The following is a 57,671-nucleotide window of genomic DNA, read 5'->3' on the forward strand; positions in this document are numbered from 1 at the left end:
CGCCCAGTGCCTGGTAGAGGTGGACGACGCCCTGGATTTCGTCGAAGCGGTCGGCCCTGCATTTTGGCAGAGCCGACCGCACTATATACGAACGAAAAATTATTTTTTCTCCGGCCTGGCGATACTCTCGCGCATCGTGGTATCAGCCATCATATTTTTCATCTTATAGTAGTCCATGATGCCCAAGTTTCCGCTGCGGAAAGCCTCGGCCATGGCCAGCGGCACTTCGGCTTCTGCCAGAATTACCTTGGCACGGGCATCTTGAGCCTTGGCCCGGTTTTCCTGCTCCAACGCCACGGCCATGGCACGCCGTTCTTCGGCCTTAGCCTGCGCAATGTTCTTGTCGGCTTCGGCCTGATCCATCTGGAGTTGGGCACCGATATTCTTGCCAACGTCGATATCGGCAATATCGATCGAAAGAATTTCGAACGCCGTACCTGCATCGAGTCCTTTTTCGAGCACAACACGCGAAATCGAATCGGGATTTTCCAATACGATCTTATGCGAAGCGGCCGAGCCGATCGACGAAACGATTCCTTCGCCGACGCGCGCCAGCACGGTTTCCTCGCCGGCACCGCCCACCAACTGCTTGATGTTGGCACGCACCGTAACACGGGCCTTGGCGATCAGCTGGATGCCATCCTTGGCTACGGCAGCTACGGCCGGAGTATTGATGACCTTGGGATTGACCGACATCTGCACGGCTTCGAAAACATCGCGGCCGGCCAGATCGATAGCCGTCGCCATCTTGAAATCGAGCAAAATATTGGCTTTCTGCGCCGACACGAGGGCGTGCACCACGTTGGTCACGTTGCCGCCAGCCAGATAATGCGCTTCCAACTCATTGGGATCGAGGCTCAGGCCCGCTTTGGTACTCTCGATCATCGACGAAACGATGGTCGAAGGCGGCACCTTGCGCCAACGCATCAGAATGAGTTGCAACAGACTGACCCGCACACCCGACACCAAGGCCGAGAACCAAAGGCCCACCGGAATGAAGTAGAAAATAAGCCAGATGGCAAAAATAGCCACAAAAACGATCAAGGCGATCAACCCAGCATGAATGTCCATACTTATAATATTTTAATCGATTGTTTTCACGATGACGCTGAAATTCTCGAATCCCACGACCTCGACCTTCCTGCGCGGATCGACATACGCATCCAGCGACTTGGCCTCGTAGACCCGGCCGCCGATTTCGACCTTGCCCATCGGCGAAAGGCGCGAGAGGGTAGTGCCCCGGGCACCCGTGCGCAACTCCTCTTCGGGCCGGGGCATGGAAGAAGATCGTATTTCCTGCTTGAGCGAAAACCGCTGCCAAGTCTTGGCCCTCAACGACACGATCGTAGCCACAAGCGAAAGTAAAACGATAATCAAAATAACGATGCACCCTGCGGTAACCCCGTAGTCGCAGAATGCCAGATAGATCGAACTGCCGTAGCACACCAATGCCAGCAAAGCTCCGAACGAAAGGCCGGACAGCAGCACCAGCTCGGCAATCAGAAACAACAAACCGAAAAGAATGAGAATCGCAATATAAAACATAGCCGCACGTTATTTGAAATTTCCATCGCTCTAAAGATACGAATAAGCCGAATACAAAACTAAACTTGTTTGGATTTTGTTAAGGCGGAAGTATCTAAAACGCAGTTAAAGATACGAAAATTTCCGGCTATTCGGTCGTTTCCGCAACTTTTATTTCCAATTCGGGCGCAGCCTGGCGTATGGCGCTCTCCACGCGTTCGGCCGCAGCCCGGTCGTCGAACATGCCTACGATGAATTTCTGCCCGGCACGCGAAAGCCCTGCATCGCGGGCCGTGCGGGCAATCGCCGCCTTTACCTCCTCGGAAAGCGGATCGGAGGTGCCGATCTCCACCCGGAAAAGACCGGGCGCCGCTTCGCCGTCGACCGAAACGTTCCGATAGACGCCATCGTTCCATACCACGATTTCGGGCCGCACGAAACCGCGTTTCTTCAGGCGCGCCTGGGCATCCTCGGCTTCCTGGCGAGTGGCGAAACCGCCAGCAAAATAGCGCCATTGGCCATGATCGTCAACCGTATAGAATAGCGGGAAAGCCCCTCGGAAAATCGTCGGCGGGCGTTGCGTGCGATAGGTTCCGAGCAAAATCCGATAGATCGTCCCCCGGGCATGGATCCGGCACTCCGGAATCGGATGCTTGGCCGTATATTTAGGAACGGAAGAAAACGCCACGCTGTCGAAAACCAAAAAACTGCGCTCCTCGACCGTCTGCCGGGGCAGCCGATAATCGACGGCGCACAACTCCACGGCAACGCTGCGCAACGAATCGCCCGACCTGGTCAACCCCAATGCTCCGGCCACGGCCGTTTCATAATCTACGATTACCTGCTTGCGCAACACGTAATCGACGATTTCGTCCGCGGCCGTCGCACCCTCCAGCTCGGCCATATTGCGAGCCGCTTCGGCCACGGCATCCTCTTGAGCGGCAAGCAGGTCTTCATGCCCCAGCTTGTCCAGCAGATAGTCGTATGCGTAGCTCTTATTATCGAAAATATAGTTCCACAAGCCGGACAACGAATCGGCCAACGCACGGTTTTCTGCTTCAAGCATCGTATAACGATCGTAGATCGCTATTGCGTCGTTCTCGGTAGAAGCAGCACGATAGGATTCGGCCAGCTGCCGCAGGGTGGTGTGGTTGGCAACGTAACGCTTCATGCACTCCGCCGCATCCGTCTCCAGACGCTGTGCCTGCAACAAAGCTGCATAGTCGGCCACAGGCAGGCCGGCGCGGAAACACGGATTGTAAACCAGATTGCGGGTCTGCTCCGCATCAGGTACTTCAGGCACAGCCCCGACGACCGGTTCCGGAGTCGCAGCCGCACCGTTGAGATTGGCCAGCACCCAGTCTTGTTCGATGGTGTTGATGCGGTCGATGAGCCGTCCCTTGGCCGTGCGGATTTCGAAAATCCGGTTTTCCAGCTCCAGAATCTCCTCTGCAAAACGGCGCCCGTCCTCCGGATTTTCGCGCAGGCGCTGCCGCATGCCCTCCACAGCACGGACTACGGAATCCTCGCGGATCTGCAATTCCGCATCCTCCACCAGCAGGGTCATGTATTCGACATTGTTCTCCAATCCGGCGATACGCGCCTCGACGGAGGGCTGACCGGCCTGCAACACCATCGTACCGAAGCATGCCGCCCCGGTAAGCACCCAAATTCTGCGAACTGCTTTGGTTATCTCCACCATTTCATGAAAAAGAGCTGAATCAATCCGAAAATCTCCAAACGGCCCAACAACATCAACAACGCATCGAAAACCTTGAGCGCCCCGGGAAGCGTCGCATAATTGTTCATCGACCCGACCGCTCCGAAGCCCGGCCCCACGTTGCCGATCATGGCGACGGCTCCCGAAAAGGCGGTCGTCAGATCGGCTCCGCAAACCGTAGCGAAGACCGTTCCCAGCAAGATCAGCACCAGATAAGCGACGATGAACGTCATTACTGCATGCAGCAATTCGGTCTCCTGCACCACGCCATCCATGCGGATGCGGATCACGGCATTAGGATGCTGCTGCTGTTTGAGCCGCACGCGCATCATCTTGCCGGCCAGCAGCAGCCGGTTGATCTTGATGCCGCCCGACGTCGACCCGGCCGACGCGCTGACGAGCGACCCGAAGATCAGCACGACTACGGCCAGCGGCGTCCACAGATTGGTGTCGGCCGTGGCGAATCCCGTGGTAGTCGTCAACGAGACGAACTGGAACAACCCGTAGCGGAACGCCGCGGAGAGGGTCGGATAGAGATCGGCAGCATAAAGGCTGACAGCGATCACAATGCCGCCGGCCAACAACATGCCGATATACCACCGCGTTACCTCCGAACGGAAGATGTTGTTGCGCTTGCCGGTAACCGTAGCGTATATCAGTCCGAAATGGATGCCCGCCGTAGCCATCACGAAGATAAGGATCGTATCGATGAGTGGACTATTATAATAGGCTACGCTGGCATTGCGCGTCGAGAACCCGCTCGTGGCGCTCGCCGACATGCCGTGGCACACAGCATCGAACCAGTCCATGCCGGCCAACTTGAGCGACAAAGTCGCCAGTACGGTCAAGCCGAGGTAAACCACCAGCAGAATCTGCACGATGATCTGGGTGCGATAACGATAATTGTCCTTGGCCAGCGTGGAGAGTTCTACGTTCGAGAGGGTCATCTTGCTGCGCCCCATCGAAGGCAGGATTACCAAGGCGAACATCACTACGCCCATGCCGCCGATCCAAGTCGAAGCGATGCGCCAGAACTGCATGCCCCGCGGCAGCGCCTCGACATCGGTCAAGACGGTGGCCCCGGTGGTCGTGAAGCCGGAAACGCTTTCGAACAGCGCGTTGACCAGCGTAAATTCGCCGCCCCAGATCAGATAGGGGAACATCCCGACGGCGCAGGCCACCAGCCAGGAGCCGACGACGATGCAGAAACCCTCTTTGTTGGAGAGCTGTTCCTTCTTCTCGACGAAGATCAACGGGAAAGCCCCCAGCAAGGCAGTCAGCAGCGCAGCAAGCAGCAGCGGATAGAACGACGAATCCATGCCGCCCAGCCAGGAAATGCCGGCCGAAAGCAACATGAACCCGGCGATGAACAGCATTACCATGCCGATATACCTCAACACCACGTCGACCCGCATCGCAGACTACGCTTTATTTTGTTTGGAAAGAGAGATCAAGGCGTCGATCTTCTCCTTCAGTTCCAACATTTCGTCTTTCAGATCGCCCTTGACCGCAAACGGCATGCGGAACGCCAGCCAGTCGCCCAGGCTCTTGTTCATCCGCAGGATCGGATCGACACAATAGATCGACATGAAGTAATAGAGCATCAACACGATGGCAATCATCACGGCGAGCGAAATCAGCACAGGCGTCACGGCCCGATAGGCGTTTTTTTTCATCTGCTCGGCCCGCGGCGCCAAAGAACTCTGCGTCGAAGTCATGTAACTCTTGACGGCGGCGGTCAGGTAGCCGTACAACGACTCGTACTCCTCGTTGTACCAGCGCACGCCCACCGGATCGGCCGCTCCTCGGGCACCTCTTTCGTCGCGCCCGGCAATGCCGAAAGCCAGATAGTTGTCGGTCAATACGCGCAATTCCGTGGTGGCGAAAGCCAACGAATCGAGAAACGATTTCTCCAGCGCCTCGTGCTGTGCCACGACCAAAGCCGTTTCCAAGCGCTCCATGCTCGCCCGGCAAAGGCTGTCATAGCTACGATCGCCGAAAACCGCCAGTCGAATCAACGCCACGTTGTGTCCGTGGGCAGCATCGAGCATCTCCCGGGCCAGTTCGATGCTGCGTTTGTTGGCCCGCAAGATGTCGTCCGTATCATGGCTCAACCGGCTCAACTCCACCAGCGACACCATCCCTGAAAAGAACAGCAAACAAACGATGCTCAAAAAACCGATCGTCACTCTTTTGCGTAAACCCGTCATAAATTCACTTTATTCTTGAATCGTGCAAATATAGCGATATTCCCTTATTATTCCCGGATTTCACCCCACAAATCGTGCGATTCATCCATCGCCCCGAGCACCACGCGGCACACGGTGTTGATCCGCTGCCGGTCATAGGGCGCCCTGACCCGGCGATACTCGCCCGTATAGCCGAACATCATCCCGCCGCGCATCGTGCTTTCGAAAAGCACGTCGGCCTCCGTGCCGCATCCTTGCGCACAGAAATCGCCGTGCAGCCGGGCGCACAACTCCTCCAACTCGGCCACCCGGCGGGTAGCCACCGAAGCCTGCACCTTATCGGGCAGCTCCACCGCAGGTGTCCCGGGCCGCTCGGAAAACGGGAAGATATGCAGAAACGCAGGCCGCAGCCGCTCCAGAAACTCGTAGGTCGTGCGGAAATCGGTCTCCGTCTCGCCGGGAAAACCCACGATCACGTCGATGCCGATGAAAGCTCCGGGCATCGCACGCCGCACGGCCTCGACGCGCTCGGCGAAACGGGCCGTGGTATAACGCCGGCGCATCAGCCCCAGAATCCGATCCGACCCGCTCTGGAGCGGAATATGGAAATGATGCTGGAACTTGGGCGAGGCGGCGCAGAAAGCGATGATCCCGTCGGTCAGCAGATTCGGCTCGATGGATGAAATGCGGTAGCGTTCGATTCCCTCGACCTCGTTCAAGGCCCGAAGCAGGTCGATGAACTTCTCGCCCGTCGTGCGGCCGAAATCGCCCGTGTTGACTCCCGTGATGACGATTTCGCGCTGCCCGGCCTGCGCGATCCGCCAGGCCTCCTCCACCAATTCGGCGACAGGCATGTTGCGGCTCGCGCCGCGGGCATAGTGGATCGTGCAATAGGAGCAGCAATAATCACACCCGTCCTGTACCTTGAGGAAAGCGCGCGTACGATCGCCGCTCGAAAAAGCAGCGAAGAACGACGTGAGCGAATCGGTGTCGCAACTATAAACCTGCGCACGCCCCTTGCCCGAAAGGGCGGTCACGCGCTTGTACAACTCGCCCTTGTCGTTATTGCTCAACACCAGATCCACACCCTCGATGGCCGCGATCTCCTGCGGTTTAAGCTGGGCGTAGCACCCCGTCACGGCGATGATCGCCTGCGGATTGCGCCGATGGAGCTTGCGAATCAGATTGCGGCACTTCTTATCGGCATGCTCGGTAACCGAGCAGCTGTTTATTACGCAAATATCGGCTTCGGCTTCGGGCGCGACACGCTCGAAACCGCCGCTCTCGAATTCCCGGGCCAGAGTAGAGGTCTCCGAAAAGTTGAGCTTGCAGCCGAGGGTATGAAAATTGACTCTGCGAGGTTGCATAACAAGGGTAGGGTTTTCCACCGCGAAATTACGAAAACCGCCCGAAAAAGAAGGGTTTTTCCCGGAAAAAAGCGTAAATTTGCACACTTTCGAGCAACAGAACATGGGATTCTTCAACGACCTGCTTCAATACGGTTATCTGTCCAACGCCTTGGCGGCGTGCATCCTGTCGGGCATAACATGCGGACTGGCAGGCACCTACGTGGTGTGCCGGCGGATGGTGTTTCTGGCCGGCGGCATTACCCATGCTTCGTTCGGCGGGCTGGGCATCGCCTTTTATTTAGGTGCCGACCCGATTGCAGGGGCGATGCTTTTCGCAGTCTTTTCGGCTCTGGGCATCGAGTGGGCCGGAAGCCGAGGCCGCATCCGCGAAGATTCGGCCGTAGGGATCATCTGGTCGGTAGGCATGGCCGTCGGCGCGCTTTTCATGAGCCTGCGCCCGGGCTACACATCGGGCGACCTGTCGGCCTATCTTTTCGGCAGCATCATCACCGTGACGCGCAGCGACGTGGTCGGGTTGGCCGTTCTTACGCTGTTGCTCCTCGTCGGCGCAGCCCTATGGCTGCGGCCCGTCATGTACGTGGCGTTCGACAAAGAATTCGCACGCAGCCGCGGCATCCGCACGCAAGCGATCGCCTATTGCATGGCGGCCGTGGTCGCCGTGACGATCGTCTTGGCGATCCGCGTCATGGGCATCGTCCTGCTCATCTCGCTGCTCACGCTGCCCGTGGCAATCGTCAACACGCTTTCGCGCTCCTACCGCACGCTCGCCCTCGCGGCACCCATGACGGCGGTCGCCGGAAACGTAACGGGGCTGGTCGCAAGCTATCATCTTGAAGTTCCGCCCGGCGCAGCCATAATATTTACGCTCACTTTTGCGCTTGTTATTGTAAAACTCTTAACTTTGCGTCGCAGAAAAACGGTTCCCGCCGCATGAAAACCATCCACAAACTCGTTCTGAAAGCCTACCTCGGCCCGATGATCCTCACGTTCTTCATCGTGATGTTCGTGCTGATGATGAACTTCGTGTGGCGCTACATCGACGAGTTGGTGGGCAAGGGGCTGAGCGCCGGAATCATCATCGAACTGATGACCTATGCGATGGCCAACATGCTGCCGCTGGGGCTGCCGCTGGCGGTGCTGCTGGCCGCCATCATGACGATGGGCAACCTGGGCGAGAACTATGAACTGCTGGCCATGAAGTCGGCGGGTCTCTCGCTGGTGCGGATTACCCAGCCGCTGCTGATCCTGGTAAGTTTCATCGCAGTGGGAAGTTTCTTCATCGGCAACAATTTGGTGCCCTATGCCAATAAGAAGATGTACAGCATCATCTACGACATCCGCCAGCAGCGTCAGACGCTCGAATTCCAGGACGGTCTCTTCTTCAACGGCATCGAGAACATGTCGATCCGCGTCGGGCGCCAAGACCCCGACACGCACCTGCTGCGCGACGTACTGATCTACGACAACCGCCCGGCCAACGGCAACATGAACACCATCGTAGCCGATTCGGGCTACATCCGACTCTCGGACGACAAGAAATATCTTCTGGTAACGCTCTACAATGGGGAGACCTACGAGCAGACCCGCAACAACCAATGGTACACCAAGAGCGCCCTGCGCCACCACACGTTCGACCTCCAGAAGCAGGCCATCGCCATGGACGGCTTCGCCATGGAGCGCAGCGACGGCAGCCAGGTGTCGAACAGCCAGACCAAAAACATCAACGAGCTGCAAAAAGACATCGACTCGCTGGAGCTGAAAGTCAACACGGCGACGACCAGTTCCTACGAACCGCTGCTCAAAGAACAGATTTTCGCCCGCGACAACAGTGTGCTGCCCCTGCCCGACAGCCTGCGCATAGACAAGCGCCGCTTCCGCACGATGCAGTCGGCCGACTCGATCGCGCAGCTGCCCCTGCGCGAAAAGGAGCGCATCTGGAACCAGGCCCGCACGCTGGCCAAGACCTCGCGCAACATGTTCTCGTTCGATGAGTCGATGGCCAAGGATGCACTCAACAGACTCTACCGTTCGAAAGTCGAATGGCACAAGAAGGTGTCGCTGCCGGTCTCGATCATCATCTTCTTCTTGATCGGCGCACCGCTCGGCGCCATCATCCGCAAGGGCGGTCTGGGGCTGCCGGTGGTAGTGTCGGTAATCTTCTTCGTGATCTACTACATCATCAGCCTTTCGGGAGAAAAGCAGGTCAAGGAGGGCAACTGGGAAGCCGTATGGGGCATGTGGATTTCATCGTTCATACTGACTCCCATAGCCGTATACCTTACCTACAAGGCTACCAACGACTCGGCCCTGCTGGACACCGACTGGTATGCCGGCAAGTTCAAGGCCCTGCGCGAACGCCTCGAGCCGCGGGTGCGCAAACTCGGAAATTCGATAAAATTCAAACGACATGGCAAAAGAAACGACGCTCAATAGTGTAGAGGAAGTCATCGAAGATTTCCGCGCCGGCAAGGTGGTAATCGTGGTCGACGACGAAGACCGCGAAAACGAGGGCGACTTCATCGTCGCGGCCGAAAAGATCACGCCCGAGATCGTGAACTTCATGCTCAAGGAGGGCCGCGGCGTGCTGTGCGCCCCGTTGAGCGAAGAACGTTGCGAACAGCTGGGTCTCAACATGATGGAGGAAAACAACACCTCGCTGTTGGGCACCCCGTTTACCGTGACGGTCGACCTGCTGGGACGCGGCTGCACCACCGGCGTGTCGATCCACGACCGCGCGGCGACCATCCGCGCGCTGGCCGACCCCGCGACCCGGCCGGTCGACTTAGGACGCCCGGGCCATATCAACCCGCTGCGCGCCCGCGAAAAAGGGGTGCTGCGCCGTCCGGGCCATACCGAAGCGGCCGTCGACCTGGCGCGTCTGGCCGGTTTGCAGCCCGCCGGTGCGCTCATCGAGATCATGAACGAGGACGGCACCATGGCCCGCATGCCGCAGTTGCGCGAAATCGCCAAGAAATTCGACTTGAAAATCATATCCATCGCCTCGTTGATCGCCTACCGGCTGCGCGAAGAATCGTTGATCGAGAAAGGGGTTACCGTACCCCTGCCGACCGAATGGGGCGACTTCAAGATCACCCCGTTCCGCCAAAAATCCAACGGCGTGGAACATGTGGCGCTGACCAAAGGCGAATGGACGGAGGACGAACCGGTCTTGATCCGCGTGCACTCATCGTGCGCCACGGGCGACATTTTCGGATCGTATCGCTGCGACTGCGGCGATCAGCTCCACCGGGCCATGCAGATGATCGACAAGGAAGGCAAAGGCGCGATCGTCTACCTCAACCAGGAGGGTCGCGGCATCGGGTTGTGCAACAAGATCCACGCCTACAAGCTCCAGGACGAAGGGTTGGATACCGTCGACGCCAACCTGCGGCTGGGATTCAAGGCCGACGAACGCGACTACGGCGTGGGGGCGGGCATCATCCGCGAATTGGGCATCCGCCGCATGCGCCTGCTGACCAACAACCCGCTCAAGCGGGCCGGGCTGGAGGGCTACGGACTGAAGATCGACGAGATCGTTCCGATCGTCATCGCACCCAACAAATACAACGAACACTACCTGGAAACCAAGCAGGAGCGCATGCAGCATACGTTGGGACTCAAAAAGAAATAGCCGATGAACGCCAAGGATTTACGGATCGTATTCATGGGCACGCCCGAATTCGCCGTGCCGTCGCTCCGCGCACTGGTCGAGGGCGGATACAACGTTGTGGCGGTCGTCACGACACCCGACAAACCCGCCGGCCGCGGACAGAAGATGCACGAAAGCGACGTGAAGATCGCCGCCCGCAGCCTGGGGCTGCCGATCCTGCAACCCGAGAAATTGCGTGCCCCGGAGTTCGTCGAGGCGATGCAGGCGCTGCGGCCCGACTTGGGCATCGTCATCGCATTCCGCATGCTGCCCGAGACGATCTGGGCCATGCCGCGGCTGGGGACGTTCAACCTCCATGCCTCGCTGCTGCCCCAATACCGCGGTGCGGCGCCGATCAACCGCGCGATCATGAACGGCGAGACGGAAACGGGCGTGACGACATTCCTGCTCAACCACGAAATCGACAAGGGCGCCATCTTGGCGCAGGAGCGCATGCCGATTCTGCCGGACGACAACGTCGGCACGCTCTACGACAAACTGATGCACGCGGGGACAAAACTCGTGACCGATACCGTAGACCGAATCGCCTCGGGCGACATCGCGCCGATCGAGCAGCAGCACATCGACGAATCGATATTGCGTCCGGCACCGAAAATATTCAAGGAGGATTGCCGCATCGACTGGTGCCGCCCCGGAAAGCAGATCGTCGATCTCATTCGCGGGTTGTCGCCCTATCCTGCGGCTTGGAGCGAACTCCGCAAGGAAGACGGAACGGCACCCATCACGGCCAAAATATTCGAAGCCCGATTCGAACCCGCATCCATCGACCTGCTCCCTGGCTCGGTGGAAAGCGACTGCCGCACGTTCGTCCGCGTGGCATGTTCCGACGGCTGGATAGTCCTATCGGAACTCCAAATAGCCGGCAAGAAACGGCTACCCATCAAGGTGTTGCTGTTAGGCTGGCGCGACGTGCTGCAATACCGGTTCGGGAAATAGCCGGCACCCGCTCGGGGACGCTCAACCCTTGGACGTATAATCCCTCTCTCCGAAGATCGACGACCCGACACGCACCATGTTGGCCCCGCATTCGACGGCGATGGGGTAGTCGTGGGACATTCCCATCGAGAGGGTGTCGAACCGCCCGCCGAAGTAGGGCCGCAACAGTTCGAAACACCGTTTCAGCTCCCCGAAATCACGCCGGATGACCCTTTCGTCGTCGGTGTTGGTGGCGATACCCATCACGCCGCGCACACGAACGTTGGGCATCGACGAAAATGCCGCCGTTTCGACATAACGTTTCAGTTCGCCCACATTCCAGCCGCTCTTGGTCTCCTCCTGCGCCACATGTATCTCCAGCAGGATGTCGATCGTCCGGCCGCACTTGGCGGCTTCGCGTTGGATGGTCTCGGCCAGCCGTGCGCTATCGACCGACTGGATCATGCGCACGAACGGAGCTATGTACTTGACCTTGTTGGTCTGCAAGTGGCCGATCATGTGCCACTCGATCTCCTTGGGCAAAACCTCGTATTTGGCGCACAACTCCTGGGGACGGCTCTCGCCGAAAATGCGGTGTCCGGCGTCGAACGCCTCGCGGATAGCCTCCGCAGGGTGGGTTTTCGACACGGCGACCAGCGTCGCCCCCTCGGGCAGCGATGCCCTTATGCGCGAAAGATTGCAGGCAATTTCCAACATGACGATCTGAATTTATCCGTGTAAAAATAGACAAAAATCGGACAACACGATAAAAAATATGAAATTAAAATTAGGTTCTCCGACCGGCTAATTACATTCGATTCTTCGCCGCCGGCTCCGCATTCTTTTTACATTTAGTCTCCTGATGTTCGTTTTTCGCGATTTGTTTCCTATATTTGTAGGCGGCAGATCGTCTTCCCGTCGTTCGAACAGTTTTCGACTCCGCACACGGGGCACTCTGTCGCTGTTCAAATTTCTCGAACCATGAAAAAACTCTTCGTTCTGTTGGCTGCCGCCGTCGCACCGTTCGGTGCGGCCTTGGCCTGCACCAACTTCATCATTACCAAGGGAGCCTCGGCCGACGGTTCCGTGATGGTTTCCTATGCCGCCGACTCGCACGGTCTCTACGGCGCACTCTACCACACCCCGGGCGGACGCCACAAGGCTGGTGCCCTGCTGCCCGTCTACGAATGGGATACGGGCCGTTATCTGACCGACATCCCGCAGCCGGCCCGTACATGGTCGACCGTAGGCAACATGAACGAGCACTCGCTCATCATCGCCGAGACGACCTACGGAGGACGCCATGAGCTGGAAGACCCGACCGGTCGGATCGACTACGGCTCGCTCATCTATATCGCGTTACAGCGCGCCAAGACCGCCCGCGAGGCGATCGACGTGATCGTCGAATTGGCCGATACCTACGGTTACGCATCGTCCGGCGAGTCGTTCTCGATCGCCGATCCCGACGAAGCATGGATCATGGAGTTGATCGGCAAGGGTTTCAAGGACGACGGTCGGGGCGGCAACGCCCGCAAGGGCATCGTGTGGGTGGCGCGCCGCATTCCGGACGGTTACGTCTGCGCCCATGCCAACCAGGCCCGCATCACGACCTTCCCGAAAGACGACCCCGAAAATTGTCTCTACGCTCCCGACGTGGTGGAGTTCGCCCGTGAAATAGGGTATTACCAGGGCAGCGACGAGGAGTTCAGCTTCTCGGATGCCTACGCTCCGGCCGACTTCGGGGCGCTGCGCGGCTGCGAAGCCCGTGTGTGGGCTTTCTTCCGCACGGTGGCCGACGGCATGGACACCTACACCGATTATGCGATGGGGTACAACAAGACCAATAAGATGCCGCTGTGGGTAAAACCACGTGCCAAGGTGGCGCCCAAGACAGTCTTCGATTGCATGCGCGACCACTACGAAGGCACACCCATGGACATGACCGCCGACCTCGGAGCCGGAGGCCACGGCTGCCCCTACCGCTGGCGTCCGATGTATTTCGAGGTGGACGGCGAGGAGTATTGCAACGAGCGCGCAACGGCGACGCAGCAGACCGGCTTCTGGTTCGTGGCGCAGGCCCGGCCCGACGTGCCGCGCGACATGGGCATCCTGTGGTTCGGCGTGGACGACGCCGCGACCTCGTGCCTGACGCCGATCTACTGCTCGGCGACCGAAGTGCCTGCCTGCTTCAGCGAGACGAACGGTTCTATGCTCGACTATTCGCCCACGTCGGCATTCTGGCTTTTCAACCGTGTCACGAATTTTGCATATATGCGCTACAACATGATCGCCGCCGACATCCGCAAGGTCGTGGATGCCTGGGAGAACGACCAGCTGCAAACGCAGGTGCCCCAGACCGATGCCAAGGCAGCGACACTTCCGGCCAAGAAACGCGTGCGCTACCTGACCGACCATTCGGTGCGGACGGCGCAGGCACTCTTCGACCGCTGGTCGAAGCTGGACAAATACCTCCTGGTAAAGTATATGGACGGCAACGTCAAGAGCGAACACGCCGGCGTGCTGGAGTTCCTCGACGGTTCGGGCACTGCGGCCCATTTCGTGGATAATGGCAACGGCCGCGACATTCCCGACAACATCCAATTCCCGGGCTACGGCGAGAAGTGGAAGCGCGCCGTAGCGGCCGACAACGGGGAAATATTGAAAGTGATCAACGAATAAAAATCCGCATCGTGCGCCGCACTACGACGCGCCGGATGATGAATAACGCAAGGCTATGAAATACGACATTCTGGTGGTGGGCAGCGGCCCCGGCGGCTATGCGGCCGCGATCCGGGCGGCCCAGCTGGGCAAAAGGGTAGGACTCGTCGAGCGGGCCGAAGCCGGAGGCGTCTGCCTGAACTGGGGCTGCATACCGACCAAGGCGCTGCTCAAAAGTGCGCAGATCTATGCCCACTGCAAGGCCGCAGAACAATACGGCGTAGAATTGACGGGCGAAGTGCGCCCGGCGCTCGACAAGATGGTGGCGCGTTCGCGCACCGTGGCCGAGACCATGAACAAAGGGGTGCAGTTTCTGCTCAAGAAGAACAACATCGACCTGATCGCCGGCTTCGGGCGGCTGACGGCGCCGGGTCATCTCGATGTCGACGGCACCGACTACACAGCCGACCATATCATCCTGGCGACGGGCGCCCGGCCGCGCGAAATGCCTTTCATGCCGATCGACGGCGAGCGGATCATCACGTCGCGTCAAGCGCTGACCCTTTCGAAACTGCCCGAAACGATGATCGTCGTAGGTTCGGGAGCCATCGGCAGCGAATTCGCCTGCTTCTATGCGACGCTCGGCGTCAAGGTAACGGTCATCGAATACCTGCCGCGCATGATGCCGCTCGAAGACGAGGAGGTGTCGAAGACGATGGAGCGCGCATTCCGCAAACTGCGGGCTACGGTGCTGACGTCGACCACAGTCAAGCAGGCTCGGGTCGTCGGCGACCGCTGCGAGGTGGAAATCGAGGGCAAGAAAGGCCCCGAGACGCTGACGGCCGACGTGGTGCTCTCGGCCGTGGGCGTGCAAGCCAACATCGAGGGCATCGGACTCGAAGAACTCGGCATCGCTGTCGAACGGGGCAAGGTAGCGACGGACGAATACTATCGCACCAACGTGCCGGGCATCTACGCCATCGGCGACACTGTGGCGGGTCCGGCGCTGGCGCACGTGGCATCGGCCGAAGCGATCTGCTGCGTGGAGGCCGTCTGCGGGCTGAATCCCTCGCCAGTGGATTATGCGGCCGTTCCGTCGTGTATCTTCACAACGCCGGAGGTGGCATCGGTGGGCCTCACGGAAGAACAGGCCGCCGAAAAGGGAATCGCCGTAAAGATCGGCCGCTTCCCGTTCACAGCTTCAGGCAAGGCCACGGCTGCCGGCGACCGCGACGGCTTCGTGAAGTTGATTTTCGATGAACAGGACAAACTGCTGGGCGCCCACATGGTAGGGGCCGGCGTTACCGAGATGTTGGCCGAGCCGACTTTGGCCCGCACCTTGGGCGCCACGGCCGAAGCGATCGCCCGCACGATCCATGCCCACCCGACGATGAACGAGGGGATCATGGAAGCCGCCGAAGCGGCGCTCGGGCATGCGATACACCTATAACAAAAGATCGAACCATCGTTCGCCGCCGGACTTCCTCAAAGGAATGTCCGGCGTTTTTTCGGCCAAACCCAAACAATGCCCTGCAAACTTGCGATTCGCATCTTTTATCGGCTTCGAATTTAAAAATCGAACCAAATAATCGCCCGGCATGCAATAATTTGCAATAAATATCTATCTTTGTCCCCAGTTTTTAACCCAAAAACCTGTTTTTTGAACAACCGAACATCACATGAACGATGGAAAAAGTTTTCGCCAAAATTTTCGGGGGGGGGTTGATTATCAGCGCCCTTCTGTTGCTCGGATGTACCGATGAGCAACTTGTTCCGGACATGGAGCAACTGCATCCCGACGGTCTTCCGATTCGTTTGTCCACGGCCGACTACAACAATCAGAACACCTATTACATGCTCAACGACGATGAACCGTCGGAAGTATTCTTCAACACCAGCGAACGCTGGTTCTACACCGATCAGCCGCTCCAACTGACCCTCGACGACGATCTCTGCTTCCAACTCCGCTTCTACAGCCCGCGTGCGCTGCCGAACGTGACCGTATGGGCCAAGATCGAGGGCTACGAAGAAGAATTCAAGTTGTTCGTCTTCGAAAAGGTCATGCCTTTCCACCAGTTCCGCATGCAGCTGCCGTTTACCTCGGAAGACATAAAAGCCGTCACGCGAAGCGGCAAACTCATCCAAATCATGGCCAATCCCCACCTGGCCAAGGAGAACATCACGCTGACGGCCGAGAGCGACGCTCCCTACTGGAAGACCCTGCAAGCGATCGGATGCCACTGGCACATCCGCTTCGGCCGCTACAACCCCAACCAGACCAGCTGGGCCTATCCGCTGCATGCCTGCCATGCCCGCGAAGGCGTGGCGATGGCGCTGAACTTGGCCTACATGTACTCCAGCCCGGAATTCGCCGCTGAACTCAACGCCTGGGGCCCGCTTCACTCGAACAACGACAAAAACCTTGTCAACAAAGAAACCGTACTCAAACAAGCGATCGGCCACCGAGGTCTGGTATTCGGCCTTACCACAGGCGTGATGGGACTCGGCGGCGGCGAGACGTTCGGCATGCACGAATCGGTCTATTTCGAGCAATATCCGGACGATTCGAGCATCACGGAGACGATGTTCCACGAATATGCCCACTGCCTGGGCTACGGCCATGCAGGCAACATGACCTACGAACAGACGGGGCCCGGATGGCCCTCGCTGTGCGGCAAAGTGTACGAAGAACTGGCGCTGGCCAAAAAACTGCCCGTCTACTCGCGCCGCTTCCTCCACAGCCGCCGCTCCAAAACCGCCTACCTGCCCGGCGGCGGATATTACCGTCCTTCGAAACACGTGATCGAAGACCCTGAACTGGACGAGGTGGACGGCGGTCTGGCCCGCGGCAACGATTTCCTGGATACCGACTGGGGCGAGATCAAGGACGCTCCCGAACTCTCCTTCCGGCTGGACTACAACGATGCAGGCGTGGGAGAACGAAACTACATGCCGCGCAGCGTATACGTATACGGCAACAAAATGTACGTGACGAACGACATCCGGGCGGCGAATTTCACGTGGGACGTCTACGACCTTTCGACGGGAAAACCCGTACACGAGAAGCAGTTCACCCAATGGACGCTGCCCAACGGCAATACGCAGAAGATCGGAACGCCGGCCGACATCATCCGCACGCACGACAAGATCTATCTGGCGGGAAGCCACAACACGCTTTTCGTGTTCGATGCCGAAACCTACGAGTGCACCGCCACGTTGAACTTGGGCTATAACGCTACGGGCCTGGCTGCGACCAACGGTACGCTGTATGCCTACCTCAACGGTGCAAAGGCGTTCCCCGAACACCTTCTTACGTACGGCGCCATAGCGGCGAGCAGCGCTTTCGGCGGCAACGATGCCAACAACACCATGACCGCCGACTACGAAGGCAACGTATATGCGGTCGACTACCGCTCGAAAAGACTGGTTCAGCTGGATACCCGCTACATGATGGCCTGCAAGCTGACCACGGGCAGCGAACTGACTTTCGAAGCCGGACCGCTCGGAGCGGCCTGGAGTCCCGACGGCCGGCTGTTCGTCTCGTTCGACGGGAAGCAGACGGAGCAGAAATTCTGCGAAGTGGATCCCGAGACAGGTAAAATAATCAAAGACTACACGACCATCGGCGGCATCACGCTTCAGAATCCGGCCAAGTGTCTGATCCGTCACAACACGCTCTTCATCATCGACCGTGTAGGCGGATTGTGTCTCTATGCCATTCCGTTGAGCCAGCTCAATGCCGCAGACGACAACAACTAAACATCGGAAACAACTATGAAACGCATATTCATATATACGCTCTTGCTTGTCTGCCCCCTGACAAGCATGCGTTGCACCGAAGAGACTGCCGCGCCCGAACCGATTACCGATCCGGATAACGCTGCCTACAACAGCTACTGGTACTACACCTACGAGGCTCTGGAGACCGTCGACTACGAAACGCTGGGGTTGGCCGCAGCTGCCGATTTCAACCCCTATGCAGTGGCCCAGCGCGGCGACACGCTCTTCGTAGCCAACAGCGTCGCAGCCGGGAACAGCCTGATTCTGTATAGCAAGAAAGCGAAACAACCGCTCAAAACCATAAGCACCTGGACGGTCAATGGCGCAGAAAAGAACTTCACGAGCAAGATCAATGCGATCGTGGCGACGGACAAACGGCTCTATGTGGCCGAACAGGAATCGCTGATCCATGTATTCTCGCTTCCGGACATGGAATATTTCTCCTGCATCGGCAACGGCAATTGGAACGGCCCCGTATTCCAGGCACAAGCGATAACCGTAAAGGACGGACTGATTTTCGCCCGCGACAAGGACGGCAAAGTCAGCGTCTACAAGGAAGCGGACGTCACGCCCGAAAACTACCAGAAGATCAACCGCTACAAACAGGCGGGGCCCAACGAGGGCAGCGCTTCGAACAACGGTTTCGCCGCCCACTACATGGAGGTCGACAAGGAGGGGCACATCATGCTGACAGCCTATGAAGCGCAGACCATCCGCGTACTCGACCCGTCGCTCATCAACGACGATTTCAAGAACGGCACCTCCATCGACATCAAGGAGTCGACCTGGCAGATCCCTTTCAAGCCCAAGACCTTCGCCATGACCGCCGACCGCATGTACGCCACCGGAGCCAACAATGCCATCAGCATCTACGACTTCGAAAAGAAAGAGTGGGTCAAGACGCTCAAAAGCATCAAGGGATTCGCATTCTCGAACCCGGAGCGCATCTTCGCGCAGGACGAGCATACATTGTGGGTTTCGGACATCAAAAAACAGGCTTTAGTGAAAATGGGCATCTTCAAGGGCGAAATCCGCGAATATACCCAAGTCAACAGCCGTATCGTCCAGGTAACGACGGCAAGAACGCGCAGCGGCGAAGAAGCGGAAACTTTCTACGTCGACATCCTTACCCACGAGATCGTCGATCCGGCAGAGGTTGAATAACGGATTATCCTCCCCATCCCCAACAAAAAGCAGAAGCATGATGCTTCTGCTTTTTTTATTTTTAGCACACTGAATGTTCGAAGTTTTCGCCCCAATCGACACGATCTTTCTCCGAATCGCACAATCGGCGCGCTCCTCAAAACAGCATGTTGCGGAATGTTCGGCGTGCGAAAATATCGGCAGGGTAGCGTATATCGCTAAGAAATAGTCCCTGGGCCGGAGCACCGGCGCTCGACCGCGAAAGATCGCGGCTCGCCACGATGGCCCGAAACTCCTCCGGCGTATAACGTCCGCGGCCGACATCGACCAGCGTGCCGACGATGGCCCGCACCATGTTGCGCAAGAAACGGTCGGCCCGGATCGTGAAACACAGCACACCCGCTTCGTCGACTGCCCATGCGGCCACCATGATGCGGCAACGATTGGTCTTATTGTTGGAGTTGAGTTTGGCGAAAGAAGTAAAATCGTCATATTCCAGCAGCATGGCCGCCGCTTCGTTCATGCGTGCGACATCCAGCGGCACATGATACTGCCACGAAACATGACGCGTGAAAGGATTCTTACGAGGTTCGATAAAATAACGATATTCACGTTCTCGGGCATCGAACCGCGCATGCGCCCCCTCGGCAACCGGCGTCAGGGTGTCGGCGGCAAGGTCTCCGGGCAGCATGAAATTGAGTTTGTAAAGCAGCCGCTGCGGATCATCGACTGGCTGCATCGCATCGAAATGCGCCACATAATAAGATGCGTTGACCCCCGTATCGGTACGTCCCGCGCCGGTCAGTTCGACAGGCTCGCGCAAAAGGGTAGTCAGCGACTGCTCCAGCGTTTGCTGCACGGTAGGCATGTCGGGCTGCCGCTGCCAACCGAAGTAAGCCCCGCCATTATAACGAAGTTCAAGAAAGTAACGCATAACCGAAGACAAAGATAACGCATGTCGGACGCAGAACCAAATTTATTTATTTCTGCACGCACCGGCCTTACCGCCCCCACAGGAGAGACGGTCGGCCGCATGCGGAATCGGGCCGGTCGGCGATCGGCAGAAGCCGCCGTTCGAACCCCAACGGCAGCCGCAAATAAAAACGAAGCCGCCCAACCCGATATTCCGAGAAAAATTCGTAATTTTGCAAAGATAACCGAAACTCAACCATGAAAGCAGCGATCATCGGCTACGGCAAAATGGGCCGCGAAATCGAACGCATACTGGCCGAACGGGGCCATCAAACGGCTCTGGTCATCGACACGGACAACACCTCGCAACTGGATGCAACGCATCTTGCCGGCATCGATGTGGCGATCGAGTTTACCACGCCGCAGACGGCCTATGCCAACATCCGCACCTGCATCGAAGCAGGCACACCCGTAGTGAGCGGCACGACAGGCTGGACAGAACGGCTGCCTGAATTGCAGGCGCTCTGCCGCCAGCGCAACGGCGCGATGTTCTATGCCTCGAATTATTGCCTGGGCGTCAATCTGCTGTTCCGTCTCAACCGCGAACTGGCGGCGATGATCGAACGTCTGGGCGCGGCCTACGACGTGCGGATCGACGAAGTGCACCACACCCAGAAAAAAGACGCTCCGAGCGGCACGGCCATTACGCTGGCCGAAGACGTGATCGAGCACCTGACAGCGAAAAAGGGGTGGGTAAATTACGCTCCTGGCATCGAACATGCCGCCAACCGCATAGCCAGTCCGGACGAGGCGGCGGCCGACCGGCTTGTCATCGGCTCCGTACGCGAGGGCGCCGTTCCCGGCATCCACACTGTGCTCTACGAATCGGAGGACGACCGCATCGAGTTGCGCCACACGATCAAGAACCGCCGCACGCTGGCCCTGGGCGCCGTGGTGGCGGCCGAATTCCTCTGCGGACGCAAAGGAGTCTACGGAATGGACGACCTGATGAAATAAAACCGCATGCAATGCGTTGGAACGATATGGAAAAACTCAGAAAGATACTTCGCAACAAATGGGTGGGTTTCGGACTCGCTGCCACGCTTTACACCCTCTGGTTCGTAGTCTGGACAGGCAACTTCTGGTTGCTGCTGGGACTCCCGATCATCTACGACCTCTACATTTCGCGCTGGTTCTACCGTCATGTGTGGAGCCGCAACGCAGAATGGTGCCGGCGCAGCAAAACCTACAAGGCTGTCTACGAATGGGTCAACGCCATCCTTTTCGCCACGATCGTCGCCACGCTGGTACACATCTTCATCTTCCAGATGTACGTCATCCCCACTTCGTCGATGGAGCAGTCGCTCCTGGTAGGCGACTACCTCTACGTCAGCAAGATAACCTACGGCCCGCAGATGCCCAACACGCCGCTTTCGTTCCCGTTCGTGCACCACACGATGCCGTTCTCGCAGACCAAAAAATCGTTTTCCGACGCCATCCGCTGGCGCTACCATCGGCTCAAGGGCCTGCGCAAGATCAAGCGCAACGACGTGGTGGTGTTCAACTTTCCGGCGGGCGACACCGTGCTGCTGGAAAATCAGGCTGCGACCTACTACGATGTCCTGCGCAGTTACGAAGCCTCGTTCGGCAAGGAGGAGGGGCGGCGCCGGCTCAACGACACCTATACGGTCATCAGCCGTCCGGTGGACAAGCGTGAAAACTACATCAAACGCTGCGTGGCTCTGCCGGGCGACACGCTCGAAGTGCGCAACGGCGACGTGCGGATCAACGGCGCGCCCCAGGAACCCGTGCCCGGCACCCAACATCAATATCTGGTGCAGGTCACTTCGCCGCTGACAGAATATGCCATCGACAAGTTGGGCATCCGCGAATATTCAGGCAACCGCATGGGCTACGACATGTTCCTCACGGACAAGGCCGCCGAAGAACTCCGCAGGCTGGAAAACGTGACGATGGTGCGCCGCTACATCTGCCCGCCCAACAGCGAGGTATTCCCCCAGTGGGACACCCCCCGCTGGAGCCAGGACAACTACGGCCCGATCTGGATTCCGCAGAAAGGAGCCACAGTGGCGCTCACGCCCGAAAACCTGCCGCTCTACCGCCGCATCATCGAGGTATACGAAGGCCATACGCTGGCGACCGACGGCGACACGATCCTCATCGACGGCGTTCCCGCCACAGAGTACACTTTCGCAATGGATTACTATTGGATGATGGGCGACAACCGCCACAACTCGGCCGATTCGCGCTTCTGGGGCTTCGTGCCCGAAGACCATATCGTGGGCAAAGCCTCGTTCGTCTGGCTGTCGCTCGAAAAGGAGCGGTCGTTCCCGATGAACATCCGTTGGCAGCGGCTCTTCAAAAAAGTGAGATAGGAGTGGCCGCAGACACCTATCTGACGATCGAAGCCCCGGCCGAAGCCGCTTCGCGCGAACGCAGCAGCAAGTTTCTGGCCTACATCTACCCGGTGCAGGACGAGGAGCAGATCCGCGGGTATCTCGAAGCCCTGCGCAAACGCTACTTCGATGCGACGCACCATTGCTACGCCTGGCGGCTGGGGCCTGGCGGCCAACGCTTCCGGGCCAACGACGACGGCGAACCCTCGGGCACGGCAGGGAAGCCGATTCTGGGACAGATGCTTTCGGCAGGAATTACCGACTCGCTGATCGTCGTAGTGCGTTATTTCGGCGGCACGAAATTAGGGGTTCCGGGGTTGATCGCCGCCTACCGCGAATCGGCGGCCGAAGCGATCGCAGCAGCCACGGTCGTGGAGCGCACGGTCGACCGGGAGATATCGGTAGAGTTCCCTTACATGGCGATGAACGACATCATGCGGGCGGTCAAGGAGTGCCAGCCCGCGATCCGTTCCCAGCGCTTCGACAACCTCTGCACGATGGAACTTACGATCCGCGAAAGCCGGGCCGACGAGCTGGAGGAGCGGCTCAAGAAAGCAGGCGGAAACATAGGTTCATGATTTTCGGATTTCCTTTTCGCAATGAAACACGAGAACTGCATATATATTAAAGGAGCACGGGTTCACAACCTGAAAAACATCGACGTAGAGATCCCTCACAACAAGCTGGTGGTGGTCACGGGGTTGTCGGGATCGGGCAAGTCGACGCTGGCTTTCGACACGATCTTCGCCGAGGGGCAGCGCCGCTATGTGGAGAGTCTCTCAGCCTACGCCCGGCAATTTTTGGGCAAGATCGGCAAACCCGACGTCGACGCGATCACGGGCATTGCCCCGGCGATCGCCATCGAACAGAAAGTCAACACGCGCAACCCCCGTTCGACGGTAGGCACGACAACCGAGATATACGACTATCTGAAACTGCTCTTCGCGCGCATCGGTCGCACCTTTTCGCCCGTGTCGGGTCAGGAGGTGCGTTGTTACAGCGTGGACGACGTGGCGGCCCGCATCCTGGCGCTCGAAGCGGGGAGCCGGACGGTAATCGCAGCTCCTATTCTGCTGACGGCAGGACAGGGATTGATCGAAAAGCTCACGCTGCTGCTCTCCGACGGCTTGATGCGCGTCCGCACCAAGGGCGAAACCCGCCTGATCGAAGACATCTTGCCCGAAATCGGCCCCGAAACGAAAGCCGAAGATTTTTTCGTAGTCATCGACCGTCTGCGCGTGGCGACCGACGACGACACGCAAACCCGCATCCGCGATTCGGTGGCCCGCGCTTTCTCCTACGGCAACGGAACGTGCATCGTAGCGACCGACCGGGGCGAAGAAACTTTCTCCTCGCGCTTCGAGGCCGACGGCATCGAATTCGAGCCGCCGACCGAACATCTGTTCAGTTTCAACAACCCGCTGGGAGCCTGCCCGCGGTGCGAGGGCTATGGCAAGGTAGTCGGCATCGACGAAGACCTGGTAATCCCGGACAAAAGCAAGACCATCTACGAAGATGCCGTAGCCTGCTGGCGGGGCGAGACGATGCGCCGCTGGAAAGAGAAGCTGGTCGAGAATGCCTACAAGTTCGATTTCCCGATCCACACGCCGTTCCACGCCCTGACGCCCGAACAGAAACGCCTGCTGTGGCGCGGCAACGAATATTTCCACGGACTGGACGACTTCTTCGCCTACATCGACTCCGAGCGGCGCAAAATCCAGTTCCGCGTGATGAAGGCCCGCTATACGGGCAAGACCCTATGCCCCGAATGCGGCGGCTCGCGCCTGCGCAAGGAAGCGCTCTACGTACGGGTCGGCGGCCGGAATATCGGCGAGCTGGTCGCCATGCCGGTCGACGAACTGATCGCATTCTTCCGAGCACTGACGCTCGACGCCCACGACGAAAAGACGGCGGCGCGCATTCTGGTGGAGATCCGCAACCGACTGCAATACCTTTCGGACGTGGGGCTGGGCTACCTGACCCTCGACCGGCTGTCGTCGACCCTTTCGGGCGGCGAAAGCCAGCGCATCAACCTCTCGACCTCGCTGGGCAGCAACCTTACCGGCTCGCTCTACATTCTGGACGAACCCTCCATCGGCCTGCACCCGCGCGACACGCACCGGCTCATCAAAGTGCTCGAACAATTGCGCGACCTGGGCAATACGGTCATCGTGGTGGAGCACGAGGAAGAAGTGATCCGCGCCGCCGACTGGATCGTCGACATCGGCCCCCGGGCGGGATACAACGGCGGCGAAGTGGTCTTCAGCGGCCCGCTGCCGCGGCTGCTCAAGGACAAAAAGAGCCTCACGGCCGACTACTTGACGGGCCGCCGGGCGATCGTCCCGCCGGACACCGGACGCGGGTGGAGCCACTCGATAACGATCAAGGGCGCCCGCGAGAATAACCTGCGCAACATCGACGTGCGCATCCCGCTGGGGGTCATGACCTGCATCACGGGCGTGAGCGGCAGCGGCAAATCGTCGCTGGCCAAGGGCATCCTCTACCCGGCGCTGCGGCGCCTGCTTTTCGACACAGGTGCCAAACCAGGCGACTTCGACTCCCTGGAGGGCGACGTGCAGCTGCTCAAATCGGTGGAGATGGTCGACCAGAACCCCATCGGCAAGTCGTCGCGTTCGAATCCGGTAACCTACATCAAGGCCTACGACGAAATCCGCAAACTTTTCGCCGACCAACCCTATTCCAAGCACAACGGACTCTCTCCGGCCCATTTTTCCTTCAACACGGCGGGCGGACGCTGCGAGGAGTGCCAGGGCGAGGGCGTCATCAAGGTGTCGATGCAGTTCATGGCCGACGTCGAGCTGGTCTGCGAGACATGCGGCGGCCGCCGCTTCCGCGACGAAGTGCTCGAAGTGAAATACCGCAACAAAGCGATCTGCGACGTGCTGGAAATGACCGTCGACGAGGCCGTCGCCTTCTTCGGCGAAGACCAGAAAAACACCACGTGCCGCCGCATCGTCGAGCGGCTGCAACCGTTGCAGGACGTGGGGCTGGGCTACATCAAACTGGGACAGTCCTCCTCGACGCTCTCGGGCGGCGAAAGCCAGCGTGTGAAGCTGGCGTCGTTCCTGACCAAGGAACAGACGGGCGGCGGCGTGATGTTCATTTTCGACGAGCCGACCACGGGTCTGCATTTCCACGACATCTCGAAACTGCTGGCAGCGTTCGACGCGTTGATCGAACGCGGACACACGATCGTCGTGGTCGAACACAACATGGACGTCATCAAATGCGCCGACCGGGTAATCGACCTGGGGCCGGAGGCGGGTTGCGAAGGGGGCCGCATCGTGTTCGAGGGCACGCCCCGCGAGCTGGAGCAGTGCGCCGCAAGCCACACGGGCCGTTTCCTGCGCCGCAAAACCGAATAACCGATGGAATTCCACACCTACACGCTGCCCAACGGCATTCGGGGCATCCATCGCCAGGTGCGCGGCTCAGTGGCGCATTGCGCGCTGGTCATCGGAGCGGGCAGCCGCGACGAGCACCCCGATCAGCATGGCCTGGCCCACCTGACCGAACACGCCTTTTTCAAAGGCACGCAGCGCCGCCGGGCCTGGCAGATCAACTGCCGGCTGGAGAACCTCGGGGGCGAGTTGAACGCCTTCACGACCAAGGAAGAGACGACGATCCATGCGACAACGCTGCGCGGCGACTTTACCAAGGCTGCCGAGCTGATCGCCGACATCGCGTTCCGCTCGACTTTCCCCGAGCGCGAAATCGAACGCGAGAAGGAGGTCATCGTCGACGAGATCAACACCTACAAGGATTCGCCGGCCGACATGATCTACGACACGTTCGAAGAGATGCTGTTCGAGGATTCGGAGCTGGGACACAACATCTTGGGGCGCAAGGCGGCTCTCATGCGCTACAACGGCGACGCGATCCGCTCGTTCACGGCCCGCACCCACACGACCGACCGGATGGTTTTTTCGTCGATCGGCAACTTTTCGCCCAAGATGGCCGAAGCGACAGCACTGCGCTACTTCGGCGGACAACCGGCCACGGCACGCGGATTCGAGCGGACGCTCCCTCCGGCGGTGGCGCCGTTCGAGAAAACCGTAACGAAACATACCCACCAGACCCACTGCATCATAGGCAGCCGGGCCTACGGCATCGAAGACCCGAAACGGCTGCCGCTGGCGCTGCTGGTCAACCTCCTCGGCGGCCCCTCGGCCAACTCGCTGCTGAACATGGAGGTACGCGAAAAACACGGCTTATCGTACAACATCGAAGCGAGCTACACGCCCTATGTCGACAGCGGACTGGCGGCAATCTATTTCAGCTCGGAACATGCCAACGAAACGCAATGCGTCGAACTGATCGAACGTCAGTTGCAACGACTGCGCACCGTGCCCCTTACCGCGCGCCAGCTATCGATGGCCAAGAAACAGTTCATCGCCCAACTGGCCATATCAAGCGAGAGCAACGAGAGTTACATGTTGAGTGCGGGCAAGAGCCTGCTGGTTCACTCCGAAATGGAGACCATGGAACAAGTCTACTCCAAAATCCGGGCACTGACGGCCGAGCAACTTACTGAAACGGCGGAAGAAATCTTCGCCGGAATGTCCCGGCTCACATACAGATAGCCGATGCAACCCGACCGGATTTACCGTTTCGAACACCGGGCTGCCCTCCGGCTGTGGCTCGCGGAGCACGCCCGGAGCGAAAAAGAATGCTGGGTCGTATGCTCGCGGGCGGCCGACGCACCAGCCGGCACGCTGCGTTACATCGACGTGGTGGAAGAAGCGCTATGCTTCGGCTGGATCGACTCGACCTGCAAGAACGACGGCGGCGTCCCGCTCCAACGGCTGTCGCCCCGAAAAAAAGGGAGCCGTTGGACGGAACTCAACAAGGAACGCTGCCGCCGGCTCGAAAAACAAGGCCTGATGACCGACGCAGGACGCGAAGTCCTGCCGGACATGAGCGAACGCGGGTTCGAAATCGCAGACGACATTCTCTGCCGGCTGAAAGCCGACGCAGCCGTGTGGCGGAACTTCGAAGCCTTTCCCGTGCTCTATCGGCGCGTGAGGATCGACAACATCCAGCGCGTGAGGAAAAACGCGGCACTCTTCGAGATGCGGCTCCAAAAATTCATCAACAACACCCGTCATAACGTCATGTACGGCGACTGGAACGACGGAGGAACATTACTATCATACTGATACCTGGAATGCAAAACAAAGAAATCATCATCGTGCTGCTCGACCGGTTCGCCGACTGGGAAGCCGCTTTCCTGGCCCCGGCGCTGCGCGGGGGCGTCATGCCGGGCCATCCGGCCTGCTGCGAAGTGAAATACATGACTCCCGACGGCGCGCCGGTCTGCTCACTGGGCGGCATGAGCGTAACACCGGACTATGCCGCCGGGCCACTACCGACGGAGTGTGCTGGAGTAATTCTTGCGGGCGGCCTGAACTGGGATACGCCCGAAGCGGAAAAGATCGTCCCGGTGGTAAAAGAAGCGCGACGCCGCGGACTGCTGGTGGGGGCCATCTGCAATGCGGCCTCGTTCTTGGCGGCGCACGGCTTTCTGAACGATGTTCGCCACACGGGCAACACGGTGGAGATGCTGCAAAAGTGGGGCGGCGAACGCTATACGGGTGCGGCGCACTACGAAGAACGGCAAGCCGTACGCGACGGCAACATCGTGACGGCCAACGGCTCGGGCTACCTGGAGTTCACGCGCGAATGCCTGCTGGCGCTCGACGCCGACACGACGGAAGCGATCGAGGCATCATACGAATTCAACAAACGGGGTTTTTACGCAAAATAGCACACGGATGGACGCACTCGAACGCTACATACACGACCACACCGAACCCGAAGCAGAACTCCTGCGCCAACTCGACCGCGAGACACACCAGCGGATGATCGCACCGCGCATGCTGTCGGGCCACGTGCAGGGACGCCTGCTGGAGATGATCGTGCGGATGCTGCGGCCGCGGCGCGTGCTGGAAATCGGCACTTTCACGGGCTACTCGGCGCTCTCGATGGCCGCAGGACTGGAAGAAGACGCCCGGCTCGACACGATCGAGGTAGACGACGAACTGGAAGAAATGGCGCAGAGCTATTTCGACCGCTCGCTCCACGGATCGAAAATCCGGCTGCACATCGGCTCGGCGCTGGAAGTCGCCCCGACATTGGACACGCAATTCGACCTTGTATTCATCGACGGCGACAAGCGCGAATATCCGGCCTACTACCGGATGCTGCTGGGCGACGATGGCGGCAAAGCACTGGTACACAGCGGAACGATACTTATAGCGGACAATATTCTGTGGTCGGGCAAAGTGGTGGAACCCGTAGCCCCCAACGACCGCCACACGCAGGCGCTGCTGGAGTTCAACCGCCTGGCAGTGGAAGACCCGCGGGTGGAGAATGTCATCGTACCGATCCGCGACGGGCTGAACATCGTAAGGATAAAGTAGAGCAACCGCAGCAAATTCCGGAAACGCTTTTCGACGGATCGAGCTGCGTCGAAAAGCCGCAGCTCCACAGCCAGCCCGGGCAAGTGCCACAACAAAGAACCGGAGCTGACGAAAAACTGCGGCTCGCGCGGTTCGTCGAGCCGCAATCTATTCAAAAACAAACAATATGGAAATCAAAGAATTGCAAGATAGGGTAGACGCCTGGATCAAGGAATACGGCGTACGCTACTTTTCGGAGCTGACCAACATGGCGTGTCTGACCGAAGAAGTGGGGGAGCTGGCCCGCGTGATAGCCCGCCGCTACGGCGATCAATCCTTCAAGACGGGCGATAAAAACGATTTAGCAGACGAAATGGCCGACGTGCTGTGGGTGTTGGTGTGCCTGGCCAACCAGACGGGCGTCGACCTCACGGCCGCCCTCGAAGCCAACTTCGCCAAGAAAACCGCCCGCGACAAGGAACGCCACAAGGGGAATGAAAAACTGAAATAACGCACCGGCTGGCACCAGGAAAACCCAAAGCACCCCGAATACAGAAAACAAAGACTGGTTTCTGCGACTATCCAAAGTGCTGCGTCGCTACACTCGCCACAAAAGAGTGGTTAAACGTGAATCGGGTTATAGAACGAAGATTCTTCCGGCTACGTCTTCGAATGACAGCTCCTCACAGACACTTCAACTTGATAAAAACAAAAACGGCACCCGCTGAAAAGCGGATGCCGGGAGAGAATAAACAAGGTGTTTATTCCAACTTGAGGTCTTTCTTGATGCCCTCGATCTTGGCGTCGAGCTGCTCCAAGGTGGCATCGAACTCGGCAACGGAAGCCAGCGGAGCCTTGACACCGAAGTAGAACTTGATCTTCGGCTCGGTGCCCGACGGACGCACGGAAACAAGCGTGCCGTCCTCGGTAAACCACTGCAAAACGTTGCTCTTATCCTGCACGATAGGAGTTTTGGCACCCGTCTTGACATCGGTCTGCTCCAAGGAGAGGAAATCGTTGATCTTGACAACGGGCGACCCGAGGATGGTCTTGGGCGGGGTGGCGCGGAAGTCGACCATCATCTTCTGGATCAATTCGGCGCCCTCCTTGCCCTTGCGGACAACCGATACCAGCCCCTCGCGGTAGAAACCATATTTGACGTAGAGTTCCTGCAACCACTCGTAGAGCGTCAGCCCCATCGTATCCATAGCCCAGGCGGCAGCTTCGGCTGCAAGCGAACAAGCCGACACGCCGTCCTTGTCGCGCACGTAGTCGCCGGCCAGATAGCCGAACGACTCCTCGCCGCCGCCGATATACTTGGCCTTACCCTCGTTTTCGCGGATGATCTTGGCGATGTACTTGAAACCGGTCAGGCAATCGTAGCACTTGACGCCGAAATGTTCGGCTACGGCATTGGCCATCTGCGACGTGACGATGGTCTTGACAACATACTGGTTGCCGTCGAGCTTGCCCAGCTCGGCCCAGCGGGTAAGCTGGTAGCTCATCAACAACACCAAAGTCTGGTTGCCGTTCAGCAGGACGTACTCGCCTTTCTTGTTACGCAGGGCGACGCCGATACGGTCGGAGTCGGGATCGGTGGCGAGCACAAGATCGGCCCCCTCCTTGGCAGCAAGGTCGATAGCCATCGACATGGTTTTCCTCTCCTCGGGGTTGGGCGACTCGACGGTGGGGAAGTTGCCGTCGATAACGGACTGCTCCTTGACCATGATGACGTTGGTAAATCCGAACTTCTTCAACGAAGCGGGCACCAGACGCACACCGGCACCGTGCATGGGAGAGTAGACGATCTTCATGTCGTGGTGCTTCTTGACGCATTCGGGCGAGAGGGAGAGTTCGTGCACCTTATTTAAATAAATCTCATCGAACTTCTCATCAAGGATCGTTATGTTACCGGGATTCTTGCCCGTAAGCACCATATCGACGCTGGTAATCTTCTCCACCTCGGCGATGATGTTCTTGTCGTGGGGAGCGGTAACCTGCGAACCGTCCGTCCAATAGGCCTTGTAACCATTATACTCTTTGGGATTGTGCGAAGCCGTGACGACGACGCCGGAATGGCATTTCAACTCGCGGATGGCAAAACTCAACTCTGGCGTCGGACGCAACGAATCGAACAGAAAAACATCGAAATCGTTCGATGCGAAAATATCGGCGACATGCTCGGCGAACATGCGCGAATTGTTGCGGCTGTCATGGCCGATGGCTACGCGGATGCGCTCGCCGGCGAAGTTCTTCCGCAGGTAGTTGGCCAAGCCCTGCGTCGCAGCGCCCACCGTATAGATGTTCATGCGGTTCGACCCCACGCCCATGATGCCGCGCAAGCCGCCCGTACCGAATTCGAGGTCTTTGTAGAAACTCTCGACGAGTTCCTTCATATCGTTGTCCATCAAATACTTGACCTGCTTTTTAGTCGCCTCGTCATATTGACCGTCGAGCCACGACTGCGCCTTTTGCAGCACCAATTGTTCTTCTTCGTTTGCCATAAGATTCATTAGTTTTATTTATAGGTAGAAATCGATCCGTTCTAAAAATTTTATATGCAAATATACTAATTAAAATTCGATTATTCAATATCAGCGAGTTAAAATTTCGGTTCCGGAAAACGTTGTTTTTCTATATATAAAAAAAGATTATTTGCAACCGATTTCCGATCTTTTTTCTGCGAATTTATTCACAACTTTGTCGCATCAAAAATAGTGCAACCCCCATCATGTTGACCAACACGCAGACATATAGCGATATGTGGCAGAACTGCCTTGACCGCATCAAGGCGCAGACTTCCGCCGAGGAGTTCAAGAAGTGGTTCCAGCCCATCGTACCGCTCGAATTCGACGGCACGACGCTGCGTCTGAAAGTGCCCAACGAGAGCTACGTCCATCAGATCGAGAAGAACTACATCCCGTTCCTGAAGCCGATCATCTCGCAGCTCTACGGCCAGCAGACCCGGCTGCACTATGCGGTACCCCGTGCAACGGCGCCCGCGAGCGTGGCAGCTGATGCCGACACGACGGCCATTTCGCGGTTCAACACCCAGACCGACACTGCAAATATAAAAAATCCTTTCGTAATTCCGGGGCTGAAAAAGATCATCATCGACCCGCAGCTGAATCCGAACCTCACGTTCGGCACGTTCATCGAGGGCGAATGCAACCGCCTGGCCCGTTCGGCGGGCATGGCCGTGGCGATCGATCCGGGCAACACGCCGTTCAACCCCTTATATATATATGGCGACTCGGGACTGGGCAAAACCCACATCGTGCAGTCCATCGGCCATGAGGTGCGCCAGCGCCACCCCGAGCTGCAAGTGCTCTACGTCTCGATGAATAAGTTCCAGGCGCAGTTCCAGACAGCCTACAAGAACGGCGAGATTCCGGATTTCATCCATTTCTACCAGATGATCGACGTGCTGATTATCGACGACATCCAGGAGCTGACCGGCAAAACGGGTACGCAGAACGCGTTCTTCAACATCTTCAACCACCTGCAACTGGCCGGCAAGCAACTGGTGCTCACGTCGGACAAGCCGCCCGTGGAGCTGAAAGACATCGAACAACGCCTGCTCACACGCTTCAAGTGGGGTCTTTCGACACACCTCGATACGCCCGACTACGAAACCAAGCTCAAGATCATCCGGGCCAAGGCGCAGCGTCTGAACGCCCAGATATCGGACGAAGTGGTGGCTTACCTGGCCGACAACATCTCGGCCAACGTGCGCGAAATCGAGGGTGCGCTCTCGTCGCTGGTGGCCAATGCCTCGTTCCTGGGCCGCAAGATTACCCCGTCGCTGGCCAAGGAGATATTGAAAGTCTACGTGAAGCTCTACCAGAAAGAGATCACGATCGACCACATCATCGACGTGGTGTGCAAGCACTTCGAGCTGGACTTCGCCCGCTTCAATTCGACCGAACGCACGCGCGAAATCGCCCAGGCGCGCCAGATCGCCATGTACCTGGCCAAGCAACATACCAAGGCGCCGCTCACGACCATCGGTGCGTCGATCGGCGGCCGCAACCACGCGACGGTACTGCATTCGTGCAAGGCTGTGACGAACCTGCTGGAAACCGACAAGTCGTTCCGCAACCAGGTCGAAGAGATCGAAAAGAAAATATTGGCGCACTAAAAAACCGAGAGGGGAGCGGCAGACCCATTGCAAGAAAGACATCCGGGAGGAGTGACGCAAAAAGGAGTGTACTCCCCGAAACCGTCACAAAGAAGCTCCCGGAACCATTACAAAAAGAAGCACCTCGTATCCAACGAACGAAAATCGCCACCTCCCGATGGAATTTATGGGCCACGACACCGTTCTGTCATGGCTTTTTATATTTCGGGTTTACCCAAGATACTCCATCTCAACAAAATCCAAATAAGTTTGGTTTTGTATTCGGCTTATTCGTACTTTCGTCTCATGGATCAACCCAAACTCGAACGCTTGCTGCGGCTGATGAAACTGCTCACGGCCAACACGACCTACAACGTAGATCAACTGGCCGAGAGGCTCTCCATGTCGCGCCGCACGGTCTACCGCTACATCGACACGTTCCGCGAAGCGGGATTCGTCATCAAGAAAACGGGCGACTGCATCCGCCTGGACAAGGAGTCGCCCCATTTCCGCGACATTTCGCAACTGGTTCACTTCACGGAAGAAGAAGCCGTGATTCTGAAAAGCGCCATCGAAAACATCGACGACACCAACCTGCTGAAACAGAATCTCAAACGCAAACTCTACTCAGTCTACGACAACAAAACACTGGCCGACACGGTGGTGCGCGGCAAGAACGCCCCGAACATCCGTACCCTGATCGAAGCCATCGAGGAGCAGCACCAGGCGATCTTGCACGGCTACCAGTCGGCCCACGGCGGCGAGGTGCGCGACCGCAGGGTAGAGCCGTTCGCCTTCACGACCAACTATGTGCAAGTGTGGTGCTACGATCCCGAGGACGGACAGAACAAGCTGTTCAAAACCTCCCGCATCGGCTCGGTAACCCTTGATGGCGCATGGCAATACGCCGCGGAACACCGCGAGGGCTTCATCGACGCATTCCGCATCCACGGAGAGACGCGCCACCGCGTGCGCCTCGAACTGGGCATGCTGGCCTACAACCTGTTGTGCGAGGAATACCCGCTGGCCGAGCGCGACATCCGTCCGCAGGGAGAGGGGCGCTGGTTGCTGGACACCGAAGTGGCCGGCATGGCCGGCATCGGCCGCTTCGTGGTCGGGCTGCTGGACGACATACGCATCGTAGACTCGCCCGAACTGGTGGCGCACCTGCGCCGCTACATGGCCGAAAACAAACTATGAAACAACGCATTATCGAAATCCGTTCTCTGACCGACACCGACTTCGACACCCTCTACGAAGCCTTCGCCGACTACGAAATCCACCCCGGACGTGAAGAACTGAACAAGATGCTCCGCCGCCGGGGCTTCGCGCCCGAACTCTCGTTCGCGGCATTCGACGGAGACCGCATCGCAGCCTTTACGCTCAAAGGCAAACAATTCGAAATGGCAAGAAAACTTTGAATCGAAGCCAGCGCCCCCTTTCCTGCGTATTTTTCGCAAAAACGAATTATTTCAACATTGTGTCATAACTTGTCACACACAGGTTGTTCCTTTGCATCGTGAAAGGTTTCATCAAGCCCCAACAGAGACGATCGCTCTGCCACGGCAGGAAAACCGCAAGAAAAAGGAACCACTAAAAACCAACGAACGATGGGAACAGCCTACACGATCAGATGCCGCCACTGCGGCGCACAATTCGACCACTACATGCAGCCGGGCTACGGCGTACTGCCGCCCTGCATCGGCTGCGGCGATGATTTCGTCGAGACCCAGACGGCCATCCGCTGCCCGGCCTGCCGCAAAAGACTCAACACCACGCAGGAAGAATTCAACGAACAGATCGAAGTGACCTATGCCTGGGACTGAAGCGCGAAAAAGAGGGACACGAGACATCGCACGAAAAAGATTTTTACTATCTTTGGCTACGCCCAAGATACTCCCGCTCGGCAAAATGCAAGTAAACTTGCTTTTGCGCTCGCTTATTTGTATCTTTGTAAAAATAGATTCGGGTCTGCGGCAACACGGCTTTCGACCCGCGCGCTATCGGTCATCCTAATTTTTCGAACGACAATGACTAAATTGCAACCGGGCCAGGCAGCGCCCGACTTCCGCTCGACGACCCAGGACGGCGAACCGCTGACACTGGCGGATCTGCGCGGCCAACGCGTGATCCTCTACTTCTATCCGAAGGACAACACCTCGGGCTGCACGCTCGAAGCGCAAAGCCTGCGCGACGGCAAAGCCGAGCTGGCGCGCCAAGGGTTCCGCATCATAGGCGTAAGCCCCGACAGCGAGAAATCGCACCGGAACTTCTGCGCCAAGCACGATCTGAACTTCACGCTGCTGGCCGACACCGACCATTCGGTGGCCGAAGCCTACGGCGTATGGGCCGAGAAATCGATGTACGGACGCAAATACATGGGTATCCTGCGCACGACGTTCATCATCGACGCAGAGGGTCGCATCGAAAAGATTTTCGACAAGGTAGACACCAAGAACCACTACGGACAAATCCTGGAGTGGCATTCGCAGCAAAGCAAATAATCAAAAAAAACTCAACCATAATGGCAGAAAAAACACAAGTGAACGCGGACAAGCTCAAAGTCTTGAACGCGGTAATGGAAAAAATAGAGAAAGACTTCGGCAAAGGCTCGATCATGCGCATGAACAGCACCGAAGTGAACGAAATCCCCGTGATCCCCACCGGGTCGATTACCCTTGACACGGCGCTGGGCGTGGGCGGCTACCCCAAGGGGCGCGTGATCGAAATCTACGGCCCCGAGTCGTCGGGTAAAACGACGCTGGCGATCCATGCGATCGCCGAAGCCCAGAAAGCGGGGGGTATCGCGGCTTTCATCGATGCAGAACATGCTTTCGACAGCTTCTATGCCCAGAAGTTAGGCGTCGACGTCGACAACCTGCTGATCTCGCAGCCCGACAACGGCGAACAGGCGCTCGAAATCGCCGACTCGCTGATCCGGTCGAGCGCCATCGACATCATCGTGATCGACTCGGTAGCGGCGCTGACGCCCAAAGCCGAGATCGAAGGCGAAATGGGCGACTCGAAGATGGGCCTGCAAGCCCGTCTGATGTCGCAAGCACTGCGCAAGCTGACGTCGAGCATTTCGAAAACCAAGACCGTGTGCATCTTCATCAACCAGCTGCGCGACAAGATCGGCATCGTCTACGGCAATCCGGAGACCACGACAGGCGGCAATGCCCTGAAATTCTACGCCAGCGTGCGCATCGACATCCGCCGCATGTCCGTAATCAAAGACGGCGAGGAGCAGCTGGGCACCCGCACCAAGGTCAAGGTGGTAAAAAACAAGGTGGCGCCCCCGTTCAAGCGCGCGGAGTTCGACATCATGTTCGGCGAGGGTATATCGAAGATTGGCGAAATTCTTGATCTGGGCGTCGATTACGGCATCATCAAGAAAGCCGGATCGTGGTTCTCCTACGGCGACAAGAAGATCGGCCAAGGCCGCGACGCGGTAAAGGAGCTGCTGAAAAACGACGAGGCGCTCGCTGCCGAAATCGAAGAAAAGGTACGCGAAGCGATGAGGACCCCCAAAGAATAAACTATGGGATATACTGCCGAGGATGAAGCCCTGATCAAGGAAAAATGGGACGCCCTGTTGCTCTCGTGCACGAACATCTGCAAAAACGACGAGGACTGGAATTTTATAAAACGTGCCTTTTTCTTGGCCAAGGAAGCTCACGCAGGAGTACGGCGCCGCTCGGGCGAACCGTATCTCCTGCATCCTATTGCAGTAGCCCGGATCGTGGTGGACGAAATCGGTCTGGGCGTGAAATCGGTCGTGGCGGCGCTCCTGCACGATGTAGTGGAGGACACAGAATACACGGTCGAGGACATGGAGCGCATCTTCGGGCCGAAGATCGCATCGATGGTCGACGGGCTGACAAAGATGTCGGGCGTTTTCAACGCCGATACGTCGGAACAGGCCGAATATTTCCGCAAGGTACTGCTGACCCTCTCGGACGACGTACGGGTAATCCTCATCAAGATCGCCGACCGCCTGCACAACATGCGCACGCTGGGGGCGATGCCCATGAACAAGCAGATCAAGATCACGGGCGAGACGATCTACCTTTTCGCTCCGCTGGCCTACCGGCTGGGACTCTACTCGATCAAGAGCGAGCTGGAAGACCTCTGCATGAAGTACCGCTTCCCGCAGCAATACGCCGAAATCACGCAAAAGTTGCAGGAAAGCGAGGCTTCGCGCCGAGAATTCATCGACAAATTCAACGCCCCGATCATCGCGGCACTCAACCGAGACAACTTCAACTACGAGATTTCGGGCCGTGTAAAGAGCATCTACTCGATCTGGAGCAAGATGCAGCGCAAGCAGATACCGTTCGAGGAGATCTACGACCTTTTTGCCATACGCATCGTATTCAAGCCGCTGTCGTTCCCCTCGGAGAAGACCCAGTGCTGGCAAATCTACTCGACCATTACGGACATCTACACCCCCAAGCCCGATCGGCTGCGCGACTGGATATCGATGCCCAAGGCCAACGGCTACGAGGCGCTCCACTCGACGGTCATGGGGCCGGACGGCGTGTGGGTGGAAGTGCAGATCCGCACGCAGCGCATGGAAGACATCGCCGAACGCGGATTCGCAGCCCACTGGAAATACAAACATGCGACCATTTCGCAGGACGAAGACGAATTCGACAAGTGGCTGAAACAAATCCGTGCAGCGCTGAACAGCCCGACGGAAAATGCAGTCGACTTCCTGGATAACTTCAAGTTGTCGCTATATACATCTGAAATAGTAGTTTTTACCCCCAAGGGCGAGCCGCGCAAGATGCCGTTCGGAGCAACAGCCCTCGACTTCGCCTACGACATACACTCGAAGATCGGCAACAGCGCAATAAGCGCCAAGATCAACCACAAGCTCGAACCGATCACTACGCAGATCAACAACGGCGACCAGATCGAAATCATCACGGCGGACAATGCGCGCCCCAAATCGGAATGGCTTGAAGTCGTAACGACAGCCAAAGCCAAGCAGGCGATCAAAAGTTTCTTGAAGCGCGAACGACAGAACAACATCGAACGCGGCATGCAGCTGCTCGAAGACGAGATGAGAAAACTCAACATCAACTTGAGCGGCCGCGTACTGCGCAAGATCGTCCCCATCTACAAATGCAACAACAAGGAAGAGCTATACAGCAAGATCGGCGCCGGCATCATTCAACTCGACGACCTGGACAAAGCGCTGAAAGTCAACTCGAAAAGCAAGGTGCTGAAATTCTGGACGCTTTTCATCCCCAAGAAATCCGACAACGGTCTCGACGACAACACATTGGACGAAAATATATTACAAGAATCGTCTCAAGCAGAACCTCAATTCAAGATCGCCAAATGCTGCAACCCGATTCCGGGCGACAAGGTAGTAGGCTACCGCGATCCGGCGACGGGCGACATCATCGTTCACAAAGCGGCCTGCGACGAACTGAACCGCCTGGCCTCGCAATATGGCAAAAATATCGTCAAGGATGAAATCAAATGGTCGCAGCACAAGGCCATGTCCTACCTCGTTACCATCGAGCTGCGCGGCATCGACCGCATGGGGCTGCTGCTCGACCTGGCGAAAGTCGTGAGCGACGATTTCAACATCAACATCCGCGAAGTGAACATCCACAGCCATGACGGCATATTCGAAGGCGGCATCAGCCTTTATGTAAAGGATGCCGAAGGCCTATATGCTGTGATGGACAAACTGCGCAAGATCAAAGGCATCGAAAGCGTCAAACGCACCATGAACTGACAAGCATATGGAAGATTTCGGCCCCATCATCTGGGTATTAGCAACCTTGGGCGCACTGATTTACAGCGGAGTGTCCAAATCGAAGAAAACTGCGAAAAAAGGTGCCGCAATCCCCAAAGGGATACCCGGCGAAGCATGGCCGACCACGCATATGCCCTCGCCGAAACCACAAACGAACCGCCGTCAGCCCGCTACCGAGCTGCATGATGTGGCCCACTCGGCGCATTCACGTTCCGAGCGCGCAAACGAAGCCTATCCAGTCGGCCGACACCTACCCAAGACACCGTCCCGAGTCTCTCAGCGTGCCGCAAAAGCCCATCGCGCCACGCAATTTCCCCGAATCGGCTCCAACACGATCGAGACTGAAACAACACACGCCCTGCACCGCAACCCATCGGCAAAAGAAGTAACGGCCATATCGCCTGAAAAAGCCCCAGCACGCCCGCAAATTACCCTCAATGAAGATTTCGACTTGCGACAGGCGATTATCATGTCCGAGATTCTACACCCGAAATTCGACGAATAATGCACCGAACACCCGGCCGGCACCCAGCGGCATCCGACATTGCGACTAAACCCGCCGCCCAGGCTTCAGAAAAAGCCCCAAGAAATCGTCGGCGCCAATACCGCATGCTTGGACTATGGGGCGCAGTAACGATTGTCTGGGATACCCTGGTAGCAACGGACATATTGCCATTCAGCCGCGCCGCAAGCACTGTATTACTCATAGGATATATATACTTGGCGCTCATTCTCTCGAACAGCAAAATCCGCAAACACAACTCCAAACGTTTTTAAACTGCATCCGAACGCAGTTCCAGCCGTTTTAAACGATCATCGTCGGAACACCATTCATCCATAAAACCCGGACAGGGTAGATGACCAGGGAGGGCGCATCTTTACACTTCGATTCGGCCCTCACACACTCGCTCCACACAATTTCCAGCATACGACAGACAAAAACACGAATCACATCAAACAATATTCCTTATGGCATCTATTTTCTCACGCATCATTGCCGGCGAAATTCCATCCTACAAAGTCGCCGAAGACGAAAACTACTACGCTTTCTTGGACATCAATCCACTGACGAAAGGCCACACGCTGGTAGTGCCCAAACAAGAAATCGACTACATATTCGACCTGGAGGATCGCACCCTCGCAGGCATGATGATCTTTGCTAAAAAGGTCGCAGCCAAAATTCAACGCGAAATAGCCTGCAAAAGGGTAGCATTAGTCGTTTTAGGCTTGGAAATTCCGCATGCACACATCCATCTGATCCCGATCCAAGACGAAAACGACGTCGATTTCCATCGAGAAAAGCTCCATTTGACGCCAGAAGAGTTCCAAGAAATAGCCGCAAAGCTGTCCGAATAGGGACTGATTTACATTTCTTAAGGCGCTGTAAAACAGAGTGTAAAGGTATTAAACATGCCTACGCTCTGTTTTTTATTTAACATAATATACACGACTAAAATTTCAAGATTCAATTTCTTTGTCCGGTAGGAATAAGAGCAAGAAAATTGCTTGAAAAATCCAGAAAAAGGGTAGAATATTTACATATGTAAATGCATAGTATTTCAATTGTGCACACTGCAGATTACAAATGTAATTTATAAATTCATAAACCAATGTTTATTATTTACAAATTTCATCACACATTAAAAACCCTACAAGCCTCACGATTATCCTTTCAAAGACAGCATTAAATCATTAAACATGGACAAAATATCTGATGATTACCAGAAATATAAGCAATTTATATAATCTAAAATACACGATCAAGTCGATGAAATACTCTTACCGAGACACCTTTGAGATTAGAACATATTATTTTATTTAATATCTATTAAATATCAATGATTTAATAGATATAATTAAAGTAAGATCACAACAATATACCTTTATCCTATTTTAACAATATAAATGTATTTACAATTGTAAACTACTCCGATACTTATTAACATTTTACGAATGTATGTTTTTCTTGTTTTACAAAAGAAAACTTTTTATATTTGTAAAAAATTAGGCGTATGAGGGAAAAATTGCTCGATCTGATGAAAAGCGAAGGGCTGAAGTCAAGCCAGCTTGCCGAAATGCTCGGAATCAACCCGGCGGGAATCTCGCATATTTTGGCCGGACGCAATAAACCCGGATTCGATTTGCTTCAAAAGATTCTCCGCCGTTTCCCCCGAATCAATCCCGACTGGCTGCTGCTCGACTCCGGCCCGATGTATCGTGACGACGCCCAGTATCCGGCAACCGGAACTCCCGAAAATCTTTCAGCTGCTTCTTCGTCTGAAACCGTCCGAGATTCCCGACGTCCGATTTCCGAAGGCGATCTTTTTGCAACTCCGATAGACAATCGGCAAATTGCCGCGACGCTTTCTACTGCCGGACAACTTTCGGAACAATCCGCAACTTCGAAAATCAAAAACCATCCGGCCGCGGTAAAACGCATCGTTATATTTTATGAAGACGAAACTTTCGAATCTTATGCGCCGACAACACGCTAAAATTTTTCAGCCGGCCTCCGGCCCGAAATAACGCCTTCTCCGACACTTCAGCACACACTTCATTTATTTGTTCGATCATCCAGCGCTTCCACACCTAATTATATATAGGTGCGGAAGCGGAGCCATGCAACACGGTCAACCGCCCATCGCCTATAATCCTAAACCCAAACAGTGGGGCATCCCTGACACAAACGACATTACGGCCGGGGCTGGAACATATCGAAGCGCGACGACCGCCTGGGCACATCACAATGTGCCCAACTGGAACGCCGATACATTGATGACGATTTCATATCGACCCCAGCAGATGCTGCGGAATCGGGGTAATAACTGACGGCCATGCTGTCGTACACACGGATGCGGGCATCGCGAGGAAGCCATTTTGCAAAGCGTAGACGTAGAGACCTTGCACAATAATGCAATCGATCCTGGATGGGGTCACGGGGCAAGGCCGAGGGAGCAGGGAAATAGCCGGCCGCACCAATGGCATTGCGCCTGCGGCGATACGTTTGCGGCCGGCTCCCTGCCGCGGGCTGGCGCAGGCCGTGCCAAACGAGGCCGCAGGGGCGTGAAAGTCCGAGTAAGTCGCCCCGGCGGGCCGCTCCAGCAGATGCCGGCCGGGGCGAGGTGCAATCCAAGCCAAAAACCGGGTCATCGATCGATTACTTCACGCCAGGCATCCAAATCGTCGTATCCGATCGGATCGAGGTCGGACACATCGATGACAATTTCGTAGCTGTAACGTTTTAGCAAATCGGGGGGGGGCAAGGCATAGAGCCATGAATCGAAAATCGATCAACCGAAGACACGCCCTTGCAAAATTAGCCGCGATGTTGATAGTCACAACAATCGTTTCCCACGCGGCTGTCGGATACAAACGACCGTCTTCGCGCAGAGCGATCCGGCTGTTCTGCGGGTCCAATATTCCGAACAAGCAATTTGACCGCGCAGAATCAACATATCTTGGCAGTTGTCTCGGCATTCGATAAGCACGGTCAGACACCCGACAACATGAACCGGACATATAAAATCGAACAGGATGGATGCGCAGTCGAAGCTGGCAACGTAGGTGTGGATACCGTTTTGTAGCTGTTGAGATGGAGCGACACGTTAACATCCAGAATCCGGAAATCCCGTATACGCCGGATGATACGGGAGTTATTCAAGTTACGGAATGCATCGCACAGCTTGCAATAGATGAAATACCATCGGCATCCTTTACTAAAGGCTGATGCCGCCATTCCCGATTGGTCATTTGATCGAATTGGATATGATAAGTCGGTTTCGAAGTGCCAGGTCGTGAAGCTGATCGATCGGCACGTCGAACCGGGCAGCAATCTGCGAGAAATTGACCTCTCTTTCAGGTCGCGCACTCGGTTTGATATTTGTATAGGAACCCGCACATAGCGCGGTTTACAGCGCATTTGGGTCGCCGAAATTTCGTTTTTTATTGTTTTAACAGCATAGCAATTGATTGATTGTTAGTGTGTTTTACATATGTTCCCTCAATTAGTTTACGGTATCCGTGTACACCATATTAACCAACTGGTTAGCTGTTATTCTGCGGCAAATGCAGGTAAATAATATTACTATTATGTTAAATATTGGGTATGCAAAATAAAGGGGGTGTGTAAAATAATAAGCTTGTATTGTTAGGATTATAAAGGATAAATAGCAATTATTCCCGTCCGCGGACATCGAACCGCGCATGCGCCCCTCGGCAACTGGCGTCAGAGTATCGGCGGCAAGGTCTCCGGGTGCATGAGATTGAGTTTGTAAAGCAACCGCTGCGGAAATAAGACGGTATCGCCGTGGCGGAAAGATGGAAAACCTTCAGGAATATTAAGGTTCCAGGCCAAAACCGGGTCATCGATTAATTACTCCGCGCCATAAATTTCCAGGCGCAAGGCTGTGGCCTCTATACGGAGAGCATCTCCCTGAAAGAATGCCGCTACGAAATTATTATCGATGTGTCCGATCTCGATCCGCTCGGATATGACGATTTGGATGCCTGGCGTGAAGTAATCAAACGCCTGCGCCGGCCGGATCGCGATAGTGTCCGACAAGCAACCTCGGGATTGTCGTCGAACAAAGTGTCGAAATCCTCCGTCCATGCTTCCGGCTATTCCCCTATTCTACTTGTATTCCGGCCAATAAGTGTCATCGAATATTTTACGCACCAATATACTACGTAAATATCTGATTAATAAACTATTACATATTTATATCCCTACAATGTTTCTTTCTATTAAAGATTAATATTATATTTGCTAATCTATAAAACAGCTTCTATTTTCATGTAACTTCATAAAAATCAGCATATTATAATGAAGTTTACCTCAATAAAAATCTTGGTTTTACTATCGCTGTGGGCCACCGTATCCTGTTCGCCCCAACAACAGTCCGGCGGGCAGGCGTTTTATGTCTCGATCGCTCCGCTCAAAGAGATCGTCGGTGGTATCGTTGGCAACGATTTTCCGATTTATGTACTTGTTCCGTCCGGTGCCAGTCCGGAAACCTACGAGCCTACACCCAAACAATTCATCGCATTGAACCGGGCTGAACTTGTTTTCAATGTGGGGCTTATAGACTTCGAAACCACCCTCTTGCAGAAAATCGAAGACCAAAAGAAAATAGTGCACCTCTGCCATGGAATCGACTTGACGACAGGCAGTTGCTCGCACGGTCACCGCCACGATCCGGCCGGCGATCCGCATCATGCGCACGGTATCGATCCCCATATCTGGACTTCGCCGCGCGCCCTGCAACGGATGGCGGACAACGCCTATGAGGCGATCCGGGCCGCCTACCCCGATTCGACAAAATACACCCGCAATTACGAACGATTAAAGCAACGGCTTAAGGAACTGGATAAACGCACTGCCGAGAAATTGGCACAATGCGGTACGGAGTGTTTCATCATCTACCACCCTGCCCTTACCTACTACGCCCGCGACTACGGCCTGCAACAGATCGCCATCGAATCCGACGGTAAGGAACCTTCGGCCCGCCGCTTGGGCGGCGTCATCCGACAAGCCCGCGCAAAAGGCATACGTAAAATACTGTATCAAAGTCAGTTTCCGGCTTCAGCAGTGGAGACCGTCGCGCACGATATCGGCGCACAGCCCGTACAGATCGACCCGTTGCGCGAAGATGCGATAAACAACATCGACGAAATAACCGGCCTCATAACGAACGAATGAATCTGATAACGCTACATAATATCGGAGTAGCTTACGACGGTTACGAAGCGCTCCGGCATGTCGATCTGGAGATCGCCGACGACGATTTCCTTGGCGTGATCGGTCCCAATGGCGGAGGTAAAACCACGCTGGTCAAGGCTATTCTCGGATTGGTGCCCCACAGCGGCAAAATCGTTTATGCGCCGGAACTATTCCGGGGCAAGGAGCGCTTGATCGGCTACATGCCCCAGCAGTCGGATTTCGACCGTACGTTCCCGATTTCGGTACTCGAAACCGTACTCTCGGGGTTGCAAGGCCGCCGCGGATTCCGCAGACGCTACACCGCCGACGACCGTCGCGCCGCACGCCGTCTGCTCGAAACGGCCGGCTTGGCCGACATCTCCGACCGTCCGATCGGCGAAATATCGGGCGGCCAGTTGCAACGCACGTTGTTGTGCCGGGCCGTGATCGCCGAACCGCGGCTGCTGATCCTGGACGAACCGGCCAACTTCGTCGACAATAAATTCGAAAACGAACTCTACCGCATGCTCCGCCAGCTGAACGAGCGGATGGCCATCGTGATGGTTTCGCACGATGTCGGTACGATTTCGAGCGTTGTGAAAGAGATCGTATGCGTCAATCGGCTGGTGCATCGCCACCGCTCGAACCGCCTGACCGAAGAGCAGTTGCGCAACTACGACTGCCCGATCCAGCTTCTTTCGCACGGCCATGTCCCCCACACGGTGCTGGAGCACCACCCGGGCGACTGCTGCTGCGACCACGAATAGAAATCCCCGCCAGACCGGCGGGGATTTTGCGACAGCACAACGAAGCATTGCACCGTCATTCGGATGATCCGACGGCAGGCCATGGCGCACTACCCTGCTACTGCCGGAATCGGATTACTTTTCGCCGTTGATCTTGCTCAACTTGTCGAAAAGCGCATCGAAAGCCGCGATCATTTCGGCACGCAGGGCCGCGTAGTGCTTGCGGACAAGCGATGCGTTGTGCGGCTCGGCGGGATTCATCGCCTTGGCGAACAAGCTGTTGCGCACGGCGACGGCCTCCTGCATCACGGCGAAGATCTCCTGCTCCTTGGAGGGCTGGAAACACATGGCCATATCGCAATCGAAAACGACCTCTTCAAGCCGGTAGTCGATCTCCTTCTTCAGGTTTCTCAAATTTGCCATATCGGAATCATTAGATTTTTTACTCGCACAAAGATACGAAAACCTTTCGGAATAGCAAACAAAAAAACGAGGTGCCGGAGCAGTTGCCGGCACCTCGCATGCGTATGGCGCTTGTCGCCCTATCGTCGTCCCATTTCGCGGGCTATCTTGCGTTCGGCCTTTGCGGCTTTCTTGGCTGCTTTGGCTTCCTTCTTGGCCATTTTCTTGGCCGCCTTTACCTCCTGCTTGTCGATGCGCTCGGCCTCGCGCGAACCGGAAGCCGCCATTTCACGGCCGTTGCGGATGTCCCGTCGGGCTGCCTTGCGCACGTTGTGCGCATTGCCAGAGTATGCCGACGCATCGGGATCGGGCATCTCGACAACAATACCGGTAATCACTTCATCGATCTCGCCGCAGTAACAAGTCTGCACCGGCTCGCAGACCTGGGGCGCAGGCTGAGGTGCGGGAGCCGGTTTGGGCGCAGGTTTGCAAATCCGCGTGCGCTGCTCGACAAGGCTGCCCTCGTCATAGTTGATCGTCATGGATACCCGACGCACCGGCGGCAGAATATGTTCGGCCATATAAGCCCATACGGCAGGCATTTTCTTGAGCGACAACTCTTTCTGCTCGGACGACTCCGAGCCGTCGATGATGCGCAGCACGGTTCGCTTTTCGGGCATGGACGACTGCGCCACCAGCTTGCGGCACATATCCCAATCCTCGGCTACAAAAGCAGTCTTGACATTGAACTTCTTCGAAAAACCGTACTTCTTGTCCACATAGTTGCGAAAATCGCGGGCGCGGTTCTTGGCCAGCTGCTCGTTGAAGGCATGCGGGCCGTCGGGCGACGCATAACCCGTGATGACGACCGAGTTTACCTTCATGAGCGAATCTTTCAGCAGCCCCGTCATGAACGTGTTCAGTTCGTTGAGTTGGCTGCTGTTGCCGGCAAGCATGGCGTCGAGCGTCGCCAGATTGATCAGATAGCGCACCGAATAATCGTTGTCGGCCTGCCGCTCGACGATCGACCGGCGCACAATGTAATCCCCGTCGGCAGTCTCCGACAGCACCACGGTATCGGCCGTACGTGCCGCCACCGCGCTCCGCGTCTGGGCCGCAACCGGAGCGGCGGCGCACAGAGCCAGAGAAAAAGCGAATGTTGTAAAGATTGTTTTCACGCTAAAATAGTGTTAGTCATTGCTGCCTACCCGCTCGCAAGATTCATACCACGATTGCGCAGAAACCCCGGGCCGCAACCTTGCCCGGCCGCAGGCTGCCGGCGCCGACCGCAAAAAAAAGGAGCTATCATTGCCCGAAACAGATTTATCCCTATCTTTATGCAATGAAAAGGTCGAATAACATTCTAAAAAGCTGCATCGGTTTATTTGCCTGCACCTTCGCATGCACAGCGGCGGCACAGACTTTCGACGACGAATACCATCCTTTCGCCGAATACGAAGAGCCGCAGCCGGCCCTCTCGCCCGATTCGACGCTTTTCTACCGGGCCGTCCAACAACCAGTCGACCTATACACCGTCAACAGTCGTTTCGTCCTGCCTCCCGTGGCGCTGCGCCGGCGCGGACAGCCGTCCGACATGCAAGCCGCCGCACTCGACGGAAGCGAAGTTCCATATCGGGCTTATCCGATCCTGCGCACCTTGGGCGCCGAGGAGTTGACGACGGCCGGACTGGCCATGACCCGCGAACGGACGGGCACCGCGGGCGGTGTGCGGAGATTCGACTTTTCGCGCAGCAGACCGCTGCTCCCCTACCGCGCGTCGGTTTCTTTTTCGGGCCGCAATTACCTGATGGGTGCCAAATTTTCGGCCACGGGCGAATGGCTGCGCGGTTGGAACTGCTGGGCCGCCCTCGACCTGCGCACGGGCCGCGACCTCCATGCAGCCGGAGTCTTTACCAATGCCCTGACCCTGGGCTGGCGCTGCGAGAAGCATTTCGGCGAAAACCACCGGCTTGCGTGCACGGCGATCGTACCGCTTTCGATGCGGGGAACGCGTCTCTCCTCGACCGAAGAAGCCTTCACGCTCACGGGCGATCGGCTCTACAACCCCGCGTGGGGATACCAGAACGGCAAAGTGCGCAATTCGCGCGTGAGACGCGAGGCCGTACCATGGGCCGCAGTTGCATATCATGGCATCGTGTCGCCCGCCACGGAAGTTGCAGCCTCATGGAGCATGCAGGCCGGCGTGCAGAAATACAGCTCGCTGGGCTGGTACGACGCCCGTACGCCCATGCCCGACAACTACCGCTATCTCCCCTCGTTCACGGCCGACAACGAAACCGAGCAGGCATGGCGGTCGAACGACCCGCGCTACACGCAGATCGACTGGGACGGCTTGATCGCCATCAACCGCATGGCCGACGGCCAAGCCGTCTATGCACTCGAAGACCGGATCGAACAGCTTTGCGACATGCAGGCCAACGCGACCTTTACCTCCCGCCCCGATCCGCGTCTGACGCTCGACTACGGTCTCCATGCCCAACGCACATCGACCCGCAGCTACAAACGGATGCGCGATCTGCTGGGTGCGCGCTATGTGATCGACATCGACCAATATCTGGTGGACGACGCCACCTACGGCAACCGGCTTGAAAACGACCTGCGCCATCCCGGGCGCAAAATCGGCCGCGGCGACCGCTTCGGCTACGACTATACGCTGGCGCAACTCCGGGCAGGAGTGCATCTGCGGGCATCCTGGCGCACCGACCGGTTTCGGGCCGACGGAGCGGTCGAAATCGGCGGAAGCACGGCGCACCGCCGCGGCCGCATGGAAAAAGAGCTGTTTCCGGGCGATCGCTCCTACGGTCGATCCCGGTCGATCCGCACGGCGACCTGTCTTTTCAAGGCCCTTGCCGGCTGGGCTTTTTCGCCGCGCAGCTACATCGAACTGACCGCCGCCGCGGGCATACTCCCATCCGACCCCGAAGCGCTGTTCTACCAACCGCTCTACAACAATCGGATCGTGGACAAGACGGCGCCGGAACAACTCTACGCCGCAGAGCTGAACTTCCGGCAAAACAGCCGCAATGTCGACTTCGAATTCATGGCTTTCATCACGGGCACGTTCGACGGCATGGAGACCCGCCGCTACTTCGACGATCCGCAGGGTCTCTATTGCGACATGGCGACCGCCGGAATCGGCCGCATGGCCTGCGGCGTCGAAGCCGCCGCGTCGATCCGCATGGGATATCGCTGGCGTCTCTCCCTGACGGCATCGGCCGGACGCTACACCTATGTGCGCAACCCTCGGGTAACGGTCATATCCGACACCGACAACGCCCCCATCGATATCGACGCGGAAAGCTACATGGGAGGATGCCGGATCGGCGGTGCGCCCCAACTGACGGGCAGCGCCGAAATCCTCTACTTCGGGCCGAAAGGCTGGGGCTGCCGCTTATCGGCAGGCTATGCGGGCATGCGCTACGTCGAACCGGCCATCTTGCGCCGCACGGCCCGCATTGCCCGCCAAAGCGGCACCGTACCGGAAGACTTCATCCTTTTCACGCATCAAGAACGGCTGCCGGACGCTTTGACGGCCGACTGCTCGATCTTCAAATCGTTCTACATCGGGCGCTCGCGCCTCACGGCATCGCTCATGATACACAACCTGCCGGGCATGCAGACGCCCTACAACGGCTATGAATCGCTGCGCATCCGCCGCATCACGGCCGGCGGCACCCTATTCTGGCGTCCGCACGCCTCGCGCTACACCTATGCCTACGGCCGGACATTCCGGATCACGGTTTCGTACGCATTCTGATTCCGCAGCAAAAAATGGCGTTTTTATTTGGCTTTTCGCCGCAAAATTCTTAATTTAGGAAAGCCTAAACCTCTAAAACTTCAACACCCATGATTATCGGTATCCCCAAAGAGATCAAGAACAACGAAAACCGCGTTGCTCTGACTCCGGCCGGCGTCCGGGAACTGACCCGGCGGGGCCACAAAGTCTATGTGCAGGCTTCGGCCGGTGCAAACAGCGGATTTCCGGACGATGCCTATGCCGCGATGGGCGCCGAAATACTCCCCTCGATCGAGGAAGTGTACGCTTGTGCGGAAATGATCGTGAAAGTCAAGGAACCGATTGCGCCCGAATACAAACTCGTGCGCCGCGACCAGCTGATCTTTACCTACTTCCACTTCGCCAGCAGCGAAGCCCTGACCCATGCGATGATCGACAGCGGCGCCGTATGCTGTGCCTATGAGACCGTCGAACGGGCCGACCGCTCGCTGCCGCTGCTGGTGCCCATGTCCGAAGTAGCGGGCCGGATGGCGACGCAGGAAGGCTGCTACTTTCTGGAGAAACCCCGCGGCGGCAAAGGCCGTCTGCTGGGCGGCGTGCCGGGCGTAAAGCCGGCCCGCGTGTTGGTCATAGGCGGCGGTGTCGTAGGCACGGCGGCGGCGCGCATGGCGGCCGGACTGGGTGCCGACGTGACGATCTGCGACATTTCACTGCCCCGCCTGGCCTATCTGACCGACGTGATGCCCCGCAACGTGAAGACGCTGATGTCGTCGGAATACAACATCCGCGAAGAACTGCGCCACAGCGACCTGGTAATCGGCTCGGTGCTGATCCCCGGAGCCAAGGCGCCGAAGCTGGTCACGCGCGACATGCTCCAGGAAATGGAACCGGAGACGGTAATGGTAGACGTGGCGATCGACCAAGGCGGCTGTTTCGAGACCTCGCATCCCACGACGCACGAAGATCCGGTGTACTACGTCGACGGCATACTCCACTATTGCGTGGCCAACATCCCGGGTGCGGTGCCCTACACCTCGACCCTGGCCCTGACCAACGCGACGCTCCCCTACGTCCTGCAACTGGCCGACAAGGGGTGGCGCCATGCTGCGCAGGAAAACAACGAACTGGCAGCCGGACTCAACATAGTGCAAGGCCGGATCGTATACGCCCCGGTAGCCGAAGCCTGGGGACTCGAATACACCCCGCTGGAACTATAACCCCGAAACTTAACGCCACTTTATCAAGGAGACCGCAAAAAACGGTCTCCTTATAATATATAGTTTGCTTTTACTCTCGCCTTGCACTATCTTTGCAGCGAAAAATTCAGGCATACTATTTGGAACCGGCACGCGGTTCTGCAAAGATGTGAAACTATGGACAAGAAAAAAATGGTGGCGCTCGTAGCGCACGACAACATGAAACACGACCTGGCCGAATGGGTCGACTGGAATTGTTCGGTGCTGGCGACGCATCCGCTGGTATGCACCGGCACGACGGGTAAAATGGTGGAAAAAACGCTGAAAAACCACACTATCGAAGATTGCAACGTCGACGATCTGGCTATCACGCTTTTGAAGTCGGGCCCGCTGGGCGGCGACCAGCAGCTGGGTTCGCTCATCGTCTCGGGCAAGATCAGCGCGCTGATCTTCTTCTGCGACCCGATGGCGGCACAGCCTCACGACGTCGACGTCAAGGCCTTGTTGCGTCTCGCTTCGCTCTACAACGTGCCTACGGCCATCAACCGCGCCACGGCCGATTTCTTGATTTCATCGCCTCTCTTCAAGGACGAAACCTACGAACCTGTGGTCAAGGATTACCGCGAGTATGTCGAGCGCGTGCTGAAGTAGTCGCCTTGCGACTGCATATCGAAAAGGAGCCTTTCATGAGGCTCCTTTTCGTTTCAGCGCAGTCGGTCGAGCAGTTTTTCCAGCACGGCGTCGCATCCCGTCAGGTATTCCGCCGCCACGCAGGGGATCGCGATGTCGGGCACCACATAGCCGTCGTCGCGGCGCGTGCATTCGTCGATTTCGACCATCGAAACGCAGCTCTCGGCCAGTTGCGACGGATGCAGCGTCCGCCCCTCCAGCACTTCGCCGTATTTCAGTGCGTTGTGCCGCAGCGGTTCGCCGGCCAGCTGCGCCGCACCGTGGTATTGCAGCATGTTGACGAACGACGCGGCGATCGAACCCGTGTCGCGGCTTACCAACACATAGCAGCGCATGCCGCCGACGTGCATTTCCGGATTCGTCTCGAACGAGCGGACATATTCCGTCTCGGGCAGTTCCACCGTTCGGCCGGCCTGTTCTTCGGTCAGAAAATCATAGTAGAGCATCGCTTCTTTCGATGCCTTGACCCGCTGCCCCGTGCAGTAGTCGACTACCGGTTTGTCGATGAAGATCGAGAGCAGTTCGTCGAACGCGTGGCCGTTGCCGCCCGGGTTGCGCCGCAGGTCGAGAATCACGTTTCGCAGCCCTTGTTTCTTGAAATCGACGATCGCCTTGCGCACAATGCGTATCAGCCGGCTGTTGTTGGGGAAAAACGCAGGGATCGCTATGTAGCCCGCTCCGGCGTCGGCATAGGTGCGTATGTTGGCGTCGGTCTCTTCGGCCTTGTTCAGGGCGAAGATGGCTTTTCGGGCCGGTTGTCCCGCCGTCTCCACCGTCAGCATTTCGCCGTCGCGTTCCAGGTCGATGCGGAACCGCTCGACGGCCTGGCTGTAGAAATAGCGGTTCATCAGCGAGGTCGGTATCGTGTGACGGTCGTCGTAGCCGTATTTCAGATAGTCGGCCGCCGCCGCTCCGTTGATGGCCGCCACACGGTCGCCGCGCCGGAACTGCGGGTCAAGCGAGCGGTCGACGACGAGCGTGTCGTTGATCTGCAGCAGCGAGAAGGCCGGCATCCGCAGTTCGCGGCTCAGCCTGCGTTGGTCGCTCTTTTTCGTGTAGACTCGGGAGTCGCCGTATGGTACCGGAGTGATCCGGTAGTGCGGGTCTTCGTGGTGCAGCCGGTCATAATAGGGGCGCATGACCCAGAACAGGTCGGAGGTCAGCAGCGAATCCTTGCCCAGCGCATCGCAGCGGGCGTTGATCTCGGCCAGCACTTCGGCTTTTTCAGCGGGGGAGAGGAGCGAATCGAGCCCCGGATGGCGCGGGACGCGGTGGAGATTTCTTTCCAGGCCGACATGCGTGCGGGGCAGTTTGTAGTCCAGCATCGCGAAGCAGCGGCCGGGGATGGACACCGAGCGGCCAGAGGTGCTGTGCAGGGTATCCTGCGTCGGGGCCTGGGCATAAGATATGCTGGCTATGCCCGACAGCAACAGGGCAAAGAGAATGGTTTTCATGGAGTTTCGGGATTCTGTTCGTTTCGCTAACGCACTTTTCCCGGATTTATTGCAGTCGCCGGCCGGTTTGTTTTCGGCAATCGTTCGGAATTTTTTATGCCGATCCGTAAAAATATGCTTCTGCCCTTTGCGAGCGGCGCTCGGAGCCGCCCATCCTCAATTTTTTCTGGCAGAGTACCGCAACCGTCCGAGGTCACGGATAGATGCCATACCTATTTTATATAGGTACCCGGTCAGAGCGGGTCAGAGGTTGTGCGACAGCGGGGCAGGGATAGCGTTGCCGGCATCGAAATCGCCCCAGCGGTCGGCGATCAGGTCGAGCGTGGCGAAGAGTTCGTCGATATCGAGCGACGTTACCAGTTTCAGCCGCGTCTCCTTGAAGTTGGGCAGTCCCTTGAAATAGTTGGTCAGATGGCGCCGCATCTCCAGGATTCCTACGTGGTCGCCTTTGATTTCGAGCGATTTGCGAAGGTGTTCTTTCGCTATCGCCACCCGCTCCGCCACCGACGGCTGCGGCAGCACCTCGCCCGTCGCAAGGTAGTGTTTCACTTCGCGGAAAATCCACGGCCGGCCATAGGTCGCGCGGCCGATCATCACGCCGTCCACGCCGTAGCGGTCGAACATTTCAGCCGCCCGGGGGCCGGAATCCACGTCGCCGTTGCCGATGATCGGAATGCGTATCTGCGGGTTGTTCTTTACCTTGCCTATCAGCCTCCAGTCCGCTTCGCCGCGATACATCTGCGCCCGCGTGCGGCCATGAATCGTCAGCGCTGCAATGCCAACATCCTGTAACCGCAGGGCGATTTCTTCGATATTCTTATGTTCGTCGTCCCAGCCCAGCCGGGTTTTGACCGTTACCGGCTTGCGCACCGCCTCCACGATGCGGCGCGTCATTTCGACCATCGTCGGCACGTCGCGCATCATCCCCGACCCGGCGCCGCGGCCTGCGATCTTCTTGACCGGGCACCCGAAGTTGATATCGATCACGTCCGGATTCGCCGCTTCGGCCATGCGGGCCGCCTCGACCATCGGTTCGATCAGATGGCCGTAGATCTGAATGCCCACCGGCCGTTCCGCTTCGTCGATTTCCAGTTTCTTGAGCGACTTGGCCGCATCGCGGATCAGCCCGTCGGACGAAATGAATTCGGTATACACCATATCGGCCCCGAACCGCTTGCACATGTAGCGGAACGAAGGATCGGTCACATCCTCCATCGGCGCCAAGAGAAGCGGACGGTCGCCCAGGTCTATGTCGGCTATCTTCATACAGCAAGGTGGATTTGGCGGCAAAGGTAGTTGTAATTTGGCAATAAAACGCTAAATTTGTAGGCTAAATTCCATCTTACGAACATGAATATCGAGACCTTTATTTCGGATGCCGTCCGCCGCACGGTCGAAACGCTCTACGGATCGTCGGAGGGCGAAGAACTGCAAATCCAGAAGACCCGCAAGGAATTCGAGGGCGACTATACGCTCGTGACGTTCCCGCTGCTGCGGCGAAGCCGCAAATCGCCCGAAGCCACGGCGACCGAAATAGGCACCTATATGACGGACAACGTGCCGGAGATCAAGGGATTCAACGTCATCAAAGGATTCCTGAACCTCTCGCTCGACGCTTCGGTCTGGGCGGCGCGCTTCGCCGAAATCGCAGCCGACGACCGGTTCGGGCAAGCAGCTCCCTCGGGCCGTACGGTAATGGTCGAATATTCGTCGCCCAACACCAACAAGCCCCTGCACCTGGGCCACATCCGCAACAACCTGCTGGGTTATTCGGTGGCGCAGATTCTGGCGGCGAACGGCCACCATGTCATCAAGGCCAACCTGGTCAACGACCGCGGCATCCACATCTGCAAGTCGATGCTGGCCTGGAAACTCTACGGCAACGGCGAGACGCCCGCCTCGTCGGGCATGAAAGGCGACCATCTGGTGGGCAAATATTATGTGGAATTCGACAAGCACTACAAAGCCGAAATCAAGGAGCTGACGGCCCTGGGCCAAAGCGAAGAGGAAGCCAAGAAGAACGCCCCCATCATGCTTCAGGCGCAGGAAATGCTGCGTAAATGGGAGGCCAAAGACCCCGAAGTCTATTCGCTGTGGGAGACCATGAACAGCTGGGTGTACGAGGGCTTCGACGTGACGTACAAGGCTTTGGGCGTCGACTTCGACAAGGTTTACCATGAATCGCAGACCTACCTGCTGGGCAAATCGCTGGTCGAGGAGGGTCTCGCCAAGGGCGTTTTCTACCGCCGCGACGACAACTCGGTGTGGATCGATCTGACGGGCGACGGGCTGGACGAGAAGCTGCTGCTGCGCGGCGACGGCACCTCGGTATACATGACCCAAGACCTCGGCACCGCATTCCGCCGCTTCGAGGACAACAAACTCGACGACATGATCTATGTGGTCGGCAACGAACAGAACTACCATTTCCAGGTGCTCAAACTTGTGCTCAAGAAACTGGGCTATGCCGACTGGAGCGACCACATTACCCACCTCTCCTACGGCATGGTGGAGCTGCCCGAGGGCAAGATGAAGTCGCGCGAAGGCACCGTGGTCGATGCCGACGACCTGATCGCCGACATGGTAACGACGGCCCGCGAGATGTCCGCCGAACTGGGCAAGCTGGAGAGCTGCACGGCCGAAGAAGCCGACGCCGTATCGACGATGGTCGGCCTGGGCGCCCTGAAATACTTCATCCTCAAAGTCGACCCCAAGAAAACGATGCTTTTCGACCCGCGCGAATCGATCGACTTCAACGGCAACACCGGCCCGTTCATCCAATACACTCACGCGCGCATCCGCTCCATCCTGCGCAAGGCCGCCGAAGCGGGTATCGACACGGCTCTGCCTTTGAACACGTCCGCACAGGCGAAGATCGCACAGCCCGGCACCTCGACCCGGCCCGAAAATACCGAAGCCGGGATCTGCCAGTCTGCTGTCGAGAGCGGCCAGCTGCTCCTGCCCGAAGAAATCGACTTGATAAAAACGCTCTCGGAATACCCCGCCACGGTCAAGGCAGCCGGCGACAACTTCGCACCCTCGATCATCGGCGCCTACGTCTACGAACTGGCCAAGCAGTTCAACGGCTACTATCACGACCATTCGATCCTCAAGGAGGAGAACGACGGAGTGCGTCGCCTGCGTCTGCAACTGGCCGCCCAGGTGGCCCGCGTGATCCGCAGCGGTATGAAGTTGCTGGGCATCGAGGTGCCGGAACGGATGTAACCGGATGTCAGCCGGACGCATCCGCCCTTACCGACCGTCCATGCACACGGCGTAAGCCGCGGCAAGACGTTTTCGGCATCGGAAACCGACAAAAAAAGGAAGTCGCAAAACGACTTCCTTTTTTATTCGGGTTGCGGCGGCTACAACGTCCGCAGCACCTCTTTGAGCAACTCCCAGAACTTGGGCACGGTAGCGATTTCGAGCCGCTCATCGGGCGAATGCACGCCGCGCAAGGTCGGGCCGAACGAGACCATCTCCAGATCGGGATATTTTTCGAGGAACAACCCGCACTCCAGACCGGCATGGATCGCCCGCACCTTGGGCTGGGCATCGAACAGACGCCGGTAAGCCGAAGCGGTAATCTCCAACAACCGGGAATGCGGGTCGGGCGCCCACCCCGGATAACCGTCGGAATGCGTAACATCGGCACCGGCCAATGCGAAGACCGACTCGACCATCTGCATGACGTAGGTTTTGGCGCTTTCGACCGACGACCGCTGCGACGAAGTGACGACGATCCGCCCCTGCTCGAACTTTACCGATGCCAGATTGGTCGACGTCTCGACCAGCCCCGGCACGGCGGCCGACATGGCGATGACACCATTGGGCACCCCCACGAGCGAATAGACCAAAGCGAACTGCGTGCGGGACTCCAGCACCTCGTCGACCTCGGGCATTTCGTTGAGCGTGATCCGGAAATTGGGTTCGCGCAGCCGGAACTCGGCCTCCAGGTCAGCAGCGAAAAGCTCGTAACGCTTGATGAAATCCTTTTTCAACCGGGTCGGCACACCGAAGATGGCATACGCCTCGCGCGGAATAGCGTTCCGCAGATTGCCGCCCGAGAAATAGCTTAACCGCAGCTCGCACGACTGCATGCCGTCCCACAACAAGCGGGCGACGGTCTTGTTGGAATTGACACGCCCCTTGTCTATATCGTCGCCCGAATGGCCGCCCAACAGATCGGAAACATCGACGCGAAAGAACGAATAGTTCTTCGGCGCCTCCTCCATGAGGAGCTTGAACGCAGCCACGGTATCGACGCCGCCGGCGCAACCGATGAAGAGTTCGCCCTCGTCCTCGGAGTCGAGGTTGAGCAGATATTTGCCCTGCAACATCCCTTCGCCCAACTCGAAAGCTCCCGTGAGACCGGTCTCCTCGTCGACCGTAAAGAGCGCTTCCAGGGGGCCGTGCTCGACCGACGGATCGATCAGAGCCGCCAGGGCCGCAGCCATGCCGATGCCGCAGTCGGCGCCCAGAGTCGTGCCCTCGGCCCGCACCCATCCGCCATCGATGCGCGTACGGATCGGATCGTTGTCGAAATCGAACTCCACGTCGGAATTCTTTTCGCAGACCATATCCATATGGGACTGCAAGACAACGCCCGGACGCTCTTCGAAACCGGGCGTCGCAGGCTTGCGCATCACAACGTTGCCGACGGCATCCTTTTGATATTCGAGGTCATGACATTTGGCGAAGCCGACCAGAAAATCGATGATCTTGCCCTCCTTTTTCGAGGGACGCGGCACCTGCGTGATGGCGTCGAACTGTTCCCACACCAAGCGGGGTTCCAGATTGGAGATTTCGGACATAGGTTTAAAAATTAATTCATGGTTCATGCAGGTTCCTCGGCCAAGCATATCGGCAGCCCGCCGATCTTGCCCGAACCTGGTCATGACAAAAATTATCTCCTGCAAAATTACGAAATTATCGCCAACTTGCTATCGCCGCCGAAAAAAATGTCCCCCCTACGGCCGCACATCTTCGGGCCATGCGGAATCCGAGGGCGGGATTACGGATTTCAGCCAAAATAGGATTGCGATCGGCAATACGGCAACCGGGGGATCGCTATACCGGCTGCCATCCCGAACCGCCCGACGGTCATCGGGA

General features: G+C 57.3%; 48 protein-coding genes. 33 read left to right on the top strand and 15 right to left on the bottom strand.

The window, feature by feature from the left end:
• Nucleotides 1-99: 99 nt before the first annotated feature.
• The 6 genes from floA to mtaB all read right to left on the bottom strand — a co-directional run bounded on the left by floA (nt 100) and on the right by mtaB (nt 6,800).
• Entirely contained in the window at nt 100-1,071 is a 972-nt protein-coding gene (floA, locus tag QZ298_RS06780; RefSeq protein WP_296007142.1) for a flotillin-like protein FloA, read from the bottom strand.
• 12 nt (nt 1,072-1,083) lie between these two features.
• Nucleotides 1,084-1,545: an NfeD family protein gene (locus QZ298_RS06785; RefSeq protein WP_296007146.1), complete on the bottom strand. Its 462-nt coding sequence runs from the start codon at nt 1,543-1,545 to the stop codon at nt 1,084-1,086.
• Between the two features lie 127 nt (nt 1,546-1,672).
• Nucleotides 1,673-3,226, bottom strand: a complete 1,554-nt coding sequence (locus tag QZ298_RS06790) for an SPOR domain-containing protein (RefSeq protein ID WP_296007149.1) — start codon at nt 3,224-3,226, stop codon at nt 1,673-1,675.
• Nucleotides 3,214-4,659, bottom strand: a complete 1,446-nt coding sequence (locus QZ298_RS06795) for a TrkH family potassium uptake protein (protein ID WP_296007152.1) — start codon at nt 4,657-4,659, stop codon at nt 3,214-3,216. Before QZ298_RS06795 ends, QZ298_RS06790 begins: the two co-directional genes overlap by 13 nt.
• A gap of 6 nt (nt 4,660-4,665) precedes the next feature.
• Nucleotides 4,666-5,454, bottom strand: coding sequence for a hypothetical protein (locus QZ298_RS06800; RefSeq protein ID WP_296007154.1), 789 nt, complete (start codon nt 5,452-5,454; stop codon nt 4,666-4,668).
• A gap of 47 nt (nt 5,455-5,501) precedes the next feature.
• Nucleotides 5,502-6,800 (bottom strand): tRNA (N(6)-L-threonylcarbamoyladenosine(37)-C(2))-methylthiotransferase MtaB, encoded by a 1,299-nt coding sequence (gene mtaB, locus QZ298_RS06805; RefSeq protein ID WP_296007157.1) that lies wholly within the window; start codon nt 6,798-6,800, stop codon nt 5,502-5,504.
• Nucleotides 6,801-6,903: 103 nt separating this feature from the next.
• Here mtaB and QZ298_RS06810 point away from each other — a divergent pair, with 103 nt between their 5' ends.
• The 4 genes from QZ298_RS06810 to fmt are packed head-to-tail and all read left to right on the top strand — an operon-like array spanning nt 6,904 to nt 11,409.
• The gene (locus QZ298_RS06810) at nt 6,904-7,737 is read left to right on the top strand and encodes a metal ABC transporter permease (RefSeq protein WP_296007563.1); all 834 of its coding nucleotides are present in this window, start codon (nt 6,904-6,906) and stop codon (nt 7,735-7,737) included.
• Nucleotides 7,734-9,236 (top strand): LptF/LptG family permease, encoded by a 1,503-nt coding sequence (locus QZ298_RS06815; RefSeq protein WP_296007160.1) that lies wholly within the window; start codon nt 7,734-7,736, stop codon nt 9,234-9,236. Before QZ298_RS06810 ends, QZ298_RS06815 begins: the two co-directional genes overlap by 4 nt.
• Nucleotides 9,211-10,434 (top strand): bifunctional 3,4-dihydroxy-2-butanone-4-phosphate synthase/GTP cyclohydrolase II, encoded by a 1,224-nt coding sequence (locus QZ298_RS06820; RefSeq protein WP_296007163.1) that lies wholly within the window; start codon nt 9,211-9,213, stop codon nt 10,432-10,434. Before QZ298_RS06815 ends, QZ298_RS06820 begins: the two co-directional genes overlap by 26 nt.
• A 3-nt stretch (nt 10,435-10,437) precedes the next feature.
• Nucleotides 10,438-11,409, top strand: a complete 972-nt coding sequence (gene fmt / locus QZ298_RS06825; protein ID WP_296007166.1) for a methionyl-tRNA formyltransferase — start codon at nt 10,438-10,440, stop codon at nt 11,407-11,409.
• A gap of 21 nt (nt 11,410-11,430) precedes the next feature.
• Here the strand turns inward: fmt and QZ298_RS06830 are convergent, their stop codons facing one another.
• Nucleotides 11,431-12,105 carry a YggS family pyridoxal phosphate-dependent enzyme gene (locus QZ298_RS06830; protein ID WP_296007169.1) on the bottom strand — a complete coding sequence of 225 codons (675 nt, stop codon included), beginning with the start codon at nt 12,103-12,105 and terminating at the stop codon, nt 11,431-11,433.
• 264 nt (nt 12,106-12,369) lie between these two features.
• Here QZ298_RS06830 and QZ298_RS06835 point away from each other — a divergent pair, with 264 nt between their 5' ends.
• The 4 genes from QZ298_RS06835 to QZ298_RS06850 all read left to right on the top strand — a co-directional run bounded on the left by QZ298_RS06835 (nt 12,370) and on the right by QZ298_RS06850 (nt 18,990).
• Nucleotides 12,370-14,067, top strand: coding sequence for a C69 family dipeptidase (locus QZ298_RS06835; protein WP_296007172.1), 1,698 nt, complete (start codon nt 12,370-12,372; stop codon nt 14,065-14,067).
• Nucleotides 14,068-14,122: 55 nt separating this feature from the next.
• Complete coding sequence (lpdA, locus tag QZ298_RS06840; protein WP_296007175.1) at nt 14,123-15,496, top strand: dihydrolipoyl dehydrogenase; 1,374 nt, start codon at nt 14,123-14,125, stop codon at nt 15,494-15,496.
• Nucleotides 15,497-15,732: 236 nt separating this feature from the next.
• Nucleotides 15,733-17,805 carry a hypothetical protein gene (locus QZ298_RS06845; RefSeq protein ID WP_296007177.1) on the top strand — a complete coding sequence of 691 codons (2,073 nt, stop codon included), beginning with the start codon at nt 15,733-15,735 and terminating at the stop codon, nt 17,803-17,805.
• Nucleotides 17,806-17,820: 15 nt separating this feature from the next.
• The gene (locus QZ298_RS06850; protein WP_296007180.1) at nt 17,821-18,990 is read left to right on the top strand and encodes a quinoprotein amine dehydrogenase; all 1,170 of its coding nucleotides are present in this window, start codon (nt 17,821-17,823) and stop codon (nt 18,988-18,990) included.
• 136 nt (nt 18,991-19,126) lie between these two features.
• Here the strand turns inward: QZ298_RS06850 and truA are convergent, their stop codons facing one another.
• Entirely contained in the window at nt 19,127-19,903 is a 777-nt protein-coding gene (gene truA / locus QZ298_RS06855; protein WP_296007183.1) for a tRNA pseudouridine(38-40) synthase TruA, read from the bottom strand.
• A gap of 236 nt (nt 19,904-20,139) precedes the next feature.
• On the opposite strand from truA, the gene dapB reads away from it, so the two are divergent.
• The 9 genes from dapB (at nt 20,140) to QZ298_RS06900 (ending at nt 29,231) form a co-directional block, all read left to right on the top strand.
• A complete protein-coding gene (gene dapB / locus QZ298_RS06860) occupies nt 20,140-20,898 on the top strand; it encodes a 4-hydroxy-tetrahydrodipicolinate reductase (RefSeq protein ID WP_296007186.1) in 759 nt (252 codons plus the stop codon).
• A gap of 26 nt (nt 20,899-20,924) precedes the next feature.
• Complete coding sequence (gene lepB, locus QZ298_RS06865) at nt 20,925-22,277, top strand: signal peptidase I (protein ID WP_296007188.1); 1,353 nt, start codon at nt 20,925-20,927, stop codon at nt 22,275-22,277.
• 2 nt (nt 22,278-22,279) lie between these two features.
• A complete protein-coding gene (locus tag QZ298_RS06870; protein WP_296007190.1) occupies nt 22,280-22,876 on the top strand; it encodes a YigZ family protein in 597 nt (198 codons plus the stop codon).
• 21 nt (nt 22,877-22,897) lie between these two features.
• Entirely contained in the window at nt 22,898-25,684 is a 2,787-nt protein-coding gene (gene uvrA, locus QZ298_RS06875) for an excinuclease ABC subunit UvrA (RefSeq protein WP_296007193.1), read from the top strand.
• Between the two features lie 3 nt (nt 25,685-25,687).
• A complete protein-coding gene (locus QZ298_RS06880) occupies nt 25,688-26,902 on the top strand; it encodes a pitrilysin family protein (protein WP_296007196.1) in 1,215 nt (404 codons plus the stop codon).
• 3 nt (nt 26,903-26,905) lie between these two features.
• Nucleotides 26,906-27,478 (top strand): YdeI family protein, encoded by a 573-nt coding sequence (locus QZ298_RS06885; protein WP_296007198.1) that lies wholly within the window; start codon nt 26,906-26,908, stop codon nt 27,476-27,478.
• Nucleotides 27,479-27,486: 8 nt separating this feature from the next.
• Nucleotides 27,487-28,086 (top strand): type 1 glutamine amidotransferase family protein, encoded by a 600-nt coding sequence (locus QZ298_RS06890; RefSeq protein ID WP_296007202.1) that lies wholly within the window; start codon nt 27,487-27,489, stop codon nt 28,084-28,086.
• A gap of 7 nt (nt 28,087-28,093) precedes the next feature.
• Nucleotides 28,094-28,741 (top strand): O-methyltransferase, encoded by a 648-nt coding sequence (locus tag QZ298_RS06895; RefSeq protein WP_296007208.1) that lies wholly within the window; start codon nt 28,094-28,096, stop codon nt 28,739-28,741.
• Nucleotides 28,742-28,907: 166 nt separating this feature from the next.
• Nucleotides 28,908-29,231 (top strand): nucleotide pyrophosphohydrolase, encoded by a 324-nt coding sequence (locus QZ298_RS06900; RefSeq protein ID WP_296007211.1) that lies wholly within the window; start codon nt 28,908-28,910, stop codon nt 29,229-29,231.
• Nucleotides 29,232-29,481: 250 nt separating this feature from the next.
• On the opposite strand, the gene QZ298_RS06905 is transcribed toward QZ298_RS06900, so the two are convergent.
• Entirely contained in the window at nt 29,482-31,224 is a 1,743-nt protein-coding gene (locus tag QZ298_RS06905; RefSeq protein WP_296007214.1) for a phospho-sugar mutase, read from the bottom strand.
• A gap of 227 nt (nt 31,225-31,451) precedes the next feature.
• Here QZ298_RS06905 and dnaA point away from each other — a divergent pair, with 227 nt between their 5' ends.
• From dnaA to QZ298_RS06955, 10 genes are all read left to right on the top strand, one after another.
• Nucleotides 31,452-32,861, top strand: a complete 1,410-nt coding sequence (gene dnaA / locus QZ298_RS06910; protein WP_296007216.1) for a chromosomal replication initiator protein DnaA — start codon at nt 31,452-31,454, stop codon at nt 32,859-32,861.
• 285 nt (nt 32,862-33,146) lie between these two features.
• The gene (locus tag QZ298_RS06915; RefSeq protein ID WP_296007219.1) at nt 33,147-34,040 is read left to right on the top strand and encodes a YafY family protein; all 894 of its coding nucleotides are present in this window, start codon (nt 33,147-33,149) and stop codon (nt 34,038-34,040) included.
• A complete protein-coding gene (locus tag QZ298_RS06920) occupies nt 34,037-34,261 on the top strand; it encodes a hypothetical protein (RefSeq protein ID WP_363323883.1) in 225 nt (74 codons plus the stop codon). The genes QZ298_RS06915 and QZ298_RS06920 overlap by 4 nt, the downstream gene beginning before the upstream one ends.
• Nucleotides 34,262-34,450: 189 nt before the next feature.
• Nucleotides 34,451-34,666, top strand: coding sequence for a hypothetical protein (locus QZ298_RS06925; RefSeq protein WP_296007221.1), 216 nt, complete (start codon nt 34,451-34,453; stop codon nt 34,664-34,666).
• 204 nt (nt 34,667-34,870) lie between these two features.
• Entirely contained in the window at nt 34,871-35,344 is a 474-nt protein-coding gene (gene bcp, locus QZ298_RS06930; protein ID WP_296007224.1) for a thioredoxin-dependent thiol peroxidase, read from the top strand.
• Nucleotides 35,345-35,364: 20 nt separating this feature from the next.
• The gene (gene recA, locus QZ298_RS06935; RefSeq protein ID WP_296007228.1) at nt 35,365-36,378 is read left to right on the top strand and encodes a recombinase RecA; all 1,014 of its coding nucleotides are present in this window, start codon (nt 35,365-35,367) and stop codon (nt 36,376-36,378) included.
• A gap of 3 nt (nt 36,379-36,381) precedes the next feature.
• Nucleotides 36,382-38,595, top strand: coding sequence for a RelA/SpoT family protein (locus QZ298_RS06940; RefSeq protein WP_296007231.1), 2,214 nt, complete (start codon nt 36,382-36,384; stop codon nt 38,593-38,595).
• Between the two features lie 7 nt (nt 38,596-38,602).
• Nucleotides 38,603-39,121, top strand: a complete 519-nt coding sequence (locus tag QZ298_RS06945) for a hypothetical protein (protein ID WP_296007234.1) — start codon at nt 38,603-38,605, stop codon at nt 39,119-39,121.
• A 464-nt stretch (nt 39,122-39,585) separates the two neighbouring features.
• The gene (locus QZ298_RS06950) at nt 39,586-39,972 is read left to right on the top strand and encodes an HIT family protein (RefSeq protein ID WP_296007235.1); all 387 of its coding nucleotides are present in this window, start codon (nt 39,586-39,588) and stop codon (nt 39,970-39,972) included.
• A gap of 656 nt (nt 39,973-40,628) precedes the next feature.
• Nucleotides 40,629-41,111, top strand: a complete 483-nt coding sequence (locus QZ298_RS06955) for a helix-turn-helix transcriptional regulator (protein WP_296007239.1) — start codon at nt 40,629-40,631, stop codon at nt 41,109-41,111.
• A 1,877-nt stretch (nt 41,112-42,988) separates the two neighbouring features.
• Here QZ298_RS06955 and QZ298_RS06960 read toward each other — a convergent pair.
• On the bottom strand, nt 42,989-43,177 hold the full coding sequence (locus tag QZ298_RS06960; RefSeq protein ID WP_296007242.1) for a hypothetical protein: 189 nt from the start codon (nt 43,175-43,177) through the stop codon (nt 42,989-42,991).
• Between the two features lie 261 nt (nt 43,178-43,438).
• Here QZ298_RS06960 and QZ298_RS06965 point away from each other — a divergent pair, with 261 nt between their 5' ends.
• Together QZ298_RS06965 and QZ298_RS06970 are read left to right on the top strand one after the other, a co-directional pair.
• Entirely contained in the window at nt 43,439-44,314 is an 876-nt protein-coding gene (locus tag QZ298_RS06965; protein ID WP_296007245.1) for a zinc ABC transporter substrate-binding protein, read from the top strand.
• On the top strand, nt 44,311-45,081 hold the full coding sequence (locus QZ298_RS06970) for an ABC transporter ATP-binding protein (RefSeq protein ID WP_296007248.1): 771 nt from the start codon (nt 44,311-44,313) through the stop codon (nt 45,079-45,081). Before QZ298_RS06965 ends, QZ298_RS06970 begins: the two co-directional genes overlap by 4 nt.
• 114 nt (nt 45,082-45,195) lie before the next feature.
• Here the strand turns inward: QZ298_RS06970 and QZ298_RS06975 are convergent, their stop codons facing one another.
• A complete protein-coding gene (locus QZ298_RS06975) occupies nt 45,196-45,483 on the bottom strand; it encodes a hypothetical protein (protein WP_296007253.1) in 288 nt (95 codons plus the stop codon).
• A 119-nt stretch (nt 45,484-45,602) separates the two neighbouring features.
• Nucleotides 45,603-46,640 carry a hypothetical protein gene (locus QZ298_RS06980; protein ID WP_296007256.1) on the bottom strand — a complete coding sequence of 346 codons (1,038 nt, stop codon included), beginning with the start codon at nt 46,638-46,640 and terminating at the stop codon, nt 45,603-45,605.
• A 164-nt stretch (nt 46,641-46,804) separates the two neighbouring features.
• On the opposite strand from QZ298_RS06980, the gene QZ298_RS06985 reads away from it, so the two are divergent.
• The 3 genes from QZ298_RS06985 (at nt 46,805) to QZ298_RS06995 (ending at nt 51,066) form a co-directional block, all read left to right on the top strand.
• Nucleotides 46,805-49,240 carry a TonB-dependent receptor gene (locus QZ298_RS06985; protein WP_296007259.1) on the top strand — a complete coding sequence of 812 codons (2,436 nt, stop codon included), beginning with the start codon at nt 46,805-46,807 and terminating at the stop codon, nt 49,238-49,240.
• Between the two features lie 89 nt (nt 49,241-49,329).
• The gene (gene ald, locus QZ298_RS06990; protein ID WP_296007262.1) at nt 49,330-50,436 is read left to right on the top strand and encodes an alanine dehydrogenase; all 1,107 of its coding nucleotides are present in this window, start codon (nt 49,330-49,332) and stop codon (nt 50,434-50,436) included.
• A 156-nt stretch (nt 50,437-50,592) separates the two neighbouring features.
• On the top strand, nt 50,593-51,066 hold the full coding sequence (locus QZ298_RS06995; RefSeq protein WP_296007265.1) for a methylglyoxal synthase: 474 nt from the start codon (nt 50,593-50,595) through the stop codon (nt 51,064-51,066).
• Nucleotides 51,067-51,119: 53 nt separating this feature from the next.
• On the opposite strand, the gene QZ298_RS07000 is transcribed toward QZ298_RS06995, so the two are convergent.
• Complete coding sequence (locus tag QZ298_RS07000) at nt 51,120-52,559, bottom strand: S41 family peptidase (RefSeq protein ID WP_296007267.1); 1,440 nt, start codon at nt 52,557-52,559, stop codon at nt 51,120-51,122.
• A gap of 243 nt (nt 52,560-52,802) precedes the next feature.
• On the bottom strand, nt 52,803-53,825 hold the full coding sequence (gene dusB, locus QZ298_RS07005) for a tRNA dihydrouridine synthase DusB (protein WP_296007269.1): 1,023 nt from the start codon (nt 53,823-53,825) through the stop codon (nt 52,803-52,805).
• 84 nt (nt 53,826-53,909) lie between these two features.
• On the opposite strand from dusB, the gene argS reads away from it, so the two are divergent.
• Complete coding sequence (gene argS, locus QZ298_RS07010) at nt 53,910-55,784, top strand: arginine--tRNA ligase (RefSeq protein ID WP_296007272.1); 1,875 nt, start codon at nt 53,910-53,912, stop codon at nt 55,782-55,784.
• Nucleotides 55,785-55,924: 140 nt separating this feature from the next.
• Here the strand turns inward: argS and QZ298_RS07015 are convergent, their stop codons facing one another.
• A complete protein-coding gene (locus QZ298_RS07015; protein WP_296007274.1) occupies nt 55,925-57,373 on the bottom strand; it encodes an aminoacyl-histidine dipeptidase in 1,449 nt (482 codons plus the stop codon).
• Nucleotides 57,374-57,671 lie beyond the last annotated feature (298 nt).

The organism is uncultured Alistipes sp. (assembly GCF_910580175.1).
GTDB lineage: Bacteria > Bacteroidota > Bacteroidia > Bacteroidales > Rikenellaceae > Alistipes.

What these genes read in the sequence shown, in the direction of transcription:
- floA (WP_296007142.1), bottom strand. Translation starts at nt 1,071, where the DNA reads ATGGACATTCATGCTGGGTTGATCGCCTTGATCGTTTTTGTGGCTATT.
- QZ298_RS06785 (WP_296007146.1), bottom strand. Translation starts at nt 1,545, where the DNA reads ATGTTTTATATTGCGATTCTCATTCTTTTCGGTTTGTTGTTTCTGATT.
- QZ298_RS06790 (WP_296007149.1), bottom strand. Translation starts at nt 3,226, where the DNA reads ATGGTGGAGATAACCAAAGCAGTTCGCAGAATTTGGGTGCTTACCGGG.
- QZ298_RS06795 (WP_296007152.1), bottom strand. Translation starts at nt 4,659, where the DNA reads ATGCGGGTCGACGTGGTGTTGAGGTATATCGGCATGGTAATGCTGTTC.
- QZ298_RS06800 (WP_296007154.1), bottom strand. Translation starts at nt 5,454, where the DNA reads ATGACGGGTTTACGCAAAAGAGTGACGATCGGTTTTTTGAGCATCGTT.
- mtaB (WP_296007157.1), bottom strand. Translation starts at nt 6,800, where the DNA reads ATGCAACCTCGCAGAGTCAATTTTCATACCCTCGGCTGCAAGCTCAAC.
- QZ298_RS06810 (WP_296007563.1), top strand. Translation starts at nt 6,904, where the DNA reads ATGGGATTCTTCAACGACCTGCTTCAATACGGTTATCTGTCCAACGCC.
- QZ298_RS06815 (WP_296007160.1), top strand. Translation starts at nt 7,734, where the DNA reads ATGAAAACCATCCACAAACTCGTTCTGAAAGCCTACCTCGGCCCGATG.
- QZ298_RS06820 (WP_296007163.1), top strand. Translation starts at nt 9,211, where the DNA reads ATGGCAAAAGAAACGACGCTCAATAGTGTAGAGGAAGTCATCGAAGAT.
- fmt (WP_296007166.1), top strand. Translation starts at nt 10,438, where the DNA reads ATGAACGCCAAGGATTTACGGATCGTATTCATGGGCACGCCCGAATTC.
- QZ298_RS06830 (WP_296007169.1), bottom strand. Translation starts at nt 12,105, where the DNA reads ATGTTGGAAATTGCCTGCAATCTTTCGCGCATAAGGGCATCGCTGCCC.
- QZ298_RS06835 (WP_296007172.1), top strand. Translation starts at nt 12,370, where the DNA reads ATGAAAAAACTCTTCGTTCTGTTGGCTGCCGCCGTCGCACCGTTCGGT.
- lpdA (WP_296007175.1), top strand. Translation starts at nt 14,123, where the DNA reads ATGAAATACGACATTCTGGTGGTGGGCAGCGGCCCCGGCGGCTATGCG.
- QZ298_RS06845 (WP_296007177.1), top strand. Translation starts at nt 15,733, where the DNA reads ATGGAAAAAGTTTTCGCCAAAATTTTCGGGGGGGGGTTGATTATCAGC.
- QZ298_RS06850 (WP_296007180.1), top strand. Translation starts at nt 17,821, where the DNA reads ATGAAACGCATATTCATATATACGCTCTTGCTTGTCTGCCCCCTGACA.
- truA (WP_296007183.1), bottom strand. Translation starts at nt 19,903, where the DNA reads ATGCGTTACTTTCTTGAACTTCGTTATAATGGCGGGGCTTACTTCGGT.
- dapB (WP_296007186.1), top strand. Translation starts at nt 20,140, where the DNA reads ATGAAAGCAGCGATCATCGGCTACGGCAAAATGGGCCGCGAAATCGAA.
- lepB (WP_296007188.1), top strand. Translation starts at nt 20,925, where the DNA reads ATGGAAAAACTCAGAAAGATACTTCGCAACAAATGGGTGGGTTTCGGA.
- uvrA (WP_296007193.1), top strand. Translation starts at nt 22,898, where the DNA reads ATGAAACACGAGAACTGCATATATATTAAAGGAGCACGGGTTCACAAC.
- QZ298_RS06880 (WP_296007196.1), top strand. Translation starts at nt 25,688, where the DNA reads ATGGAATTCCACACCTACACGCTGCCCAACGGCATTCGGGGCATCCAT.
- QZ298_RS06885 (WP_296007198.1), top strand. Translation starts at nt 26,906, where the DNA reads ATGCAACCCGACCGGATTTACCGTTTCGAACACCGGGCTGCCCTCCGG.
- QZ298_RS06890 (WP_296007202.1), top strand. Translation starts at nt 27,487, where the DNA reads ATGCAAAACAAAGAAATCATCATCGTGCTGCTCGACCGGTTCGCCGAC.
- QZ298_RS06895 (WP_296007208.1), top strand. Translation starts at nt 28,094, where the DNA reads ATGGACGCACTCGAACGCTACATACACGACCACACCGAACCCGAAGCA.
- QZ298_RS06900 (WP_296007211.1), top strand. Translation starts at nt 28,908, where the DNA reads ATGGAAATCAAAGAATTGCAAGATAGGGTAGACGCCTGGATCAAGGAA.
- QZ298_RS06905 (WP_296007214.1), bottom strand. Translation starts at nt 31,224, where the DNA reads ATGGCAAACGAAGAAGAACAATTGGTGCTGCAAAAGGCGCAGTCGTGG.
- dnaA (WP_296007216.1), top strand. Translation starts at nt 31,452, where the DNA reads ATGTTGACCAACACGCAGACATATAGCGATATGTGGCAGAACTGCCTT.
- QZ298_RS06915 (WP_296007219.1), top strand. Translation starts at nt 33,147, where the DNA reads ATGGATCAACCCAAACTCGAACGCTTGCTGCGGCTGATGAAACTGCTC.
- QZ298_RS06920 (WP_363323883.1), top strand. Translation starts at nt 34,037, where the DNA reads ATGAAACAACGCATTATCGAAATCCGTTCTCTGACCGACACCGACTTC.
- QZ298_RS06925 (WP_296007221.1), top strand. Translation starts at nt 34,451, where the DNA reads ATGGGAACAGCCTACACGATCAGATGCCGCCACTGCGGCGCACAATTC.
- bcp (WP_296007224.1), top strand. Translation starts at nt 34,871, where the DNA reads ATGACTAAATTGCAACCGGGCCAGGCAGCGCCCGACTTCCGCTCGACG.
- recA (WP_296007228.1), top strand. Translation starts at nt 35,365, where the DNA reads ATGGCAGAAAAAACACAAGTGAACGCGGACAAGCTCAAAGTCTTGAAC.
- QZ298_RS06940 (WP_296007231.1), top strand. Translation starts at nt 36,382, where the DNA reads ATGGGATATACTGCCGAGGATGAAGCCCTGATCAAGGAAAAATGGGAC.
- QZ298_RS06945 (WP_296007234.1), top strand. Translation starts at nt 38,603, where the DNA reads ATGGAAGATTTCGGCCCCATCATCTGGGTATTAGCAACCTTGGGCGCA.
- QZ298_RS06950 (WP_296007235.1), top strand. Translation starts at nt 39,586, where the DNA reads ATGGCATCTATTTTCTCACGCATCATTGCCGGCGAAATTCCATCCTAC.
- QZ298_RS06955 (WP_296007239.1), top strand. Translation starts at nt 40,629, where the DNA reads ATGAGGGAAAAATTGCTCGATCTGATGAAAAGCGAAGGGCTGAAGTCA.
- QZ298_RS06965 (WP_296007245.1), top strand. Translation starts at nt 43,439, where the DNA reads ATGAAGTTTACCTCAATAAAAATCTTGGTTTTACTATCGCTGTGGGCC.
- QZ298_RS06970 (WP_296007248.1), top strand. Translation starts at nt 44,311, where the DNA reads ATGAATCTGATAACGCTACATAATATCGGAGTAGCTTACGACGGTTAC.
- QZ298_RS06975 (WP_296007253.1), bottom strand. Translation starts at nt 45,483, where the DNA reads ATGGCAAATTTGAGAAACCTGAAGAAGGAGATCGACTACCGGCTTGAA.
- QZ298_RS06985 (WP_296007259.1), top strand. Translation starts at nt 46,805, where the DNA reads ATGAAAAGGTCGAATAACATTCTAAAAAGCTGCATCGGTTTATTTGCC.
- ald (WP_296007262.1), top strand. Translation starts at nt 49,330, where the DNA reads ATGATTATCGGTATCCCCAAAGAGATCAAGAACAACGAAAACCGCGTT.
- QZ298_RS06995 (WP_296007265.1), top strand. Translation starts at nt 50,593, where the DNA reads ATGGACAAGAAAAAAATGGTGGCGCTCGTAGCGCACGACAACATGAAA.
- QZ298_RS07000 (WP_296007267.1), bottom strand. Translation starts at nt 52,559, where the DNA reads ATGAAAACCATTCTCTTTGCCCTGTTGCTGTCGGGCATAGCCAGCATA.
- dusB (WP_296007269.1), bottom strand. Translation starts at nt 53,825, where the DNA reads ATGAAGATAGCCGACATAGACCTGGGCGACCGTCCGCTTCTCTTGGCG.
- argS (WP_296007272.1), top strand. Translation starts at nt 53,910, where the DNA reads ATGAATATCGAGACCTTTATTTCGGATGCCGTCCGCCGCACGGTCGAA.
- QZ298_RS07015 (WP_296007274.1), bottom strand. Translation starts at nt 57,373, where the DNA reads ATGTCCGAAATCTCCAATCTGGAACCCCGCTTGGTGTGGGAACAGTTC.